General features: G+C 63.9%; 63 protein-coding genes (2 of these 63 running past the window's edge). 36 read left to right on the forward strand and 27 right to left on the reverse strand.

The genetic code is table 11. The features are described from left to right. Window positions 1–58, reverse strand: the start of a protein-coding gene (locus AAA969_RS13935; protein ID WP_338246756.1) for an ActS/PrrB/RegB family redox-sensitive histidine kinase. It extends 1,265 nt beyond the left edge of the window; the window shows 58 of its 1,323 coding nt (coding positions 1–58); its start codon is at window positions 56–58; its stop codon lies beyond the left edge, outside the window. A gap of 152 nt (window positions 59–210) precedes the next feature. On the opposite strand from AAA969_RS13935, the gene AAA969_RS13940 reads away from it, so the two are divergent. Then, window positions 211–843, forward strand: a complete 633-nt coding sequence (locus AAA969_RS13940) for an SCO family protein (protein WP_338246758.1) — start codon at window positions 211–213, stop codon at window positions 841–843. A gap of 46 nt (window positions 844–889) precedes the next feature. Beyond that, window positions 890–2,155 (forward strand): polyhydroxyalkanoate depolymerase, encoded by a 1,266-nt coding sequence (locus AAA969_RS13945; RefSeq protein WP_338246760.1) that lies wholly within the window; start codon window positions 890–892, stop codon window positions 2,153–2,155. A 76-nt stretch (window positions 2,156–2,231) separates the two neighbouring features. On the opposite strand, the gene AAA969_RS13950 is transcribed toward AAA969_RS13945, so the two are convergent. Beyond that, the gene (locus AAA969_RS13950; protein ID WP_338246762.1) at window positions 2,232–3,800 is read right to left on the reverse strand and encodes a hypothetical protein; all 1,569 of its coding nucleotides are present in this window, start codon (window positions 3,798–3,800) and stop codon (window positions 2,232–2,234) included. A gap of 106 nt (window positions 3,801–3,906) precedes the next feature. Then, window positions 3,907–5,931 carry a transglycosylase domain-containing protein gene (locus AAA969_RS13955; RefSeq protein ID WP_338246764.1) on the reverse strand — a complete coding sequence of 675 codons (2,025 nt, stop codon included), beginning with the start codon at window positions 5,929–5,931 and terminating at the stop codon, window positions 3,907–3,909. A gap of 131 nt (window positions 5,932–6,062) precedes the next feature. On the opposite strand from AAA969_RS13955, the gene AAA969_RS13960 reads away from it, so the two are divergent. Continuing rightward, window positions 6,063–6,242 carry a hypothetical protein gene (locus tag AAA969_RS13960; RefSeq protein ID WP_338246766.1) on the forward strand — a complete coding sequence of 60 codons (180 nt, stop codon included), beginning with the start codon at window positions 6,063–6,065 and terminating at the stop codon, window positions 6,240–6,242. On the opposite strand, the gene AAA969_RS13965 is transcribed toward AAA969_RS13960, so the two are convergent. Beyond that, window positions 6,230–8,101 carry a sodium:proton antiporter gene (locus AAA969_RS13965; protein WP_338246767.1) on the reverse strand — a complete coding sequence of 624 codons (1,872 nt, stop codon included), beginning with the start codon at window positions 8,099–8,101 and terminating at the stop codon, window positions 6,230–6,232. The genes AAA969_RS13960 and AAA969_RS13965 overlap by 13 nt on opposite strands. A 66-nt stretch (window positions 8,102–8,167) precedes the next feature. Here AAA969_RS13965 and AAA969_RS13970 point away from each other — a divergent pair, with 66 nt between their 5' ends. Further along, window positions 8,168–8,425: a hypothetical protein gene (locus AAA969_RS13970; RefSeq protein ID WP_338246769.1), complete on the forward strand. Its 258-nt coding sequence runs from the start codon at window positions 8,168–8,170 to the stop codon at window positions 8,423–8,425. Here the strand turns inward: AAA969_RS13970 and AAA969_RS13975 are convergent. Next, the gene (locus AAA969_RS13975) at window positions 8,422–8,964 is read right to left on the reverse strand and encodes a hypothetical protein (RefSeq protein ID WP_338246770.1); all 543 of its coding nucleotides are present in this window, start codon (window positions 8,962–8,964) and stop codon (window positions 8,422–8,424) included. The genes AAA969_RS13970 and AAA969_RS13975 overlap by 4 nt on opposite strands. A 62-nt stretch (window positions 8,965–9,026) precedes the next feature. Between AAA969_RS13975 and AAA969_RS13980 the strand changes: the two genes are divergently transcribed. Next, on the forward strand, window positions 9,027–10,022 hold the full coding sequence (locus AAA969_RS13980) for a glycerophosphodiester phosphodiesterase family protein (RefSeq protein WP_338246772.1): 996 nt from the start codon (window positions 9,027–9,029) through the stop codon (window positions 10,020–10,022). A 120-nt stretch (window positions 10,023–10,142) separates the two neighbouring features. Here AAA969_RS13980 and AAA969_RS13985 read toward each other — a convergent pair whose 3' ends face one another. Further along, window positions 10,143–10,355, reverse strand: coding sequence for a cold-shock protein (locus AAA969_RS13985; RefSeq protein WP_291843620.1), 213 nt, complete (start codon window positions 10,353–10,355; stop codon window positions 10,143–10,145). 299 nt (window positions 10,356–10,654) lie between these two features. Between AAA969_RS13985 and AAA969_RS13990 the strand changes: the two genes are divergently transcribed. The 6 genes from AAA969_RS13990 to AAA969_RS14015 all read left to right on the forward strand — a co-directional run bounded on the left by AAA969_RS13990 (window position 10,655) and on the right by AAA969_RS14015 (window position 15,302). Next, complete coding sequence (locus tag AAA969_RS13990; protein WP_338246776.1) at window positions 10,655–11,245, forward strand: hypothetical protein; 591 nt, start codon at window positions 10,655–10,657, stop codon at window positions 11,243–11,245. Further along, window positions 11,242–11,553 (forward strand): hypothetical protein, encoded by a 312-nt coding sequence (locus AAA969_RS13995; RefSeq protein WP_338246778.1) that lies wholly within the window; start codon window positions 11,242–11,244, stop codon window positions 11,551–11,553. The genes AAA969_RS13990 and AAA969_RS13995 overlap by 4 nt, the downstream gene beginning before the upstream one ends. A gap of 165 nt (window positions 11,554–11,718) precedes the next feature. Continuing rightward, window positions 11,719–12,738, forward strand: coding sequence for an aspartate-semialdehyde dehydrogenase (locus tag AAA969_RS14000; RefSeq protein ID WP_338246780.1), 1,020 nt, complete (start codon window positions 11,719–11,721; stop codon window positions 12,736–12,738). 104 nt (window positions 12,739–12,842) lie between these two features. Further along, complete coding sequence (gene rarD, locus AAA969_RS14005) at window positions 12,843–13,751, forward strand: EamA family transporter RarD (RefSeq protein WP_338246782.1); 909 nt, start codon at window positions 12,843–12,845, stop codon at window positions 13,749–13,751. A gap of 112 nt (window positions 13,752–13,863) precedes the next feature. Then, entirely contained in the window at window positions 13,864–14,823 is a 960-nt protein-coding gene (locus AAA969_RS14010; protein ID WP_338246784.1) for an alpha/beta fold hydrolase, read from the forward strand. A 77-nt stretch (window positions 14,824–14,900) separates the two neighbouring features. Continuing rightward, on the forward strand, window positions 14,901–15,302 hold the full coding sequence (locus tag AAA969_RS14015; RefSeq protein WP_338246786.1) for an STAS/SEC14 domain-containing protein: 402 nt from the start codon (window positions 14,901–14,903) through the stop codon (window positions 15,300–15,302). 6 nt (window positions 15,303–15,308) lie between these two features. Here AAA969_RS14015 and AAA969_RS14020 read toward each other — a convergent pair whose 3' ends face one another. Next, entirely contained in the window at window positions 15,309–16,448 is a 1,140-nt protein-coding gene (locus tag AAA969_RS14020; protein ID WP_338246788.1) for a serine hydrolase domain-containing protein, read from the reverse strand. A 32-nt stretch (window positions 16,449–16,480) separates the two neighbouring features. Next, window positions 16,481–17,356 (reverse strand): PfkB family carbohydrate kinase, encoded by an 876-nt coding sequence (locus tag AAA969_RS14025; protein ID WP_338246789.1) that lies wholly within the window; start codon window positions 17,354–17,356, stop codon window positions 16,481–16,483. Window positions 17,357–17,401: 45 nt separating this feature from the next. Here AAA969_RS14025 and AAA969_RS14030 point away from each other — a divergent pair, with 45 nt between their 5' ends. After that, window positions 17,402–18,250 (forward strand): HpcH/HpaI aldolase/citrate lyase family protein, encoded by an 849-nt coding sequence (locus tag AAA969_RS14030; RefSeq protein WP_338246791.1) that lies wholly within the window; start codon window positions 17,402–17,404, stop codon window positions 18,248–18,250. Window positions 18,251–18,335: 85 nt separating this feature from the next. Beyond that, the gene (arsC, locus tag AAA969_RS14035) at window positions 18,336–18,689 is read left to right on the forward strand and encodes an arsenate reductase (glutaredoxin) (protein ID WP_338246793.1); all 354 of its coding nucleotides are present in this window, start codon (window positions 18,336–18,338) and stop codon (window positions 18,687–18,689) included. Between the two features lie 13 nt (window positions 18,690–18,702). On the opposite strand, the gene AAA969_RS14040 is transcribed toward arsC, so the two are convergent. Beyond that, window positions 18,703–19,227, reverse strand: coding sequence for a GbsR/MarR family transcriptional regulator (locus AAA969_RS14040; protein WP_338246795.1), 525 nt, complete (start codon window positions 19,225–19,227; stop codon window positions 18,703–18,705). 175 nt (window positions 19,228–19,402) lie between these two features. Here AAA969_RS14040 and AAA969_RS14045 point away from each other — a divergent pair, with 175 nt between their 5' ends. After that, window positions 19,403–19,756 carry a hypothetical protein gene (locus tag AAA969_RS14045; protein WP_338246797.1) on the forward strand — a complete coding sequence of 118 codons (354 nt, stop codon included), beginning with the start codon at window positions 19,403–19,405 and terminating at the stop codon, window positions 19,754–19,756. Here the strand turns inward: AAA969_RS14045 and AAA969_RS14050 are convergent, their stop codons facing one another. After that, window positions 19,757–20,668, reverse strand: a complete 912-nt coding sequence (locus AAA969_RS14050; RefSeq protein WP_338246799.1) for a hydrogen peroxide-inducible genes activator — start codon at window positions 20,666–20,668, stop codon at window positions 19,757–19,759. It lies immediately after the preceding gene. A gap of 124 nt (window positions 20,669–20,792) precedes the next feature. Here AAA969_RS14050 and AAA969_RS14055 point away from each other — a divergent pair, with 124 nt between their 5' ends. The 13 genes from AAA969_RS14055 (at window position 20,793) to AAA969_RS14115 (ending at window position 32,865) form a co-directional block, all read left to right on the forward strand. After that, a complete protein-coding gene (locus AAA969_RS14055; RefSeq protein ID WP_425325059.1) occupies window positions 20,793–21,338 on the forward strand; it encodes a peroxiredoxin in 546 nt (181 codons plus the stop codon). Between the two features lie 152 nt (window positions 21,339–21,490). Further along, window positions 21,491–22,012, forward strand: coding sequence for a carboxymuconolactone decarboxylase family protein (locus AAA969_RS14060; RefSeq protein ID WP_338246803.1), 522 nt, complete (start codon window positions 21,491–21,493; stop codon window positions 22,010–22,012). Window positions 22,013–22,145: 133 nt separating this feature from the next. After that, window positions 22,146–22,442: a hypothetical protein gene (locus AAA969_RS14065; RefSeq protein WP_338246805.1), complete on the forward strand. Its 297-nt coding sequence runs from the start codon at window positions 22,146–22,148 to the stop codon at window positions 22,440–22,442. A 98-nt stretch (window positions 22,443–22,540) separates the two neighbouring features. Further along, on the forward strand, window positions 22,541–23,815 hold the full coding sequence (locus AAA969_RS14070; RefSeq protein WP_338246807.1) for a dicarboxylate/amino acid:cation symporter: 1,275 nt from the start codon (window positions 22,541–22,543) through the stop codon (window positions 23,813–23,815). Between the two features lie 189 nt (window positions 23,816–24,004). After that, window positions 24,005–24,367, forward strand: a complete 363-nt coding sequence (locus tag AAA969_RS14075; protein WP_338246810.1) for a hypothetical protein — start codon at window positions 24,005–24,007, stop codon at window positions 24,365–24,367. A gap of 369 nt (window positions 24,368–24,736) precedes the next feature. Then, a complete protein-coding gene (locus AAA969_RS14080; RefSeq protein ID WP_338246812.1) occupies window positions 24,737–24,922 on the forward strand; it encodes a hypothetical protein in 186 nt (61 codons plus the stop codon). Between the two features lie 214 nt (window positions 24,923–25,136). Beyond that, the gene (gene ffh / locus AAA969_RS14085; RefSeq protein ID WP_338246815.1) at window positions 25,137–26,702 is read left to right on the forward strand and encodes a signal recognition particle protein; all 1,566 of its coding nucleotides are present in this window, start codon (window positions 25,137–25,139) and stop codon (window positions 26,700–26,702) included. Between the two features lie 36 nt (window positions 26,703–26,738). After that, window positions 26,739–27,191 (forward strand): 30S ribosomal protein S16, encoded by a 453-nt coding sequence (gene rpsP, locus AAA969_RS14090; protein ID WP_338246818.1) that lies wholly within the window; start codon window positions 26,739–26,741, stop codon window positions 27,189–27,191. Between the two features lie 60 nt (window positions 27,192–27,251). Beyond that, entirely contained in the window at window positions 27,252–27,806 is a 555-nt protein-coding gene (gene rimM / locus AAA969_RS14095; RefSeq protein WP_338246821.1) for a ribosome maturation factor RimM, read from the forward strand. Further along, window positions 27,803–28,543, forward strand: coding sequence for a tRNA (guanosine(37)-N1)-methyltransferase TrmD (trmD, locus tag AAA969_RS14100; RefSeq protein WP_338246823.1), 741 nt, complete (start codon window positions 27,803–27,805; stop codon window positions 28,541–28,543). Before rimM ends, trmD begins: the two co-directional genes overlap by 4 nt. Then, the gene (gene rplS / locus AAA969_RS14105) at window positions 28,540–28,938 is read left to right on the forward strand and encodes a 50S ribosomal protein L19 (RefSeq protein WP_338246825.1); all 399 of its coding nucleotides are present in this window, start codon (window positions 28,540–28,542) and stop codon (window positions 28,936–28,938) included. Before trmD ends, rplS begins: the two co-directional genes overlap by 4 nt. A 201-nt stretch (window positions 28,939–29,139) precedes the next feature. Then, window positions 29,140–30,750 carry a tetratricopeptide repeat-containing sulfotransferase family protein gene (locus tag AAA969_RS14110; RefSeq protein WP_338246827.1) on the forward strand — a complete coding sequence of 537 codons (1,611 nt, stop codon included), beginning with the start codon at window positions 29,140–29,142 and terminating at the stop codon, window positions 30,748–30,750. 60 nt (window positions 30,751–30,810) lie between these two features. Beyond that, the gene (locus AAA969_RS14115; RefSeq protein WP_338246828.1) at window positions 30,811–32,865 is read left to right on the forward strand and encodes a DUF3857 domain-containing transglutaminase family protein; all 2,055 of its coding nucleotides are present in this window, start codon (window positions 30,811–30,813) and stop codon (window positions 32,863–32,865) included. 3 nt (window positions 32,866–32,868) lie between these two features. Here the strand turns inward: AAA969_RS14115 and AAA969_RS14120 are convergent, their stop codons facing one another. Beyond that, window positions 32,869–33,267 (reverse strand): metallopeptidase family protein, encoded by a 399-nt coding sequence (locus AAA969_RS14120; protein WP_338246830.1) that lies wholly within the window; start codon window positions 33,265–33,267, stop codon window positions 32,869–32,871. 109 nt (window positions 33,268–33,376) lie between these two features. Here AAA969_RS14120 and AAA969_RS14125 point away from each other — a divergent pair, with 109 nt between their 5' ends. After that, window positions 33,377–35,365, forward strand: a complete 1,989-nt coding sequence (locus AAA969_RS14125; RefSeq protein ID WP_338246832.1) for a DUF3857 domain-containing transglutaminase family protein — start codon at window positions 33,377–33,379, stop codon at window positions 35,363–35,365. 42 nt (window positions 35,366–35,407) lie between these two features. Continuing rightward, window positions 35,408–35,887, forward strand: a complete 480-nt coding sequence (locus AAA969_RS14130; RefSeq protein ID WP_338246834.1) for an MmcB family DNA repair protein — start codon at window positions 35,408–35,410, stop codon at window positions 35,885–35,887. On the opposite strand, the gene AAA969_RS14135 is transcribed toward AAA969_RS14130, so the two are convergent. The 6 genes from AAA969_RS14135 to AAA969_RS14160 all read right to left on the reverse strand — a co-directional run bounded on the left by AAA969_RS14135 (window position 35,884) and on the right by AAA969_RS14160 (window position 41,379). After that, window positions 35,884–36,573: a DJ-1/PfpI family protein gene (locus tag AAA969_RS14135; protein WP_338246836.1), complete on the reverse strand. Its 690-nt coding sequence runs from the start codon at window positions 36,571–36,573 to the stop codon at window positions 35,884–35,886. The genes AAA969_RS14130 and AAA969_RS14135 overlap by 4 nt on opposite strands. A 77-nt stretch (window positions 36,574–36,650) precedes the next feature. Then, window positions 36,651–37,028, reverse strand: coding sequence for a VOC family protein (locus tag AAA969_RS14140; protein WP_338246838.1), 378 nt, complete (start codon window positions 37,026–37,028; stop codon window positions 36,651–36,653). Next, the gene (locus AAA969_RS14145) at window positions 37,018–38,064 is read right to left on the reverse strand and encodes a DUF4340 domain-containing protein (RefSeq protein WP_338246840.1); all 1,047 of its coding nucleotides are present in this window, start codon (window positions 38,062–38,064) and stop codon (window positions 37,018–37,020) included. The genes AAA969_RS14140 and AAA969_RS14145 overlap by 11 nt, the downstream gene beginning before the upstream one ends. Continuing rightward, the gene (locus AAA969_RS14150) at window positions 38,061–39,905 is read right to left on the reverse strand and encodes a GldG family protein (protein WP_338246842.1); all 1,845 of its coding nucleotides are present in this window, start codon (window positions 39,903–39,905) and stop codon (window positions 38,061–38,063) included. Before AAA969_RS14150 ends, AAA969_RS14145 begins: the two co-directional genes overlap by 4 nt. After that, on the reverse strand, window positions 39,902–40,642 hold the full coding sequence (locus tag AAA969_RS14155) for an ABC transporter permease (protein ID WP_425325060.1): 741 nt from the start codon (window positions 40,640–40,642) through the stop codon (window positions 39,902–39,904). Before AAA969_RS14155 ends, AAA969_RS14150 begins: the two co-directional genes overlap by 4 nt. After that, entirely contained in the window at window positions 40,642–41,379 is a 738-nt protein-coding gene (locus tag AAA969_RS14160; RefSeq protein ID WP_338246846.1) for an ABC transporter ATP-binding protein, read from the reverse strand. Before AAA969_RS14160 ends, AAA969_RS14155 begins: the two co-directional genes overlap by 1 nt. 349 nt (window positions 41,380–41,728) lie before the next feature. On the opposite strand from AAA969_RS14160, the gene AAA969_RS14165 reads away from it, so the two are divergent. After that, window positions 41,729–42,019, forward strand: coding sequence for a DUF2794 domain-containing protein (locus tag AAA969_RS14165; protein ID WP_425325061.1), 291 nt, complete (start codon window positions 41,729–41,731; stop codon window positions 42,017–42,019). 91 nt (window positions 42,020–42,110) lie between these two features. Here the strand turns inward: AAA969_RS14165 and AAA969_RS14170 are convergent, their stop codons facing one another. Further along, entirely contained in the window at window positions 42,111–42,875 is a 765-nt protein-coding gene (locus AAA969_RS14170) for a Bax inhibitor-1/YccA family protein (RefSeq protein ID WP_338246850.1), read from the reverse strand. A gap of 194 nt (window positions 42,876–43,069) precedes the next feature. Between AAA969_RS14170 and thpR the strand changes: the two genes are divergently transcribed. Further along, window positions 43,070–43,609: an RNA 2',3'-cyclic phosphodiesterase gene (thpR, locus tag AAA969_RS14175; RefSeq protein ID WP_338246853.1), complete on the forward strand. Its 540-nt coding sequence runs from the start codon at window positions 43,070–43,072 to the stop codon at window positions 43,607–43,609. Here the strand turns inward: thpR and AAA969_RS14180 are convergent. From AAA969_RS14180 to AAA969_RS14195, 4 genes are all read right to left on the reverse strand, one after another. Next, a complete protein-coding gene (locus AAA969_RS14180) occupies window positions 43,594–44,061 on the reverse strand; it encodes a low molecular weight protein-tyrosine-phosphatase (protein WP_338246855.1) in 468 nt (155 codons plus the stop codon). The two genes, thpR and AAA969_RS14180, sit on opposite strands and share 16 nt — an antisense overlap. 4 nt (window positions 44,062–44,065) lie before the next feature. Further along, complete coding sequence (locus tag AAA969_RS14185) at window positions 44,066–44,704, reverse strand: histidine phosphatase family protein (protein WP_338246857.1); 639 nt, start codon at window positions 44,702–44,704, stop codon at window positions 44,066–44,068. Window positions 44,705–44,784: 80 nt separating this feature from the next. Continuing rightward, window positions 44,785–45,849 (reverse strand): sensor histidine kinase, encoded by a 1,065-nt coding sequence (locus AAA969_RS14190; RefSeq protein WP_338246860.1) that lies wholly within the window; start codon window positions 45,847–45,849, stop codon window positions 44,785–44,787. A gap of 242 nt (window positions 45,850–46,091) precedes the next feature. Beyond that, the gene (locus tag AAA969_RS14195) at window positions 46,092–47,324 is read right to left on the reverse strand and encodes an argininosuccinate synthase (RefSeq protein WP_338246862.1); all 1,233 of its coding nucleotides are present in this window, start codon (window positions 47,322–47,324) and stop codon (window positions 46,092–46,094) included. A gap of 134 nt (window positions 47,325–47,458) precedes the next feature. On the opposite strand from AAA969_RS14195, the gene glsA reads away from it, so the two are divergent. Then, on the forward strand, window positions 47,459–48,724 hold the full coding sequence (gene glsA, locus AAA969_RS14200) for a glutaminase A (RefSeq protein WP_338246864.1): 1,266 nt from the start codon (window positions 47,459–47,461) through the stop codon (window positions 48,722–48,724). On the opposite strand, the gene AAA969_RS14205 is transcribed toward glsA, so the two are convergent. Together AAA969_RS14205 and AAA969_RS14210 are read right to left on the reverse strand one after the other, a co-directional pair. Beyond that, the gene (locus AAA969_RS14205; RefSeq protein ID WP_338246866.1) at window positions 48,721–49,425 is read right to left on the reverse strand and encodes an SdpI family protein; all 705 of its coding nucleotides are present in this window, start codon (window positions 49,423–49,425) and stop codon (window positions 48,721–48,723) included. The two genes, glsA and AAA969_RS14205, sit on opposite strands and share 4 nt — an antisense overlap. Before the next feature lie 2 nt (window positions 49,426–49,427). Further along, window positions 49,428–49,712 carry a metalloregulator ArsR/SmtB family transcription factor gene (locus tag AAA969_RS14210; RefSeq protein ID WP_338246868.1) on the reverse strand — a complete coding sequence of 95 codons (285 nt, stop codon included), beginning with the start codon at window positions 49,710–49,712 and terminating at the stop codon, window positions 49,428–49,430. A gap of 148 nt (window positions 49,713–49,860) precedes the next feature. Between AAA969_RS14210 and AAA969_RS14215 the strand changes: the two genes are divergently transcribed. Together AAA969_RS14215 and pyrF are read left to right on the forward strand one after the other, a co-directional pair. Then, a complete protein-coding gene (locus AAA969_RS14215; protein ID WP_338246870.1) occupies window positions 49,861–50,487 on the forward strand; it encodes a LysE family translocator in 627 nt (208 codons plus the stop codon). Between the two features lie 9 nt (window positions 50,488–50,496). Continuing rightward, complete coding sequence (pyrF, locus tag AAA969_RS14220; RefSeq protein WP_338246872.1) at window positions 50,497–51,189, forward strand: orotidine-5'-phosphate decarboxylase; 693 nt, start codon at window positions 50,497–50,499, stop codon at window positions 51,187–51,189. 36 nt (window positions 51,190–51,225) lie between these two features. Here the strand turns inward: pyrF and AAA969_RS14225 are convergent, their stop codons facing one another. The 3 genes from AAA969_RS14225 to AAA969_RS14235 all read right to left on the reverse strand — a co-directional run bounded on the left by AAA969_RS14225 (window position 51,226) and on the right by AAA969_RS14235 (window position 52,512). Then, window positions 51,226–51,789 carry a hypothetical protein gene (locus tag AAA969_RS14225; protein ID WP_338246875.1) on the reverse strand — a complete coding sequence of 188 codons (564 nt, stop codon included), beginning with the start codon at window positions 51,787–51,789 and terminating at the stop codon, window positions 51,226–51,228. A 72-nt stretch (window positions 51,790–51,861) separates the two neighbouring features. Next, window positions 51,862–52,092 (reverse strand): hypothetical protein, encoded by a 231-nt coding sequence (locus AAA969_RS14230; protein ID WP_338246877.1) that lies wholly within the window; start codon window positions 52,090–52,092, stop codon window positions 51,862–51,864. A gap of 210 nt (window positions 52,093–52,302) precedes the next feature. Further along, window positions 52,303–52,512, reverse strand: a complete 210-nt coding sequence (locus AAA969_RS14235) for a DUF1674 domain-containing protein (protein WP_425325009.1) — start codon at window positions 52,510–52,512, stop codon at window positions 52,303–52,305. 86 nt (window positions 52,513–52,598) lie between these two features. Here AAA969_RS14235 and htpX point away from each other — a divergent pair, with 86 nt between their 5' ends. Continuing rightward, entirely contained in the window at window positions 52,599–53,495 is an 897-nt protein-coding gene (htpX, locus tag AAA969_RS14240) for a zinc metalloprotease HtpX (protein WP_338246880.1), read from the forward strand. Between the two features lie 52 nt (window positions 53,496–53,547). Continuing rightward, window positions 53,548–53,675, forward strand: the start of a protein-coding gene (locus tag AAA969_RS14245) for an RsmB/NOP family class I SAM-dependent RNA methyltransferase (RefSeq protein WP_338246882.1). 1,174 nt of this gene lie beyond the right edge of the window; the window shows 128 of its 1,302 coding nt (coding positions 1–128); the start codon lies at window positions 53,548–53,550; the stop codon falls past the right edge of the window.

Below are 53,675 nucleotides of genomic sequence, written 5' to 3' on the forward strand. Positions count from 1 at the left end.
CGAAAACCGGTGTCAGGTGCGCATCACCGCCATAAGGGTCCCATTCGCTTTCGCTCATTGAGATTTTGCCTTCTTCGAGCGTGACCGCGCCACGCGATGGACAGCACCGCTGCTTGGGCCTAACTTCGCACACGCAGCAATGAGAGGCGTTCTGGTTAGCACGCTTCGTCTGCGCCCGAACAGATCGGGCACCCCTGCCGAGGAGTCAAAATGCCGCGTCCCGTGCTCTGGCTGCTGATCGCAGCGCCCACCGTTCTTCTGATCGCGTTCTTCACGCTGATGTTGACGGACAGCTCGCCATCGGTCGAGCGGCGTGCCGGTGTGCGGACGAGCGGGGAAGCCCTCGTCGGCGGTCCGTTCGAACTGGTCGACCAGACCGGTGCAACGGTCACCCAGGACACCTATGCCGGCAAGCTGATGCTGATCTATTTCGGCTACACCTACTGCCCCGACGTCTGCCCCTTCTCGCTCCAGATCATGGCCGCAGCCATGGATCAGCTCAGCGAGGACGAGCGCGCCCGGATCCAGCCGATGCTGATCACCATCGATCCCGAGCGTGACACCGTCGAGCAGATGGCGAGCTATGTCAGCTCGCCCGCCTTTCCCGACGGGCTGGTCGGCCTGACCGGAACAGAGGAGCAGATCGCCTCTGTCGCGCGGGCCTATCGGGTCGTTTATCAACGCGCCGAGGATGCCGGCAGCGGCGACTATCTGATGGATCACACCTCCATCATCTATCTGATGGATGGCGAGGCGAATTTCGTTGACGTCTTTACCTCTGGCGTTGACCCGCGCGATCTCGCGAGCCGCCTGCAAGACTTCCTTGAGGAAAACCCCGGATAACTGTCCGGAACAGTGCCGGCGCCCGCCGCCGACGCGAGGAGAGCCCATGCTTTACAGCGTCTATGAATTGAACCGCATGGCCATGACGCCATGGCGAGCCGCCGCAAATGCGACGCGCAAGATGATGCGCTCGCCGATGAATCCGATGGGTGAAACGATGGCTGGCCGGACCATGGCCGCCGCCGCCGAGCTCTTCGAGTCGGTCACCCGCCGCTATGCCAAGCCGGAATGGATGATCGAGCATACCGAGATCAACGGACAGCCGGTCGGCATCAGCGAAGAGGTCATCTGGAGCAAGCCGTGGTGCTCGCTCCTGCACTTCCAGCGCGACCAGGACGCCCTCATCGCGGCACGCGGGACCGAAACCGCGGATCGCAAGGTGCTGTTCGTGGCCCCGATGTCGGGCCACTATGCGACCCTCCTGCGCGGTACGGTCGAGGCCTTTCTGCCCGACAGCGAGGTCTACATCACCGACTGGCAGGATGCCCGGATGGTGCCGGTCACCGATGGCCGCTTCGATCTGGATGACTTCACCAGCTATATCCGCGAGATGATGACGCTGCTCGGCCCCGACCTGCACGTCGTGGCCGTGTGCCAGCCCGGACCGCCAACCCTCGCCGCCATCGCGCTGATGGCCGAGGATGACGATGCAAATCGTCCCGCCTCGATGACCTTCATGGGCTCGCCGATCGACACCCGCCTGTCACCGACCGTGCCGAACAAGCTGGCCGAGGAGAAGCCCTTCGAGTGGTTCTCCGGCAATCTCATTCATACCGTGCCGGCGCCCAATCCGGGTGCGTTCCGGCGGGTCTATCCGGGCTTCCTGCAGCTCGCGGGCTTCATGAACATGAATCTCGAGCGTCATGTCGACGCGCACTGGAACTTCTACACCCAGCTGGTTGAGGGTGACGGCGACAGCGCTGACAAGCACCGGACCTTCTATGACGAGTATCTCGCCGTGATGGACCTGTCCGAAGAGTTCTACCTGCAGACCATCACCGACGTGTTCCAGGAGCACAAGCTGGCCCGGGGTGAGCAGATGCATGGCGACCGCAAGGTTGACCCGTCTGCGATCAAGGATGTCGCCTTGCTGACCGTTGAAGGCGAGAAGGACGATATCTCCGGCATCGGCCAAACCCAGGCCGCGCACACTTTGTGCAGCAACCTTCCGGAGACGCTGCGCCAGGACTATATCCAGCCGGGTGTCGGCCATTATGGCGTCTTCAATGGTCGCCGCTTCCGCGAACAGATCGCACCGCGCATGAAGACATTCATGGACGAGGCCGGAGGCGCGGCGCTCAAGGCGCGCTAACCAGCCCTTGCGCGTGGTCAAAGAAAAAGGCGCCACCCGGACCCGGGCGGCGCCTTCTCTTTGACCGCAGTCAGGATCAGGGGGCTTCAGACGAGAAGCTGAGGCCCAGATCGTTGTAATCGAAGGTGCCGGCCTCGATATCGAGGAGCATATCGCCAATGCTCAGCGGGGTCGGCGGCGTCATGTCGATGGTCAGGCTACCACCCTGGTTGACGAAATTGGTCAGGGCGGTGGACAGCTGGGCGAGAACCGGGCGCGGGATTTCCGGCGGCGCCGCCATCAGTCCCATGCCCATCATGGCACCGGCCTGGACCCGCAGTTCTTCCTTGGTGATGCCCTGCGCCGCAGCGCCGGCGTCAAGGGCCCGGTCGAGGATGGAGAGATCAACGAGTCGCATCGACATATTGTTGATGAGAAGGGGCCCCATCAACTGGGCCATGGCCGAGAGCTGGGCGCCATCACTGACATCGGCCGCTTCGGTCATGGCCATCATGGCGTCCGGCATGTTGGCGATATACTCGTTGTATCCGGAGACATCCTGGGCCATCTCAAGACGCAGACCGTCCGTCAACTCGATGAAATTGTCGCCCGTGGTGTAGGCACGGCCCGTGTCTTCGTCATAGACAGAATTGGCCGCCATGCGGAGCTCGAGCTGCTCGTATCCGAGCATGCCAAGGCCCATGGCGAGCTGGGCACCAGCCGGCTTGGACGGATCCGGGATCAGCATGGCCGAGCCAAGCTCTGCGGTCGTCGTGATGCGCGAGCCGTAACGCTCCATCGCCGAAGTGAGATGGTCCATCGAGAAATGAACGCCCGATGCCTCGACGAGGATGTCGCGGATGGCGAAGCTGTCATAGACATCCATCGGCGAAATGAAGGCGCTCTGATAGTAGGCCTGCATCATGCCGTCTTCATCGGCACCTGCAGCGACCGCATCCATCATCGCGGAATAGGCTTCGGTCTGGAAGCCGAGCAGCGAGATCTCGCCCATATTGACGGTGACCGCCTCACCGCTGTCGTCGACGCCGGAGAAGGCGAAGCCCAGAATGGCCATGCGGCCCAGTTCGACGCGGGTGTAATTCTCGACGACGAATTGTGCGAGGTTGAACTCGAAAGCCCCGGCCTCTTCCGAGCCGCTACCGGACAGACCCTCAAGGCTGAAGCCCTCGAACTCATAGGTGTTCCAGGCGGCTTGATAGTCCTCATCGGTCTCGCCGGCGACAGCGCGACCAAAATCGGTCGTCATCGCGGCATTCGGACCATCAATGCTGACCCGGTCGAGACGGATGACGGTGCCGTCCGTGCTCGAGGTCGCGCTGATCCCCTCCAGCGCGAGGCCGTCAAACAGGACTTCGCCGTTGGCATCCAGGCGCAGGGTATCGAAGATCATCCGATCGGCGCGGACCTCTTCCATGCTGCCGGTCTCGTCATCCTCGATATCGCTGAAGGTCACATCGTTCAGGATGTAGCGGCCGCCCCGGAAGTCGACACTGTCGTAGTTGACGGATTGGTTGGTGCCATCAAGGCCCATGCGCGCCATGGCCGCCTCGGCCGCAGCGCGGCTTTGCGCCTCGACGCTACCGGCGGGCAACATGTAGGCAATGACGCTGGCCGCGGCGGCGGCAGAAAGCAGGCTGTATCTCATAATGACCCCCTTTTGGATCGGTGTTTTAACGTCCCTCAACGACGAGTTTAACACCACGTTTGCGACACGTCCTTGAAACCTGTCACAAAATTGGGGGGATTCCGTGTCAGTCCCGTCCCCCCAGACCCGCGAGGAAAGCGCCGATCGGGTCTTCAGCCTGCCCGTCCCGGTCATCGGCGGCATCCGCGGCCCGTTGATCAGACAGGGGAAGGTTGGCGGTCTCGATCGCGAGCTGGCCCGCCATACCGGTCAGGGGTTGATCCGGGCGGCTGCCAAGCCCGGTGCGGGGCGCCGCTTCGAGATACGCCTGGAAAATCCGCGCCGGCGGGCCGCCGCCAGTAGCGCGATCGGTCGGGGAATTGTCATCATTGCCGGTCCACACGACCGTTACCAGCTCGCTGTTGAAGCCGGCAAACCAGGCGTCGCGGAACTCATTGGTCGTTCCGGTCTTGCCGCCAATGACCAGACCGGGCACAGCCGCCCGGCGCCCGGTTCCCTCGCGGACATTGGTCAGGAAGAGATCGCGCATCCGGGCGCTCGTGCGGGCGTCCAGAACCAGTTCACCCGGCCGGGTTGGTGCGACATAGAGGGGTTCACCCTGCGCCGTCTCGATCCGCTCGATCCCGTAGGCACCAGCCCGAAGCCCGCCATTGGCAAAAGGCGTGTAGGCGGTTGCAAGTTCGAGTGGCGTGACCTCGAACACCCCCAGCGCCAGCGAGCGATCAACCCGCATCGGGCTCTCAATCCCCAGCCGTCGCGCCAGCCGGGCGACATGGCCGCGGCCGGTCTCCTCGGCAATCTGCACGGCGATCGAGTTGGAAGAACGGATGAAACCTTCGCGCAGGGTCATCTCGCCGCGGTATTCGTCATTGTAATTCTGTGGCGCCCAATCGCCGATCCGCACCGGCTCGTCCGTGCGGCGATCCTCCGGCGACAGACCCGCCTCGAACGCGGAGGCATAGACAAACGGCTTGAACGCGGACCCGGGCTGGCGCTGGGCCAGCACCGCTCGGTTGAACTGGGACCGGGCATAGGATCGGCCACCGACCATGGCGCGAACGCCACCATCATGCGCCAGCGATACCAGCGCGCCCTCGCCGGCACCCGACGCCAGCGTCTCGTCGTCCAGGATCAGGCTGACAGCGCGCTCGGCCGCGCGCTGGGCGTCGACATCCAGTGTCGTGTAGACAACCAGGTCGCCATGATCGAGGCCGGCGATCTGGCGCACCTGTTCAGCCGTCCAGTCGATGAAGTATTGCGCACCCTGGCTGGACGAGCCGCGCGAGACGCGGATCGGCGTCTGGGCGGCGGTCATCCGCTCTGCCTGTGTGATCCGGCCGGTCTGGGCCATCAGGTCGAGCACCACCGTTGCCCGCGCCGCGGCCCGCTGCGCATCATTGACCGGGCTGTAGCGCGAGGGGGCCTTGAGCAGCCCGGCCAGCAACGCAGCCTCGCCGAGACCCAGCTCGCTGGCCGGGCGCGAGAAATAGCGCAGGGAAGCGGCTTCGACACCATAGGCACCACCGCCGAAATAGACGCGATTGAGGTAGAGCTCGAGAATTTCGTCCTTGCTGAACCGGCTTTCGAGCCAGAAGGCGAGCATCATTTCCTGCACTTTGCGGCGTAGCGTGCGCTCGGGCGACAGAAACAGGTTCTTGGCCAGCTGCTGGGTCAGCGTCGAGCCCCCCTGCACGACGCGGCCGGCCCGCAGATTCGCGAACATGGCACGACCCAGACCGATGAAATCCACACCCGGGTGGCTGTAGAAGCGGCGATCCTCGACCGCCAGCACCGCATCAATCAGATAGTCCGGCAGCTCATCAATGGTGACCTCGTGCCCGTGCGCCGAGCCGCGTCGGGCGATCAGTGCGCCATTGTGGTCGAGAAAGGCGATTGTGGCGGTCCGCTCGATCGCCTGAAGCCCGTCCGTGTCAGGGAGATCGCGAGCGATCGAAACCAGCCAGCCGCCGAGGATAAGTGTGGCGATGATGGCCAGGCTAGCCGCCGTGCGGAACCAGGGAAAACCGCTTCCGCGCGCGCGCTTGCGACGCGCAGGACGTCGCTGTCCGCGCGAGGGTGCTGCCGAGCGGGCGCGCTGCGCCGCCTGAGATTTTCCGGGCCGGCGGGCCATGCTCATTCCTCGTGACCAATCGTCAGGTTTCATCTGCGCGCAGCAGGGTTAATTCCCCATGAAGGCACGCGCTTGGGGGCTTGCGCTAAGCCCAAGCTGGCGGCACGATATGACCGAAGAGGGGCCTCATCATGTCAGTCAAGCGTTCACTTCTTGTCCTCGCCGTGCTCTTGGGCGCCGCCAGCCTGTCAGGCTGTATTGCGATCTATGACGGTACGGATGCCGTCTGCCCGCATGGCGACCCGAATGCGGATAACTGGCCCTATTGCGGTGGCGCCCCTCCGGGCGGGAACCAACCCTACGACAACTGATCGGCCTCGCTGTCAGCCACGGCGAGCTCGGGCGGCGCGAAACAGATGATGATCGTGCCCGGCTGAGCCGGTGCGTCGCGCCCTGATCCCAGTAGGTGGAAACTGCCATTGGGCATACGGGCGATCACCAGATCCGGCAGGTCGCCTACATCCTTGAGATAGGTCTCCAGCGGATAGGAGTCCGTCAGTTTCGTGTTGCGGAACCGCCAGCCCTGCCACCAGTCGCGGGCCAGGCTGTCATAGCCACGGCCGCGCCGGATCAGGGTCCGGCCGCGGGCGGTGAAGGCGATGGCTCGCGGGTCATCCTCCACCTTCTCGGCATCAATGGGCCCGTCAAAGCCGGACAACTGGAAGACCCGGCTGCGCCCCAATTCCGGGCCGTAATCGATACAGACGAGCGCGTTGTAGGCGTCGTTCGGGGAGGCTGCGAGCAAGGCCGAGAAGCGGGCCGGTTCTAGCTGCCAGTCGGCCGCTTCCGACAGCACCTCGCCGTAATGAACCTCGTGACCGGCGAGGCGGGCCGCCCGCAGGCGGCGCCAGCTGGTATCAGCGATGGTGACGGGGACCTCGGCCTTCTTCAGCGCATCGGCCAGACCGAGGCTCCAGGGATTGGCGCCGACAATCAGGAGCCGTTCGGGACCGGACTGCGACAGGCCCAGGAGTTTGGCGAGGGGTGAAACCGCGAATCCACAGCCGAAGACGCTGATGAAAATGGTGATGAAGACCAGCGGCGCGAGAATGGCCGCATCCTCGCGTCCGACCTCGATCAGGCTTGCTGCCAGATGCCCGGCGGCGGCGGCCGCGACAACCCCGCGCGGCCCGATCACCCCGACAAAGGCCGTCTCCTTGAGGTTCAGGCCCGAACCCAGGGTCGCCAGGGCAACGGTTACGGGCCGGACCACCAGGATGAACACCCCGACGAAAGCGAAATGCCAGGCATTGAGAGCCAGCAGATCGGCGGGGGCCAGATCCGCAGCCAGGACGACAAAGACACTGGCCACCAGGATGGAGGCGATCCCCTCCTTGAAGCGACGCATTTCCTCGATCGAGGCCAGGCGCGAATTCGCGACGACGAGGCCGAACAGGGTCACCGCGACAAGCCCGGTTTCATTGGCGAGCGCGTCGGCAACCGAGAAACAGACCAGAACCGACGCCAGCACCAGGGGGGCCTTCATCGGCTCGGGAACCCAGCCGCGCCGGAAGGCGCGCGACAGGCCTGCGCCGAAACCATAGCCCAGCGCGGCCCCGATCAGTGCCCCGAAGGCCAGCGCCATACCCGCTTGCACCCAATCCTGGCCAAGCGCGGTCTGGCGGATTGCCTCGAACACAAAGACCGCGGACAGGGCCCCGATCGGATCATTGACGATCCCCTCCCATTTGAGGACAGACGCGATCCGGCCCGGCAGCTTGGCCTGCCGCAGGAGCGGCAGGACCACGGTCGGCCCGGTCGTGGTCAGCAGCGCCCCGATCATGGCCGACAAGTCCCAGGCGAGGCCGGCAACATAGTGCAGGGCGAGCACCGCACCGGCCCACCCAAGCGGGTAACCGAGAAAAACCATCCGGCGCACCGGCCCCGAGGCATCACGCAGCTCGCGGAAATTCAGGGTGATCCCGCCCTCGAACAGGATGACCGCCACGGCGAGCGCGATCATCGGGCGCAGATAATCACCAAAGACCGCAGAGGGGTGAACGAGGGGCGTGCCGGCGACAAAGGCCCAGATCGGTCCAAGGATCAGGCCCGCGCCCATCATCAAGACGATGGACGGCCAGCGCAGGCGCCAGGCGAGCCATTGGGCGGCGACTCCTGAACCGGCGATGAGCGCGATGGTCAGGGTGAGGTCAGGTCCGGTCTCTATCATGGTGATCGTGTTAGCGCGTTTCGTTGCATTCGTCGCCCCGCGGGCGGCACACCCGGAGAGGCTGAAATGGAAACCCTGCCGCACGAGGCCCAACTGGCCCTGACATCATTCCTCGCGGCCCTGGCCATCGGCGGCCCCGTGGCTGTCCTGGGGACCGACAAGGCCGTCTCGCTCGCAGGCCTGGTGGCCCGCTTCGTGATCCGGCGCCGGCTCTTGACCAGCCTTTTGATCAGCCTGGTCGGCGGGGCCGGCATGATCGGCTCGGGCCTTTTAGGCCAGGGCGGCGCGCGAGTCGCGGGCCTTGTCAGCGGCTTCCTCGTCTAGCCCGCCCCTGGCCCGGCACCCGGCTCGGCATGCACCAGTTCGAAGCCGATCATACGCCCGCCATAATCGCCATTCTCATACAGATCCGCCTGATCGCTGAACCAGGCGATCAGGTGGGTATGCAGACGCTCGAACACGGTCGTGAGGTCGGCGTCCTCGACCGGCAGTTCGAGATCAAAGACCGGGCCGTTCATGATCGAAATCTCGACATGATGACCCTTCTTGGCGCAGCTCAGCACGAGGCGGGTCCAGTCGCCGGTTCGCGACACCTTTACCGCAAGCCCGAAGCCGATAGCCCCAAGCGGCAGAAAGCCGGCCCCGGAAACCGAGAAGGCTCCGGACTGGTAGGGCTGCGGCGTCCATTCCCCCTCGGGCGGCACCAGGTACACGCAGATACCGTCCTCGGCCCCGAGGAAGCGGCAAAACCCTGTGGAGATGTTCTCCGCCACGGAGCGGATCACCGCATAATTATCCAGGGAGCAAACGCCATAGCGCTCGGCCGCATCGGCCAACTCGTCAAACCGGGTCCTGTCGCGCATTTGTCACTCCCGTGCGATACCGGCACAGGCTAGTGTATCAAAGCCGAAACCGGGAGGGGGCCATGCGACAAATCTTTATGGGCATTGGGATTCTGGCGGGCCTAGCGGCCTGTACACCAGCCGAGGACGCGCAAATGCCACACGTCTGGACGACGTTGAACGGCCAAGCCCCGCTGGTGATCGCGCATCGTGGTGCCAGCGGTGAGCGCCCGGAACACACCCTTGAAGGCTACACGCTGGCGATCGAACAGGGCGCTGATGTGATCGAGCCCGATCTGGTCATGACGTCCGACGGCGTGCTCGTGGTCCGCCACGATCATTATCTCTCGACAACGACCGATGTCGCGGACCACCCCGAATTCGCCGACCGACGGCGCACCCAGGGCGATCAAACCGACTGGTGGGTGGAGGACTTCACCTTCGAGGAAATCCGCACCCTTCGCGCTCGCCAGCCCTGGCCGCAACGTGACCAGAGCTTCAATGATCAGTTCCTGATTCCGACCTTTGAAGAGGTGCTGGACCTGGCCGCTGCCCACGGCGTGCGAACCGAACCGGAAGTCAAAGTGCCGGGTCATTTCGCCGCGATCGGCCTCGACCCCCTGCCTGAACTCGTCCGCATCCTGCGCGAGCGTGATCTTGATGGCGCTGATGCCTCAACATCGATCCAGTGTTTCGAACCGGAATTTCTCGCCCGGCTGGATGGTGAGGTCGAGACCCCGCTGCTGATGCTGGTCTTCCCGATGATCGAGCTGGATCCGACCGCGGACCCGCTCACCCCCACCGTGGCGCTCGCCGATGCGGCCGGGTTTGCCGACGGGGTCGGTCCGAGCAAGTCGCTGATCATCACCCCCGATGGCGGGGACACCGGCTTTGTCGCCGCGGCTCACGCCCTCGGCCTCGCCGTCCACCCCTGGACCTTCCGTGACGATGTCCCGGTCGCAGAGGGCGTCGATGTCGAGACCGAGCTGCGGCAGGTTTACGCCCTCGGTGTGGATGGCGTGTTTGCCGACTTCCCGGCCACCGCCCTGCGGGTTCGCTCGGAGATGAGCGGGGACTAGTGTGTCAAGCCTGACCGGCGCGAACAGACAGGGGCAAAAGGAAAGACGGCTGCCCAAAGAAAAACGGCGCGGAGCTTTCGCTCCGCGCCGCCTTCTAGATCTTGCGATCCCTGAACTGCCTTAGTCGGCAAGCTGCAGGTCAACCGCCTTCGGACCCTTGCCGCGACGATCCGGCTCGGTTTCGAAGGAGACTTTCTGGCCATCGCTCAGACCCGGCAGACCAGAGGCCTGGACGGCAGAGATGTGCACGAAGACGTCATCGCCGCCCTCGTCCGGGGTGATGAAGCCAAAGCCTTTGCTTTGGTTGAAGAATTTAACGACACCTGTAGCCATTAGAGGGAACCTTCCCAGTATGCATGCCCCGCGTCCGGACATAAAATTGAAGCCGTGCCAGCGTCCTGACACCGATATTACGGACGTAGAAAGTCGGGGAAGGCTGAAGTCTATGGGTCCGATGGGACCCTGTCATGGAAGACCATGAACAGGCATCGGGTAGGCGATCAGTATTCCGTCCGGCCAGTTCGGCCGCCCGTCCGGGGTTTTATGCGCACGAAATCGGGCTCAAGGCAAATGAAACTCCAGTGGCGCTTTCCAGTCGGGGCTGCATAATCAAGCGTGGGAGACCTTTGCAAATGACCGTTCATGACCGGAACCAGTACATCCTCTCTCTCGGCGCTGTTGCGATGTCGGCCATCGCACTGTTGTTTGCATTCCTGGAACTTCGGTCCTCTGATCGGCAGCTCGACACATCGGTCTGGCCCTATGTCGACACGTCTTTTTCGCTGAATGCCAATTCGGCCAGCCTGACGCTCGCCAACAAGGGGCTTGGCCCGGCGCTGATCCATGAATTCCGCGTCCTCCATAACGGAGTCGAAATCCGTCATCCGCTTGAGCTGCCGCAATTCGCTGATGGGCGGGGCGGCAATTACTCGGTGACTACCGCGTCAGCGCCCGGCTCGGTGCTCGCGGTCGGTGAGGAGCTGACCTCCTTTGAGATTCGCGGCGAGAATGTCGGCCTCGGCATGGAGGCGGCTTTGCGGGATATTCAGATCGAGCTCTGCTATTGCTCCATCAACGGCGCCTGCTGGAGCAACCACTCGCAGGCCAATTTCCGCGAGCCGGTCGCCGCCTGTGCAGACCAGGACGTCGACATCGGTGATGCCCTCGACATTTTTCGCGAAACCAATAGCGATGTCTCGCCACAGGCCGAGGACACACCATGACCCGCCGCCGCTTTCTTGAGCGCACCCGCCGCAACCGGGACCGCCAGGCCGAAGCCGGTCGCGGCTTCAATCCGGCCGGCATGATCCGGCTGGCCTTCTTCGGGGTGGCGCTGGTGGTCGCGGCAGCGGTCTATGTGGGTTTCTGGCGTCAGGGCGAGACGATCTATGACGGGCCGTGGGGCGTGATGCAGCGGCTGATCACCCCACTCTTCCTCGGTATCAACGCGCTGGACCTCATCGTGATCCTGACCGTCGGCCTGATCGCCTGGCGCATCTGGGCCCGCATGAAGCGACCGCCCCGCGACTGATCCAGCCGCCGGGGAAATGGCGCGGCTCAGGGCTGTTTTGACCCCATCCGCGGGCGTTCCGGCCGCCATACCGCAAAATCATCCTAGCCAGCCCCTGCATGCGGGTTTATGTGCTGCGACACTGAATGGGGGGCTTCTCCCGGGTCTTTGAAAGGTGAAGTGGCAATGGGCGTCAAAGTTGCAGTGTTCGGAGCAACCGGAGCGGTGGGCAAGGAAATGCTCACCATTCTCGCGGAACGCCTCTTCCCGGCCGAGGAAGTCCATGCGCTTGCCAGCCGCAAGTCGATGGGCGTCGAACTGTCCTATGGCGACACCACCTTGCGCTGCAAGAATGCCGAGACGTTCGACTTCTCCAGCGTCGATCTTGTGCTGATGTCCGCCGGGGGTGACGTGTCCAGGGAGTGGACGCCGAAGATTACCAAGGCCGGCGCCATCGTCGTCGACAATTCCTCGGCCTGGCGTATGGATCCGGACGTCCCGCTGGTCGTGCCGGAGGTCAATCTCGACGCGCTCGACGGCGTGAAGAAGAAGGGCATTGTCGCCAATCCGAATTGCTCGACCATCCAGCTGGTCGTGGCGCTCAAGCCGATCCATGACCGGGTCGGCATCAAGCGTGTCAACTGCGCCACCTACCAGGCCGTGTCGGGTGCCGGTCAGGCCGCAATGGACGAACTCTGGGTCCAGACCAAGGGCATCTACGTCAATGACTCGGTGAACCCCGAGGCCTTCACCAAGCAGATTGCCTTCAACGTCATTCCCCACATCGACGTCTTCATGGAAGACGGCTCCACCAAGGAAGAGTGGAAGATGATGATGGAGACGAAGAAGATCCTCGACTCCAAGATCAAGCTGTTCGCGACCTGTGTCCGCGTCCCGGTCTTTGTTGGCCACTCGATCGCCACGCATCTCGAGCTGAACGCGCCGATGTCGGCCGATGAGGCCCGCAATCTCCTGCGCGAAAGCCCTGGCCTGATGGTCATCGACAAGCGCGAGGACGAGGGCTACGTGACCCCGGTCGAGTGCGTCGGCGAATTCGCCACCTTTGTCTCCCGCGTGCGCGAGGACCCGACCGTCGAGAATGGCCTGGCGATGTGGGTTGTCGCCGACAATCTGCGCAAGGGCGCCGCCCTGAACGCCGTGCAGATCGCCGAAGGCCTGCTGAACAAGGGCCTCCTGAGCCATTGATCCGGCTGCGCAGGGCGGCGCAAACCCGCCTTGCGCAAAATCCGGGTCGCCATTTTGTGACGGGCGACCTATGTGCGTCGGATCGCACTGCCCGAGGAGCCCGCATGTCCACCGATACAACGACCGATATGCGTCGGGCCCTCGCGGCGGGCATGACCGGCTATCTGATCTGGGGAATTTCGCCGCTCTATTTCCAGACCCTGGGCTTCGCCAGCGCGGTGGAGATCATTCTTCATCGGGTGATCTGGGCTGTGCCGCTGCTGATGGCGTCGCTCGCCCTGTCGGGCAAGTTGCGCGCGGCGCTCGGCGTGCTCGCCGACCGGCGCACCCTGCTGACCCTGCTCGCCACATCGGTTTTGATCTCGATCAACTGGTGGGGCTTCGTGTTCGCCGTGAATACCGGCCACGTGCTGCAAGCCTCGCTGGGCTATTACATCAACCCGCTGATGAGCGTTGCCGTCGGCGTGATCATCCTCCGCGAACCGCTAGGGCCGTGGCGGATCGCGGCGATCGCCCTGGCGGCGCTCGGCGTTGCCAACCAGATCATCACCGTCGGCCAGGTCCCGTGGATATCCCTGATGCTGGCGACAACCTTCACGGCCTATGGCTATCTGCGCAAAGTCGCCGCGGTTGATGGCCGCGTCGGCCTTTTGTGGGAGACGCTCTTCATCCTCCCCTTCGCAATCGTCGGGCTCGGCTGGTTGCAGGCCAGCGGCGGAGGTCACTTCTTCGAGACGCCTTTGCAGGCCGGCCTGCTGATGGCATCCGGACTGATCACCGTGGTGCCGTTGCTGCTCTACACCATCGGCGTGCGCGGCCTCCGCCTGTCGACCATGGGGCTGCTTCAGTTCACCGCGCCTTCAATCCAGTTCGCGATCGGCATCATGAGCGGCGAGACTTTCGAGACCGGCCATATGATCACCTTCGCGCTGATCTGGTCCGGCGTGGCCTGTTTCGCCTGGAGCCAGATGCGTCGCGACCGCAAGCTGGCCGCTGTCGAGGACGCAGGCTGAGCCGCGCGGCATTGCGCGCGCGCCCTTGACCCGGCGGAGTGGCTACTCTCTCCTGCTGAAGAAACCCAATCGATTGATCCACAACCACGTTTCGGATCGAAAGGCCTGACCCATGACCGATTTTCCGGCTCCCCAGCGGATCGCCACCAATGGTATCGAGCTCTCCGTCCATCTCGCCGGACCTGACGATGGCCAGCCCCTGCTTCTGGTCCATGGCTGGCCCGAGCTGGCCTATTCCTGGAAGAATCAGATCGCGCTGCTCGCCGAAGCCGGCTATCGGGTGATCGCGCCCGACCTGCGCGGTTTCGGCGGGTCCGATTGCCCGACCGGCATCGACGCCTATGACATCGACACGATGATCGCCGACCTGACTGGTCTGCTCGACACGCTGGGCCACGACAAGGCGGTCTGGATCGGGCATGACTGGGGCGGGATCATTACGTGGCATGCAGCCATGCTGGCCGCTGACCGGTTCGATGGCGTGATCGGGGTCAATACCCCCCATCTGCCGCGCGGATCCCAAGCGCCGACCGAGGCCTTTCGCGAACTGGGTGGCGAGGATCACTACATCCTGCGCTTCCAGCAACCGGGCTACGCGGAGCAGCGCTTCGAGGGCAAGGAGGACGCCTTCTTCGCTTTCATTTTCGGGGCGCCGCCGCGCGAAGGCAGGCTGGACGACTATTTTCCGGAGATCACCCATATCCCGGCCCAGTTCGAGAAATTCGCGGGCCGTCCGGAAGAGCGGATTGTCGTCAGGCCGGAAGACCGCGCCGTCTATGCCGAGGCCTACCGCAAGACCGGTTTTGGCCCGGGCATCAACCTGTACCGGAATTTTGATGCCAACTGGCAGCGCATGGGCGGCGTCGACCATCGCATTTCGTTGCCCTGCCTGATGGTTTCAGCCGAGCTGGACTTCATGCTGCCCCCGAAGCTCACGGGCTGGATGCCGGCCCTGTGCAAGGATGTCGAGTTCGCCGTCATCGATGGCTGCGGCCACTGGACGATGTGGGAAGCACCGGCCGAGCTGAACGGATATCTGCTCGACTGGCTGCAGAGGCGGTTTCCGGCCTGACAAGGGCGGCGACGAATTCAGTAGCGGATGACTACCTGAATATGATTATGCTTTGATCGTGTCTCCTGGAGGGCCGTATGGGCAAGGCGAACTGGATTCTGCACAGCGCACTGAAGATTGCCGAGCTCGATTTCGGCTCGAATACGACCATGCTGAATTTGCGGCATGCGATTGCGGAGCTGCCGGGCATGCCGGGTTGGGCCGGCGATTTCGACATGCTGTTGGTCATCAGCGAGCAATCGTCCCTGGACACTTTCACCCCGGAGGCGATGCGCGCGCACCAGACCTTCATGCGGACGTGGAATGAGCGCTATCGCAAGGGCCACGCCCCCAAGACCGCGCTGGTCTGCGCCAGTGATCTCAAGCGCATCATCCCGGAATTATGGGCCGCCATGACCCGGGAAGGCTGGAAAACGAAAATCCGCGTCTTCACCAATCGCGAGGAAGCGCTGGCGTGGCTGGCAGACGATCAGGCCTGACCCGACTCAAAGACAGCCATAGACCGCGTCGATAATCCGGACCGGGCGTGGATCTCCTGCCAGATAATGGTGCTGGCGGTTCATCACATAAGCACCGGTCAGGCCGCGGACCGGGTCGGCAAAGGCGCAGGAGCCGCCCCAGCCGGAATGACCAACGGTCTCCGGCGTCGGACCATAAAAGCCCGGCTTCACATTGCGCATCACCCCCGCCCCCCAGGACAGATCGAACGGCAGCACCTTGTCCGGACCGCTGACGCGTTCCTTGACCAGCTCTGCCAGCGTCGCCTCGGAGATGAAGCGTTTGCCGTCAAGGCGGCCGTGGTCGGCATAAACGGTCATCAGACGGGCCAGGGCGCCCGCTGTCGCATGCGCATTGGCGGCGGGAAACTCAGCCTTGCGCCATTCGGTCGCGCCGCGACGTCCGGGCGACGACCACGGCTTGAGAAAGGCCAGCTCACGCGGAAGGTTGGGTTCACCCAGATCGGGGACTTGTCTTGGCATGGCATGCTCGGCGGTGCGGGCATGCTCGCTTTCCGGCAAGCCGACATGAAAATCGATCCCGCGCGGACCACAAATCTCCTCACGCAGGATGGCGCCGATCGACCGGCCATCGGTTCGTCGGGCCAGCGCATCGGCAATAAAGCCGAAGGTGACCGGGTGGTAGCCGGAACCGGTGCCGAGCTCCCAGAGCGGAACCTGTCGCGCCAGCCTGTCTTCGATCAGAGCCGCGTCGAACCAGTCACCGGCATCCATCGCCTCGGCGATGCCTGACAGTCCGGCCTGGTGCGACAGCGCCTGGGCAACGGTCACAGCGGATTTGCCGCCAGCGGCAAATTCAGGCCAGTAGTCGGCGACCGGTGCGTCATAAGCCAGCAGCCCCCGGTCGACGAGGCGGGCGATCACCAGCGCCGCGATGGCCTTGCCGGTGGAATAGACCGGCACCAGCGTGTTGGCCGCCCAGTCAATCGACTTCTTTCGATCGGCCCAGCCGGCATGGATTTCCACAACCATCTCACCCTCGTGACAGAGGGCAAAGCCGGCGCCGATCTCGTCCTGATCGGTCCAATTCGCAAGAAAGGCCTCGGCAACCGGCTCGAAGCCGGGAGCGACATGACCGTGAAGGGCGGGCAGGGTAGCTGTGCTCATGACAGTCTGGCTAACGCGCGCCGCCTTGCCGATCAAGCGAGCTGGACGGCCTCGGCTTCCAGCGTGACCAGCGGGGCCGTCAGAACCGCCGCCGCCGCAACCAGCGGCAGTTCAGGCGCAGACCATTCCGCGGCCCGCATCACGAGACTGACCGTTGCGGCAACAGACTGTTCCAGCGACGTTTTTGCGTCCTCCCCGGCCAGCAGGTGCGTGACGAAAGCGGCCGTCAGGGCATCGCCCGTCCCGTTAGGTGCCTTGGGGAAGCGATCATGAACCACCAGCCACGCCTCGTGCTCATCGACATAGAGCACTCCGATCTGGCCATGCCGGGGAAGCGACGACACCAGAACCGGCCGCTCCATCGAGCGCGCCGCCCGGACGATTGAGGCCAGATCGGTCAGGGGCCGACCGGTGATATGGCCCAGCTCGAACAGATTGGGAGTCACCAGATGCGCGCGCGGGATCAACTGGTCCTTGATGGCAGCGGCGATCGCAGCGGACACGTAGAGGCCGCCCGGTGCATCCCCCATGATCGGATCAACCACAATAACGGGCTCCGGCGAGAAAGCCTTCACGCCCTTGTTGATGCGGCGCCCCTTGCGCACCACATCCATGACTGCGGCGCTATCAAAGACCTGGCCGACATCGGCGAAATACCCGGTCAGAACGACATCGGTTACGTCGAGCAGGCCCTGATCGGAAATACCCGACAGGACGCTTTCAAAGAGGTCCTGCTCGACCGGCCCGCCGCCTGGCAGACCCCAGCCCGGGTGACGCCCGTAGAGCACCGTCGGCACGAGCATGGTGTCGATCCCGGCAGCATTCATCACACGCTGCGAGACCCCGCCTCCGACCATGGAAGCGGCCACATGACTGGAAAGGATGAGGGCCATCGGCATGGAAAACATGCTATATCCAAAACGTCACCGAGCAGAAGCCCCGGAAGCGACTTGATGCGACGATTGATCCGTTCCGCCCTGTTTGTCCCGGCATCCAAACCGCGGGCGATCGAGAAGGCAGCCCATGTCGGCGCCGATCTGTTGATCCTCGATCTGGAGGATGCCGTCGGTCCGGACGAGAAGCCGGCCGCGCGTGACAGTGTCGATGAGGCGCTGCTTGCCTGGCAATCGTCGGGCGCCATCCGGGCTGTCCGGATCAATGCGCTCGACACCGAGTGGGGGGCGGCGGATATCCGCGCTGCCGCCCGGGCCGACGCGATCATCCTCCCGAAAGTTGAACAGGTCGGAGACCTGCATGCCGCGCGCTCGGCGCTCAGCTCCCATGGTTCGTCGATCCCGATCTGGGCGATGATCGAAACCCCGCTGGCCCTGATGGCCCTCAACGCCATCTCCGGGGCGGTCGGGACGGGCCTGGCCGGACTGATCGCGGGCACCAATGATCTGTGCAAGGCACTGCGCTGCTCCTCCGAACAGGGGCGGATCGCCCTGGTTCCCCATCTGGTCCACCTGGTCTGCGCGGCCCGCGCCCGCGGGCTTTATGTGCTGGACGGCGTCTACAACCAGTTCCGCGATCCGAAGGGTTTTCGCGCGGAAGCGGAACAGGGGCGGGCCCTCGGCTTTGACGGCAAGACACTGATCCATCCCGGTCAGGTGGACCTCGCTCACCTTTACTTTGGCCCGACATCGAGCGAGCTCGAGACCGCCGCTCGCATCGTTGCCGCCTTTGCCGACCCGGAAAACGCCGGAAAAGGCGTGATTTCGCTGGACGGCAACATGGTTGAGCGCCTTCACCTGGACGCCGCCCGCGCGCTGCTTTCGACAGCGAGCGGGAATGATTCCTGAGTCATGGAATGCAGTTTAAACGCAGGCCAAGACTTGATGTTGCCACACAAGACCGGCTTTCATGGCTGCGCTTGAGGAACCTTAAATGACCGATTCGACGATTATCTGGCACAACCCGCGCTGTTCAAAATCCCGCCAGACGCTGGCATTGCTCGAAGCCCGTGGCGGCGCGCTCGATGTGCGCGACTACATGGAAGACACGCCCAGCGTGGCGGAACTCAAGGCCGTCATGAAAATGCTGGGCTTCGCCTCCGCTCATGAATGGCTGCGCAAGGCCGAACCGGATTATCGTGAGCTGGGCCTGAAGGCTGTCGAGGATGAAGAGGCCCTCTTCAAGGCGATGACGAAGTTTCCCAAGCTGATCGAACGCCCGGTGGTGATCCACGGCGACAAGGCCATGATCGGTCGACCGCCGGAGCAGGTGCTCGAGCTGTTCTAGCCGCCTCGATTGTTCATCCGCCGACGAAGCGGGCGATCCGCGTTCCCATGTTCATCAGCTTGATCAAGGTGCCCTGGGGCAGCTTGCGGATCTGGGCGTACCAGCCGGTCAGGTTTGTGACGAAACCCTCCATGCGCCGCAGCCGTTCGATGGCCAGTTTCGGCGTGTCCGGATCGGCTTCAGCAGCGTCCGCGCATTCCCGCAGGATATCGATCATCGGATCGATCTCGCGCTGCTTTCTGGCCTCGGCGATTGCCATCAACATGTCCCACGGCTCATGGGTGGCGGTGAAATGATCGCGTCGATCACCGAGCACATGCTCCCGCTTCACCAGTCCCAGTGTTTGCAGCTCCTTGAGCGAATTGGAGACGTTGGATCGGGCGATCTGAAGCACGTCGGTGATCTCTTCGGCATGCAGGGGCCCTTCGGCGAGGTAGAGCAGGGCGTGGATCTGGGCAATGGACCGGTTCACCCCCCAGCGTGCCCCCATTTCTCCCCAATGGACGACGAAGCGTTGCATGGGCGCTGAGAGTTTCATGGGTGACAGCTTTCCTGAATTTCAGTCCTTACAGAAACTAACATTCTCTGCGCAGGGCCGTCACGTGTCCCGGTGCCGCACCGGGTCGAACGCCCATGGTTAATAACTTATCTATTTGAGATCCCGGCGAATACGGTGAAGCTCCAATTGGGCAAGACTGAAAAGAGAGACCGCCATGGAGCTCGCCATCATCGATGATGACCCCGTGGAGCACCTGATCCTGCGAGAGCTCGCGACGGCCATTCGCCCCGGGGTCGAAGTCTCCGGCTTTGTCTCCATCGAGCACTTCCTCGACGCGAACCCGGATCGCTTTGACCTGGTGTTTCTGGATCGTCGGTTGCCGCCCATCGAAACCTATTCGGAAAGCCTGCCGCTGATTTCGGAAGCCGGCTACACCGGCCATATTGTCCTGATGACAGCCGACAACTCGGAGGTCCAGGATGATCGCTACACGTTCAGACTGTCCGGTCCGATCGACAAGATCGAGCTGATCCGCGGGCAAAAACTGGCCGCTCTCCTCGCTGCCTGATCAGGCAGCAACCGCCGGGCTCTCCAGAATATCCCGGATCGCATTGCCCAGCTGGATCGCCTCCTCAGCCCGCGCAGACCCCTTGCGCCAGGCGACACCGATCTCCCGACCTGCGACCGGCGGGGTAAAGGCCCGCACTTCCAGCCCCATCCGGTCGACCAGGCCCGCATCGACCGCCATCCGCGGCAGCAAGGTCGCACCAAGCCCTGACTTCACCATGTGAACGAGCGTGTGCAGGCTGGTCGCCGCAAAGTCCGATCGCGCCGAGCCCGTCGAGCAGGCCGCCAGGGCGTGATCACGCAGGCAGTGTCCGTCTTCCAGCAGCAGCAGCGGTTCCTCGGCGAGGTCCGCCGGAGCGAGCTTTTCGCGCGCCGCCAACGGATGATCGGGCGGTCCGGCGAACAGGAATTCATCCGACCAGACCGCGTGGGTTTCGATCAGCGGCGCATCATAGGGAAGCGCGACCAGCGCCGCGTCGATGCGGCGCTCTCGCAAGGCGTCGAACAGTCGGTCGGTCAGATCCTCACGCAGAAAGAGTTCGATGTCGGGAAAGCGGGTCCGCAGCGCCGGCAGGACCCGGGGCAGGAGGAAGGGGGCTATCGTCGGGATTACACCGAGCTTGAACGGACCGGACAGGGGCTCACCCGCAGCCTGCGCGGCAATCACCAGGTCTTCCGCCTCTGTCATCACACGCTGGGCCCGCTCCAATACCACCTCCCCGGCCGGGGTCAGCACGGCGCCGCGTGCTCCGCGTTCAACCAGCACGGTGCCGAGTATTGTCTCGAGCTCCTTGATCGCGGCGCTGAGCGTGGGCTGGGTCACATAGACAGCCTCCGCCGCGCGCGAGAAGCTGCCATGCTCGGCGAGCGCGATGATGAATTGGAGTTGTCGGAGTGTGGGAAGCTGAGTCATGGGTATTGATATTACCTATGACTTACCCAAAAACAATCCATTGGATTTATCGATCTGGTGGCGGCATATCGGCGCCACCACAAACGCCGGCGTCAAGGCTGGCCCGACCAACTGGAGAGACATTATGCTGGGTATCGGCGAAAAACTTCCCGATTTTGAAATTGTTGGCGTCAAGCCGGGCTTCAACGCACACGAAGAAAACGGCGAGTCGGCCTTCGAGCCGATCAACCAGGAGAGCTTCGACGGCAAGTGGAAGGTCATCTTCTTCTACCCGAAGGATTTCACCTTTGTCTGCCCGACCGAGATCGTCGCCTTCGCCAACCTGGCTGAAGAATTTGCCGATCGCGATGCGGTCGTCATGGGCGGTTCGTCCGACAATGAGTTCTGCAAGCTGGCCTGGCGCCGCGAGCATCCGGACCTCGACAAGCTGGGCATGTGGCAGTTCGCTGACACGACCGGTTCGCTGATCGACAGCCTCGGCATCCGCTCCGAGGAAGGCGTGGCCTACCGCGCCACCTTCATCGTCGATCCGCACAATGTCATCCAGCACGTCTATGTGACCAATCTCAATGTCGGTCGCAATCCGGAAGACACGCTGCGCGTTCTCGACGCCCTTCAGACGGACGAGCTGTGCCCGTGCAACCGTCCGGTCGGCGGCGACACGCTCTAACGATCTGATACTGGCTGGCGGACCATCCCCTCCGAGGGTCCGCCAGCACCCTCCCCCCGAACATCCCTGGACACTGTCTCTATCCGGCCGGGAGATGAAACGCCCCACGCTGCAAATGCGTCTCACAATCAAAGCAACAACAGGAGCGCGACATGTCGCTTGATGCACTGAAGAACGAGCTTCCCGAGTACGCCAAGGACCTGAAGCTCAACCTGTCCTCGCTGGCCCGCGAGACTGATCTCGATGATCAGAAGAAGTGGGGCACCTTCCTCGCCTCCGCGCACGCCATCGGCGAGCCGAAGACCCTGGCCGCCATCACGGCCGAAGCCGAAGCCCGTCTCAGCCCCGAGGCGATCAACGCCGCCAAGGCCGCATCCGCCATCATGGGCATGAACAATGTCTATTACCGCTTCGTCCACCTGGCGAAGAACAAGGAATACGGCACGCTGCCGGCCAAGCTGCGCATGAACATTCTCGCCAATCCGGGCGTCGACAAGGCCGATTTCGAACTCTGGTCCCTGGCCGTCTCGGCGATCAATGGCTGCGGCCTTTGCATCGACAGCCACGAAGTCGAACTGCGCAAGCACAGCCTGACCACGACCCAGATCCAGGCCGCGGTCCGGATCGGCGCCACCGTCAATGCCATCGCCGCTGTCATGGCCGCCGAGAGGTGAGGTTATGCACTTGGTGCGCTGCGGGAGTGGGCCTGAAAACCCACTCCCAAAATGTTGAAAAACGGCTTCTAAAGGGGGTTACTCACAGGCCCGTTGCATCTTTTAAATAAGTCCGTATAATGAACGTATGTCGATGATAGATCATACGTTCGATCCGCTCCCGCGTCGCACCAGTCGCACGGACCATGATGTCCGCGGCGGACAAATCTGGTTTTCACGCGATACGATCAACAAGGCCCGCAGTTATGACGATGTGTCGTGGCTGCAGGTGTCCCGCACGGCCCAGATCGGCGCCGGCCTGGCGCTGACCGGTCTGCTTCTGGGTAGCGGCCAGCTTGGCTCGCTGCTGATCCTCGCCGGAATCGCCGGGATCGCTGTCAACATGCCGGCCATGATCCTGAAGGCCGCCTACAGCGCGAAAGCCAGCTGAGCCCCACCACCCCGAAAGATTGACCCCGTCCGCGCACCCTCTAGTGTGCGATGAAATCAGCGCGCCCGTGCGGCGCACCTGAATCGGGGAGAGACTTCATGGGCTGGTGGTTCAAGATCAAATTGTGGCAGCGCGTTCTGGCGGCCTTGGTGCTGGGTGTCGCCTTTGGCCTGATCGCCTCGAACACGATGGGCCAGGACGCTGCGACCGCCTTCATTGATACATGGATCCGCCCGGTCGGCCTGCTCTTCATCAATCTGATCCGGATGCTGATCGTTCCGCTGATCTTCACCACGCTGGTCGCTGGTGTGATCGCGATGGGCAAGCCATCAAAGCTCGGCTCCCTCGGGGTCAAGACCATCCTGCTGTATCTGGCCACGACCTTCTTCGCGAACGTGATAGGCCTGACCTTCGGTGCCATTTTCCGCCCGGGCGATGGCGTCGACCTGGCCGGCGTCGAGGCTGTCGCGGTCAATACGGACCCACCGTCGATTACCGACCGCCTGCTCGAGATTGTCCCGACCAATCCGATTGCCGCCCTCGCCGACGGCGATGTGCTGGCGATCATCTTCTTTTCGCTTTTCCTCGGCGTCGCCATCCTGTCTACCGGCGCCGCCGGCAAGCCGCTCGGCGACCTCTTCAATTCGGCCTCTGAAGTCGTGTTGAAGATCACCCACTATGTGATGGAAGTGGCCCCGTTCGGCGTTTTCGCGCTGGTCAGCTATACGGCTGCCAGCCAAGGCCTTGAGGCCCTTCAAGCCATCCTTGTCCTGATCGTCGCCGTTTACCTGGGACTGATCGCGCATGCGATCATCACGTATGGCATTCTGATCCGCGTCATTCTCAACCTGCCTCTGGTGCGCTTCTTCCGCGGCATGACGGACCCGATCGCGGTGGCGTATTCGACGGCCTCGTCCTCGGCGACCCTGCCGGTCACGATCGCGGCGGCCTCGGACAATCTGGGAATCAAGAAGTCGGTCGCCGGTTCGGTCCTGCCCCTGGGCGCGACCATCAACATGGACGGCACCGCGCTTTATCTTGGCATATTGGCGCTCTTCACAGCCCAGGCCTTTGGCTATGACCTGACCTTCCTGAACTATGTGATGATCGCCTTCACGGCGGCCATTGTCTCGATCGGCGCGGCAGGTATTCCGTCCGCTTCGCTCTTCCTGCTCGCCATTGTTCTGGAAACCTTCGGCGTGACGCCGGAGCATACGGCGATTGTGGTCGGCTTCATCCTGCCGGTCGACCGGATCATGGACATGGCCCGCACGGCCGTGAATGTGACCGGTGATGCTGCTGTCGCGACGGCGGTCGCCAAGTGGGAAGGCGAGCTGGACGAGGAACGCTTCCGCGACCCGGCCGTGATCTAGTCAGGCAGCCGATGCCAACCTGACCGGAGACAATATCAGAGACCCGGCCCGCCCGGGCTCTGATGCCGGGTGGCCCCGTCGTTAAAAGCTTGTCTCAGGGATGCGGCTGGAGCGATGTCCAGCGGACGGCGTTGATCCGCTGGCCTGCCGCAGCCGTAAAGCCTGCATCAGCAAGAGCGAGGCCGTCCCGTGAGCATTCTGATCCGACTTCTGTCCGCCATCGGCACCCTCGCCCTCGGCGCTCTCATCGTCTGGGCCGTACAGGCCGGCGATTTCGGCGCGGCAGGCGCCTGGCTGGTCGGGCACCCCTGGGGCATTGTCACCCTGACCGATCTCTATTTCGGCTTTCTGATCGCGGCCGTTTTCATCGCGCTCATCGAGGACGACTGGCGCTGGACTCTGTTCTGGATCCTGCCGATCCCGATACTCGGCAATGTCTGGACAGGTCTCTGGCTGTGCCTGCGCGCCGGCCGGCTCCTGTCGCGTCTGCGGCGCTCGAATGGCCGGACGGAGACTTTTTCGAATTCGGAGCCATCCAGTCCGGCGGACTGACCGTATATGCTCGTGTCCCAGAGCGGATGCGGGCTTGCCCTCCAAACACCGCCTCCTCTCGTTCCGGCTCCGGCTCTGTCCCTTCGTCTGTCCCCGACGGGGCAGGCCGGCGCCACTTCCCCCGATAGAGAGACCGTGAATGCCGGCGCCGCGCCTGGGATTAGTTGATACCTGACAAGCCGTTGTATCCGGCGCGGCAAGTCCCATATTGGCGACACAATTCCACGCTAATCGATGAAAATTGGTTGGAGCGTGTTCCATCCTTCTTAACGATAAGCGCACGTGAAACCCGCCGGGTAGGGGTCCATTAAGGGACTCAGGTCTGAAATAACCAGCGTAAACAGGCGGGCACTGCGCCCCGAGGACATCATGGCCAAGGCACAATTCGCAATCAGCATGCTCGCAAAGACAGCCCTTCTGTGGCTGACTGCGGCGCTGATCTTTGCGTCGCTTTTCGGCGCCATGCTGTCAGCCCGCCCGGATCGCCCGGGGCTGACCTTCTCGCAGGCCCAGCCGGCTCTGACGACGCATGATCGGAGCGCCGGCGCGCGCTAGCGTCAGTCAGGCCCGACTGTCGGGAAACCGACACCAGCTTGACTCTTTTCCACACGCCACGTACTAGCCCCGCTTCATCATGCAAGCATCACGCTTGTCTTACCGGCACATCCGCCCCACGTGGCGAGGGAGGTCGGCGAGAACCCTGCTCGGCGAAGGTTTCGCTCAGCGGGGCCGCTTTGCTTTGCATTGATGGCGATGGATTGAGGTTTTGATGTTCGACACACTCACAGAACGACTTGGCGGCGTTTTCGACAAGCTCACCGGCCGTGGTGTGCTGTCCGAAAAGGATGTCGATGCGGCGCTGCGCGAAATCCGCGTCGCCCTGCTCGAGGCCGATGTCGCCCTGGACGTTGTGAAGGCGGCGACCAAGCAGATCCGTGAGCGCGCGGTTGGCGAGGACGTCATCCGCGCCGTCTCGCCGGGCCAGCAAGTCGTCAAGATCGTCCATGACGCCCTGGTCGACCTGCTCGGCGGCGAGGGTGAGCCGGTCGGCCTGTCGCTCGACGGCGAGCCGCCGATTGCCATCCTGATGGCCGGCCTGCAGGGCTCCGGTAAAACCACGACCTCGGCCAAGCTGGCCAAGCGCATCCAGGAAACCCGCAAGAAGAAAGTCCTGCTGGCTTCCCTCGACACCCGCCGCCCGGCGGCGATGGAGCAGCTGCAGCAGCTGGCCGGCCAGATCGACGTTGCCTTCCTGCCGATCGTCCCGAACCAGCGCGCCGTCGACATCGCGAAACGCGCCATGAGCGCGGGCAAGCTGCAGGGCTTTGACGTCGTCATCCTCGATACCGCCGGCCGCACCTCGATCGACGAGGACATGATGTCCGAGGTGAACGAGATCGCCCGGATCACCCACCCGCACGAGACGCTGCTGGTCGCTGACGCCCTGACCGGTCAGGACGCCGTCGAGACCGCGCGCCGCTTCCATGAGCGCCTGCCGCTGACCGGCCTGGTGCTGACCCGTATGGATGGCGATGGCCGCGGCGGTGCGGCGCTGTCGATGCGCCATGTCACCGGCCTGCCGATCAAGTTTCTTGGTGTCTCGGAAAAGCCCGACGGGCTGGACGCCTTCGACGCCAAGCGCGTCGCCGGTCGCATACTCGGTCGCGGCGACATCATCTCGCTGGTCGAGAAAGCCGCCCAGAATGTCGACGAGGAAAAAGCCGCCCGCATGGCCAGGAAGATGGCCAAGGGCAAGTTCGACCTCGACGATCTGCGCGAGCAGTTTAGCCAGCTCAAGACCATGGGCGGGCTCGGAGGGATCATGGGCATGCTGCCGGGCATGAACAAGAAGATGCAGGCCCAGGCGGCCGCCGCCGGCATGGACGACAAGATGCTGACCCGCCAGGAAGCCATCATCCAGTCGATGACGCGCCAGGAGCGCGCCAAGCCGGAAATTCTCAAGGCGAGCCGCAAGAAGCGCATCGCCGCTGGCTCCGGCGTTACCGTCGCCGACGTCAACAAGCTGATCAAGATGCACCGCCAGATGGCGGACATGATGAAGAAGGCCTCCAAAGGCGGTCGTGGCGGCCTCGCCGGCATGATGGGTGGTATGGGCGGCGGCATGCCACCGGGCATGGGCGGCCAGATGGGCGGCATGAACCCGGCCGATATGGGCCGCGCCACCCGGGACCTCCTCGGCGGCAAGGCGCCTTCGGGCAGCCAGCTGCCCGGCCTTGGCACCTCGAACAATACGAAATCGGGCAGCCTGCCCGGGCTGGGCGGCGGTGGACCGCTCGGACCGGATGGTCTGCCGCTGGGCTTGCCCAAGAAATAATCCCGTTATCCAAAGACCAAACTGAAGGAATACCCCATGTCTCTGAAAATCCGTCTCGCCCGTGGTGGCGCCAAGAAGCGTCCCTACTACCGTATCGTCGTTGCTGACAGCCGTTCGCCGCGCGATGGCCGCTTCATCGAAAAGATCGGCTCCTACAACCCGATGCTCCCGAAGGACGGCGAACGCGTCCAGCTGGACATGGAAAAAGTGAAGGCCTGGCTCGCCAAGGGCGCCAAGCCGACCGATCGCGTGGGCCGCTTCATCCACCAGATCGAAGCCGATGCGTGGGCCTGGGAAGCCGGCAACAACCCGAAGAAGGCCGAGCCGGGCCAGAAAGCCAAGGAACTCGCCGCCGAGAAGGCCGAGAAGGAAGCTGACCGCAAGGCTGCCGAAGAAGAAGCCAAGGCTGCTGCCGAAGCACCCGCCGAGGAAGCCGCTGCTGAAGCTCCGGCTGAAGAGGCTGCTGCCGAAGAAGAAAAGTCCGAATAGGACTTTCCCGTGATTGGCCCCCTCCGCGCGGAGGGGGCCGCTCCGACCGGACATCGCCCCATGATCACGCCCGCCGACGATCTCGTCTTCATTGCCGCCCTCGCCGGGGCACACGGCGTGAAGGGCGAATGCAAGGCCAAGAGCTTTGCCGGCAATCCGGCCGACGCCTTTGCCTATGGCCCGTTTCTCGATGCCGACGGCAAGCCCTTCCTGACCCCGAAATCAGCGCGTCCGGTGAAGGACGGTTTCATCGTCCGCTTTGCCGAACCGCTCGATCGCGACCAGGCTCATGCGCTCAAAGGCACGCGCCTCTACATCCCGCGTTCGGCCCTGCCGGCGCTCGAGGATGACGAATTCTACCACGCCGACCTGCTCGGCCTGAAAGTCCAGAGCCTCGACGGTGCCCCCATGGGCACGCTGAAGGCCGTCCATGATTTCGGGTCCGGCGACCTGCTGGAAATCACCGGAACGCCCGACCGAAACGGCAGCTGGATGCTCCCCTTCACCCGCGAATTCGTCCCGCATGTCTCGCTGAGTGAGGGTGTGGTGACGATCGACCCGCCGGAGGATGTCGGCTCGAAGGCCGAGGAAGAGGCGGGCGACGGCGCGCCATGACTGACGCCACCCGCCCTTCCCTGCCTTGGACCGCGACCGCGGTCACCCTGTTCCCGGATGCCTTTCCGGGCCCCTTGGGTGTTTCGCTGATTGCCACAGCTGCGAATCATGGGTTGTGGGCGCTTGAAACTGTGGACATCCGGGATTTTTCCCGTCATAAGCACCGCTCCGTGGACGACACCCCGGCCGGCGGTGGCGCTGGTATGGTGCTCAGGCCGGATGTCGCAACGGAGGCGATTGATGCGGTGCAGTCTCGCTGGCAAGGCGGGAAACGACCGTTGATCTACTTGACGCCGCGCGGAAAACCGCTTGCTCAGGCCCGGGTTCGGGAATGGGCGAAGGGTCCGGGCGTTGTCGTGTTTTGCGGACGCTTCGAAGGCCTCGACCAGAGGGTGATCGAAAGCCGCGAAATGGAAGAGGTCAGTGTTGGCGATGCCGTACTGGCCGGGGGCGAGGCGCCCGCGCAGGTTCTCATAGAGGCTTGTGTGCGATTGCTCCCCGGCGTGTTGGGCGACCCGATGTCGACCGAAGACGAGAGTTTCGAGGGTGATCTCCTCGAATATCCTCACTACACGCGACCGCGCGTGTTCGAGGATCAGGAGATCCCGGAAATTCTGCTGTCGGGGCACCATGGCCGTATCGAGGCTTGGCGCCGGGAGCAGGCGGAAAAAATTACGAAGGCGCGTCGCCCCGACCTCTGGACGAGGTACAAGGCCCGCAAGGAGAATGCACGATGAACATGATCGAGCAGCTTGAAAAAGAAGAAGCCGCCCGCGTCCTGGGTGACAAGGAAATTCCGGATTTCAGCGCCGGCGATACGCTGCGCGTCCATGTTCGCATCAAGGAAGGCGAACGTGAGCGGATCCAGGTTTTCGAAGGCGTCTGCATCGCCCGCAATGGCGGTGGCCTGAACGAGAGCTATACCGTCCGCAAGATCTCCTTCGGTGAAGGCGTCGAGCGCGTTTTCCCGCTCTACTCGCCGAATGTCGAGCAGATCGAGATCAAGCGTAAGGGCAAGGTCCGCCGCGCGAAGCTCTACTATCTGCGTGATCGTCGCGGCAAGTCGGCCCGTATCGCCGAGCGTGTCTCCGGTCGCGGCATCGTCAAGCGCGAGCCGAAGAAGAAGGACTAGCTCCCTCCTCTTTCGCGACTGCGAACCCGAAAAACCCCGTCAGCTCGTCTGGCGGGGTTTTTTCTTGGCTCGATATCGCGACACGCTCGCTCCTGCTGCCCTCGGGGTGTCGTGCCGACTGGTCCGGTACCGGTTTCTGTGGCGGAATGGCCGCCTTGATCCGATCGACCGCATGAACACAGGACCGCCACCGAGATGTCGATGACGCCCCAAGAAGCCTTTACCCGCTCCCAGACCGGTTTTGCGGCCTATCGCGACCACCGCTTCGTGGATGCGGAGTCGGTCGCCGACGCCATTCTGGCCGCGCTCCCGCGGGATCCGAACGGGCTCTATTTGAAGGCTATCTGCCGCCGTGCCCGCCAGGACCCGACAGCGGCCCTGCTCTGGATCAAACAGGCCTGCGAGGCCGCTCCGGGGCAAATGGGCTTCGAGCTCGCAGCGGCCCAGATCCTCGGTGACCTGCGTGAATATGAGAGCGCCCGCACCCGCTTTGCGGCGATCTGCGAGACTTTCCCGGCAGCACCCGAGCCATACCTGCTGCGCGGACTCATGGAACGCCAGGCCGGTGATCTGGGCGCGGCACGAGCGGCCTATGAGGCCGCGCTTGAACGACGGGCCGGAGATCTGGACGCGCACCGCGGACTGGCTTGGGTCTGCGAGAACCAGCGCGACTGGCCCAGCGCCCGGCGCCATGGCGATGCCGTGCTCGCCCTTGATCCCGCCGATGCGGGGGCCCTCTCGGCCCGCGCTGGCGCAGACCTCGCGGATGGACAGCCTGCCGAAGCCCGGCAACTCATCGAAGCCCGGTTCGACGCCAGCCGCGCCAACCCGTCGGTCAACGCCTCGGTCTGGCGACGGCTTGGCGATGCCTGCGAGGCAATGGGAGACCACGCCGCGGCCCGTGCCGCCTGGGAAACCGGCTACCGGGCGCTGCGCGATCATCTCGCGCCGGCTGGCCAGTTCCTCGACGAGCTGAACGGGCTGGACAGCCTCAAACGCCTTGCCACCGCCTATGCGGCGGTCTCCCCGCCGCAATCCCCGAAAGACGAGGATCGGCGGGCCCCGGTCTTCCTGGTCGGCTTTCCCCGCTCCGGCACCACGCTGCTGGAGCAGATCCTGGCCAGCCATTCGGCCATTACCGCAAGTGATGAAGCGCCTCTGCTCCAGCCGATCCTGGAAGCGGCTGGCGACACGCCGGAGTCGATGCGCCGCTTCATGGCGGCCCTGCCGCATGAGCGCGCTCGCCTGCAGGCGGAGTACTGGCAGCGTGTCGGCGCGCTTGGCGCACCGGCGGACGGTGTCTTCATCGACAAATTGCCGCTCAATCTGGCCTGGCTCGGCGTGATCGGACAGGTTTTCCCCAATGCCCGCATCATCCTCGCCCTTCGTGATCCGCGTGACAGTGTGTTCTCCACCTTCAAGCGGCTTTTCCGGCTGAATACGGCGATGCTGCGAACCTACACGCTTGCTGACACGGTCGCGCTCTATGAGGCCGCCATGACTGCTGGCGAGGCCGGGCGCAGGATCGCACCGGACCTGCGCGTGATCGAAGTCCGCTACGAGGACGTCGTCACGGACATGAAGGAGGAGGTCGCCCGCGTCCTCGCCGCACTCGGCCTCGAATGGGAGAGCGAGATGTCCGATTACCGCGAGCGCTTGTCGCCGACCCTGTCCACACCCTCGGCGGCGCAGGTCGAGCACGCCATTCATGACCGGGCCGTTGGCCTGTGGCGTCATCATGCCGAGGCGCTCGAGCCTTACACCGCCCAGCTGGCGCCGTGGATCGAGCGCTGGGGCTACCCCGCACGCTAATGGTTTCCATTTCCGCATGGGTTGCTATTCTGGTTTGAACAACCAGAAAGGCATCAAATCGTGAGCTCAGCAAACCTGCGCACCTTGACCCTGATGGCTGCACTGGCTGCCTCCTGGATTTATTTTGGCCTGCACTGGCGCGTCGATCATCCGGCGCCGAACGGAAACAGTCCGGAAGATACTGCGGCGACCTCCCGACCGCCCCTGCTGACAAGCCTGACAGCGATCGGTGAGCTGCCGGAAGAAGCGGTCTTCACCGAGACCCCGGATTTCGCAACCACCCTGACGATTCCGGAACGGGGCGGTGAGCGGTTCGAAGCCGAGGGTGGGGTTCGCTACTGGCTCTACCAGGTCGAGCATGACGATACCGGCGCGGACGCTCGGCAATATGTTCGCATGGTTTCCGAACCCGTGAGCACGGCAGGCATCGACCAGGCTGCCAATATCACCATCGTCTTCAATCCCGCCTATGAGCGCCTGGAGTTTCACACCTTGCAGGTGGAACGCGACGGCCTGATCGAGGATCGCTCCGACACCACCACAATCGAATTCGCCCGTCGGGAAACCCGCCTTGAACGACGGATGTTTGATGGTCGCGGCACGGCGATCGTACGCTTCAGTGATATCCGTCTCGGCGACCGTGTCGAGTATTCCTACACCATCACGGGACAAAATCCGGCCCTGCCGGATCATGAAAGCCGCGAGTTTCGCCTTGGTTTTGGGACCCCGGTTGAACAAGTTCTCGTTCGCTCCCGCTGGTCTGCACAAGACGAGCCCCGATACCGGCTCATTGGCCCGGAACCCACCGAAGCGCTTGAGACCGGAGCAGACGGGCAGGCTTATGTCGTGACGTTTGGACCTGTCGCCACGCCGCCTTTTGAGGGCGAACGGGGCGCGCCGGCCTGGGTCCGGCAGGCGCCTGTCCTGCAAACTTCCAATTTCGAGAACTGGGAAGCGGTCTCGCGCTGGTCCGCCCCCTTCTATGCCCCCGAAATCTCTGACCCGGTTGTCGAGATCGCGGACGCCATCCGGGCGGACCATGACACGCCGGAAGCTCAGCTGGTCGCAGCGCTCCGGTTCGTGCAGGACGAGATTCGCTATCTCGCGATAAGCTTTGGCGCCGGCGGATATGTTCCGGCATCACCCTCTGAAACGCTCGACCGCCGCTATGGCGACTGCAAGGCCAAGACGGTGCTTTTGATGGCCGTGCTACAGGCCCTCGGGATCGAGGCAGAGGCCGCTCTAGTTCACACGACGCAGGGGTATGCACTCATGGATACACTGCCGCGATCGTCGGCTTTCAATCACGTCATCGTCCGTGCCGAGCTGGCAGGGACAACCTACTGGCTGGATGGCACACGGAGTGAGCAAGGCGGCCAGCTTGCGACATTGGCCCAACCGGATTTCGGCTGGGCCCTGCCAATCAGTCGGGACGGCCATGCGCCTGTCCTCATGCCGACCCGCGACACGACAGTCCCGAGCATGGAGACGCATGAAACGCTCACAGTGCTCGATAGCAGCGGAGCCGCCCAGGCTGACATCGAGATCCGGGCACGTGGCAGAGGCGCGGACCAGATGCGGGCCGGGATCGCCCGGGCCGGGCGCGCTGACATGGAGACACGGGTCCTGAACGGCTATCAGGCCCGGTTCGGTGTTGTCGCGACGCGATCGGACCTGACCGTCGAGGATGATCGCGAGACAAACGAAATCCGCCTGCACATGGCGATCGATATCGAGCGCGCGATCAGCGAGCACGAAGATGGGGAGCGTGAACAACTTGTCGGCCAGGTCCCGCTACGCAGCCCGGGGCGCGGGAATGTCGAACGGGACCGCGTGTTTCCGCTCAGCCTTGGAGAGCCCGGCCGCCAGATCGCGCGCGTCACCCTGAATCTTCCCGACGCCTTCTCTGACTGGGAAATCTCGCCAGCCTCGCGGCAGCTGAATGTCGACGGGATAGAGTTTTCTCTGACACAGGCGAGAACCGGTAACCAGGTCACTCTCGGCTACGATCTCCATGTGGACCGGCGGGCCGTACCGACAGAGCAGGCCGATGCGGCCAAAGACGCGTCGGACCAGATCGGACAACTCACACGCTGGTCCCTCGTCTCGCCCTGACGGTCAGCCCTCATCCTCGATCCGGTGCATGTCCTCGTCGGACAGCCCGAAATGGTGACCGATCTCGTGCACAAGCACATGAGTGACCAGTTCGCCAAGTGTTATCGCCCCGTGGTCCGCCCATTCATCAAGGATCGGTCGGCGGAAGAGAATGACACGATCCGGCTCGGGTGACGGGTCGTAGACGGATTTCTGCGACAGGTCGACGCCAATATAGACACCGGTCAGCTCAAAGGGGTCGGACAGTCCGACCGCGGCGAGCGTCTCGGCATCCGCAAAATCAGCCACGAAGATTTCCAGCCCCTCGCACAGGCGTCGCATCGGCGCCGGCAGGCTCTCATAAGCCGAGACGGCGAGGGTCTCGAAGTCTTCCAAGCTCGGCGGCAATCGGTCAGCGATCATCTCGGGGCCCTGCAATCTGCGAAAACATGAGTGTGAACGTCGGCTGGGCGCTTGCACAGGCTGGCTGTCACCCTAATCTGGCACAATCACAGGGGGCGTGGGGTTGACGATGTTGCGTAGTATCTTGTTCGGGTGCGTTCTGGTTCTGACCGGTCCGTTGGTGGCCTGGTCACAAGCCGCGCCGCCCACAATTGCAGCCCCGATTCCCGCCGCTGCGACCTTCGGCTCACCACCCGCCTTCGTCGAGGAGGTCGAGCCACAAGACCCCGAGCGCGCCGTTTTCGAGAGCTTCGGCGGTGTCCGTTATCTGCTGGTCGATGACCAGCATGATGCCCGGGGCGAGGACCCAGCCCTGTATATCCGTCGGGTCCGCGAGGCCGCGAACACATCAGGCATCGAAACCCTCGCCAGCTTCGAGGTCAGTTTCGATCCATCCTATGAGCGGGTTGTCTTTCACCATGTTCGCCTGACCCGGGACGGCGAGACCCTGGACCGCCGGGATCGTACGCAGATCGAATTCGCGCGCCACGAATCCAATCGGGACCGCCAGATGCTGAACGGCGAAGTGACGGCACTGGCCCGGATCGATGATGTCCGGGTCGGCGATATCGTCGACTTCGCCTACACTGTCTACGGATTGAACCCGACATACGGCGGCCGGGACTTTCGCCGCTTCAGCCTCAACTGGGGAATCCCGGTGGAGCGACGGTCGATTCGCTCGATCTGGCCGCGGGGTGAGGCGCGCTATCATGACGTCGCCCCCGGCGAGGCTGAGATCGAGCACATCCGCCGGCGGGACTATGAAGAATTCCGCCTTGAGCCAACCCCGCGCGACGCGATCAATGCGGAACGCGGGACGCCCAATCGCGTGAGCCAATACCCGGTTTTGCGGATATCAAGCTTTGCCGACTGGTCCGATGTGGCAGCCTGGGGCACACCTCTCTTCACCCTCGATCCGGCCGAGCCGGTGCAATCGCTGGCCGCCGAGATCGCCGCTGCCCACGACACGCCGGAAGCCCGGCTCATGGCGGCGCTTCGCTTCGTGCAGGACAATGTCCGATACCTGGCGCTGACCTATGGTGAGGGATCCTATGTTCCGGCCTCGCCTGCCAGTACGCTGGAAACCCGCTATGGCGACTGCAAGGCGAAGACCGCACTCTTGCTGGAACTGGCCCGGGCGCTCGAGTTTGAAGCCGTCCCGGCCCTCGTCAATCTCGGAGCCGGCCGCGGCATTGATCACCGAGAGCCCTCACCGGGTGCTTTCAACCACGTCATCGTTCGCCTGAACCATGATGGCGAGACCTATTGGCTCGACCCGACCCGCTCCTATCAGGGCGGAACGCTGGATGTTGTCTACCAGGCCGATTATGGCTTCGCGCTCCCGCTGAATGGCGGCGATGAGGGCCTTGTCAGCATGGCGCCGGTTGCCGCGCCGTCCGCCAGTACGGTCAATATTCACGAGACGCTCGACATTTCAGGGGGCCGCGACGCGCCGGCCATTCTGTTGGTCGAGACCGTGCTGACCGGCAATGACGCCGACCAGAGCCGGGCTCGGATCGCCCGTGACGGCCTGTCCGGTCTACAGCGGGACTATCTGGACTTCTACAACCAGACCTTTGGTGCCGCCGATTTCGCGGAACCGATCCGGGTAGAGGATGATCTGGACGCCAACCGCCTGGTCATCCGTGAGCGGGTCGAGCTTTTGGACCCGTATGAGGACAGCGACACCTCTGAACTCTACACGATCCGCTATCGCGCCCATGGCATCGGCAACCTGATCGAAAACAATGCCGAACGGCGGCGCGAGACCCCGCTCAATATCTTCCATCCCACGCACACCCGCCATGTCGTGGACCTGGTCCTGACCAATGGCGGAACCGGCTGGACGCTGGCCGACGAACAGACCGAAATCGAAAATGCCGCTTTCCGCTTCAACTATGCCAGCACCCATATGGGTCCGGCCTACCGGATGGAATTCGAGATCGAGAGCCTTGCCCACGATGTCCCGCCCGAAGACGCCCTTGAGGTCTTGCAGGACCACCGGAGCATGATCAGCAATACCTATTACGGCTTCGATCTGAGCGATCCGGTGGAGTAGGCGCCTCTTGTGGCGCGAACAAATATGGAACAGACTGGCCTCATGATTCTTGAGACGGTCGCCTCCAACGCCAATCCGGACATCGATGACGCCCGGGCGCTGATGCGCGGAGCGGCACGCCTGCTCTGGCATATGGGCTACAGCGCCATACCCGAATTCATCCTGCCGGATGGACGGCGCGCCGATATCGCGGCGCTCGGTCGCAAGGGTGAGATCACCATTATCGAGATCAAGTCCGGCATCGCCGATTTCCGGGCCGATACCAAATGGACCAATTATGCCGGCTATTGCGACCGGCTCTACTTCGCCGTCTCACAGCGCTTTCCGCATGATGTCATCCCGGAGGATGCCGGCTTGATCATCGCGGACGGGTTTGGCGGTGCCATCGTGCGCGAGAGCCCGGCTCTCACCCTTGCGCCGGCCCGGCGCAAGGCCCTGACCCTGCGATTTGCCCGCGCCGCGGCCGACCGTCTGATGAGAACCGGCGTGGCGGGACGCGAGAGCGGGACCGATCCGGGCTAGGTATCCGAAGCTGCGGTAACCCGGTCGACCACATCGAGAAACGCCTCCCAGCGCGGCGCAAACCGGCTCTCCACCGCGTCCAGAACCGTCGCCGACGCCTTGCCAGGAGATCCGCAATCAAAAGGCGGGGCGGGATCATATTCCAGCCCGAGCTGGATCGAGCGGGCCAGGTCATCGCCGTAGAGCTCGCGAACAATGGTCAGGGCGAAGTCGATCCCGGCAGTCACGCCGCCGCCGGTGAACAGCGAACCATCACGCACCACGCGGGCCTGAACCGCTTCAGCGCCAAAACGGGTCAGGGCGGCATGATAACGCCAATGCGTGGTCGCCTTGCGCCCTGCCAGGAGCCCGGCCGCGCCGAGGACAAAGGCGCCGGTACAGACCGAGGTGACGTACTGGGCTCCGGCCGCCTGTCGGCGCAGAAAATCCAGCGTCGGCGCATCTTCCATCGCCTGATCAACACCCCAGCCGCCCGGTACACAGATCAGATCCAGCTGCGGGCAGTCCTCAAAGGCGGTGTCCGCCAGGATAAAGGGACCGCAGTCGGTGCGGACCGGACCCGCGGCGCGGGCGACGAGATGGATCGAGATGCCCGGAAGCCGGTTAAGCACCTGGAGTGGACCGGTGAAATCGAGTTGGGTCACGTCATCAAACAACAGGAAGCCGATGCGGCGCAGTCGGGTCATGGTCACCTCCGATCCGGGTGTCGCGACACTAGACCGGGCACTACGCGGAAAACATGACAAAGTACGGGCATATGCGGTCAGGCGTCGGGCTTCACCCGCCAGGGTGGGTCGATCCGGTTCTCGCCGCCATGATAGACCTTGATCCGGTGACCATCCGGGTCGAGCAGACTGGCCTCACGCCACAGCCAGCGCTCGTCGCGCGGTTGCGTATCAAAGGCGTAGCCAGCCGCGGTGAGGCGCGCGACAACGGCGTCGACATCCTCGCACTCCAGATAGATGACGGCGCCGGGCCGGACCCTCTCCTCGACGTGAAGGGAGAACGTGGTGTCGCCCTCCGGCGCGAGAAAGCGGCAATAGTCCGGGCTGTCGACAAGCAGCCGGAATCCGAGGCCCTGGTAGAAGGCCTTTGATCGGGCGATCTCGCTGACCGGCAGGGTAACCTGGTTAAGGCGCATCGGCTTCGGTCTCTCTTGGGTCGGCGATACGGTCGAGCGGCCGGATCAGGCGGTCAAGGGTCAGATCCGAAAGCAGGAAGGCCCAACCCTCGGCCGCTGCATTGAGGGCCGCCGCATCGGCGTCTGCCCCATCCGTCACCGCCGTTGCCGTGATCAGGCCCCAGCGCGTTTCACCGAGAGCCTTCACATCGACGCGCACACGCAGACCGGAGAAGGTCTCGGCGGTATGGTGGGCAACGAACTCCCCGCCCAGCCGATCCGCCCGGCGGACGTCGCGAAAGCGGACGCGACCAAGAGCCGAGGCCGGCCCGTCGCCGGCCGCCGCCGTGATCGGCAACCAGCCCGCGGGCTGCCGGAGGGAGAAGTTTCGCGCCGAGACACCAGCCCGGACCAATCGATAAGCGGGGCCGGATTCCGGCTGGATATCGGCCCGGGCAATATCATTCGTACCCAGCGCCAGAAAATCGAGATCAAGCCACGCATCGGCCGGCACCAGGTCCGGTCTCGCGACAGCACCATCGCCCAGCCGCGCGGCGAAAGCGCGGTTTCGCCCCGGTTGGCGGACATAGACCTGTTCACCGCGGGTATCGCCAAGGAGGATATCGGCCACGATGTCAGCCTCTCCATTGCTGACCGTGATCCGCGTGCCACCGCCGGCCTCGCCGGGCGGCGCCAGGCCGAGACGCGCCAGCCGGTCGGGACTGGCCGTGCGGGCACCGACATAGGTCAGCGCGGCAAGATAGGCATCCAGTTCGGCCAGCCGCTCAGGACGAACCGGGTAGAAGTCACGGCTGGGCATGCGCCAGACCCCGTCGACCTGCTCGAGCCGGAAGGTCTCGGAGCCGGATATCTCGATGACGCGGGCAGAGGCGACCGCTTGCGACCAGTCCGGCAGAACCGGGCCACTGACATCGGGGCGCCAGGTCTCTCGCGCATCCAGAAAGGCCGTGGTCACAGCTCCGGCCGTGAGAATCAGGGCCACGGAAGCGGCCATGATCAATTGAGTGCGGCGGCGCTGGTCTGGCACGCGGCTCATGTGCGCCTCCGTCGGCGTCGGACAATCGAGCCGGCGATGCCAAACAGGATGACAAGGGCTGGCGGGACCCCGATCGTCCAGAATTGGAGGTCGGCATTCAGCGCATCGATATCGCGCCGGAAGTCACGTTCGATGCCGCGCAACTCACTCCGGCCCTGCAGGATCTGCTGGCGCAAGCGCATTGCTTCCTCGCGATCACTGGCCCGGGAATCCGACAGCAAGGCCGAGGCTTGGCCACTGCCCAGGAGGGTCGCCAGACGGGCCTGTGCATCGGCAATTTCGGCCTCCAGCGTATCTTGCGCCTCGATATAACGCGCCTCGGCGGCCGAGCGCAGGCCCTCAACCCGCGTCATCGGGCGCAGGGAGGGTGTTCGCGAGCGCAGCCCGACCAGGGCCGGGTCACCCGCCGCCATATCGATCAGATTCAGCGCGAGGGTCAGATTGTCGGCCACATAGGTGCTGCCGGTGCCCGGATCATTGCGGACATAGAAACTGTCATCGAGCCAGTCCGCATCGGCCACAATGGCGATATCGACCGGACCGCCGGCGAAGTCGCGGTGATTGTCCGGCACAAAGGCGATGTCGCCGGCCGGCGGGCCGTCGGGAAAGGCCGTCTCGATCATGCCCGTCACCCGGACTGCGATGACGGGTGGTTCAAGCGCCGGCTGATAATCCTGCAGCAGGGCATCAGGGCCTGGCGCCCCGGCGGCGATGTCGGCATCCAGCAGGGCGCCTTCCGGCGAGGTGGCCAGCAGCGGGGTGATCTCGACATCAGGCAGACTGCCGATCTCAAGCGCACCGGGTGATCCGAAATTGAGGCCGAGATCGAGGGTTGAGGTGGCCAGGTCCGACTGGCTGATCTGGCCTGCCCCGAGCGCAAACCAGAGCGGATAGGCGCGGCGGCGGGCGCGGCCATCAGCCTCCACGATCTCGACCGGAAGGCCGAGCTGGCGATCCATGCTGACCGTCTCCGGATCATAGCCGACACCCCAGCGCGCGAGCAGCGGGCCAAGGTCAGAGGCCCGGCGTGCATTGAGCGGCGGCAGCCCATCCGGCCCGGGGCGCAAGGCCATATGGGCAAGCGGATCAAGGAAAGCGACGATCCGCCCATAGCTGAGGGCGAACTGGTCGACCAGATAGGTCTGCCCCTCACTCAACACACCAGGGTGAAGGATGAGGAGGGCGCTGACATCGGGGATTTGATCGAAATCGCGCGACAGCCAGACCAGATCGTAAGCGGCGTTCAACTCGGCAATGAAGGTATTGGGCGCACCATCATCGGGACTTAGCGGCAATCCGGTCAGCACAGCCAGACGGGGTCGGGCCGGACGCTCGATATCGACGATCAGACGGGTGAGCTCGTACTCGAGGCGGGCCTCGGCCTCTTCGCGGAAGAGCGGGATGATGGCCTGGTCATCGACCGAATTGCGGGCCACCAGACCAAAGAAGAGACGCTCACCGCCATCGGTCGGCATCGGCGTCAGGCCCGCGCCCAGCGCCGCATCCTCATCCGCCGAGAATGGCTCGGGATCGATCTCGGTGACGCGGACCCGCCCCCCGGACCGGTCGGCATAGGCCGCGAGAAACTCACGAACCCGGGTCGCATAGGCCCGGATCGCCGGATATTGCGCGGCCTCGGCACGGGAATAGTAGAAGCGCCATTCCACCGGTTCCTCGAGGCGGTCCATGACCGCCACAGATCCGTCAGACAACCGGTACAGACCGTCCTGGGTCAGATCGAGCCGGGCGCCGCCAAGCCAACGGCCCGCGAGATCGTTTCCGGCGAGGAATATCAGGAGCAGGCTGACCAGCATCAGCGGCAGGAAGAGGGTGCGCTTCATCGCCCGCCTCCACGCCGCTCGGCCACCAGGATGCCGGCGATTGTCAGGGCGACGAGGATCAGGCCGACAAAATAGAGCAGGTCCGCCAGACCGATCACGCCATGGCGGAAAGCATCATAATGCTCGAGCGCGCTCAGTCCGGCGACGAATTCAGACACCACAGCCGGTGCACTCTCACCCAGGGCTGACAGCACGAAGGGCAGGCCGGCCATGGTCAGCAGGAAAGCCACGCCGGTACCCAGCACGAAAGCGACCACCTGGTTGGATGTGGTCGCCGACAGGGCTTGTCCGACCGCCAGATAGCCGCCCGCCATCAACCAGGCACCGAGATAGCCGGTTGCGATCGCGGCATTGTCCGGAGCGCCGAGATAATTGACCGCAATCCACATCGGGAAGGTCAGCACGAGCGCAAAGGCGGCCATCGACCATGCCGCAAGGAATTTACCGCCGGTCGACGCCCAGAGCGGGATCGGCAGCGCCATCAGGAATTCGAGCGTCCCGCGGTCGCGTTCCTCGGCCCAGGCCCGCATCGCCAAAGCGGGCATCAGGACGACGAACAGCCACGGCAGATAATCGAACATCGGCGCGAGATCGGCGCGATTGGTGTCAAAGATGCGACCGATATGAAAGGCAAAGGCCGGCGCACAAAAGGCAAAGACCGCGAGGAAAACATAGGCCAGCGGGGTCTGGAAGTAGGCGGTGAGCTCGCGACGATAGACGGCATGGAGGGCGTGGATCACGCGGCTGCCTCCCCGTCGGTGAGGCCCTGGGTCAGGCTGCGGAAAGCGGACTCAACCGTTTTTTCAGGGCCCGTCGCCGCAAAGGCATTCGGGGTGCCGTCAAACAGCAGCCGACCCTTGTCGATAACGATGGTGCGCGAACAGACAGCGGGAACTTCCTCGAGGATGTGGGTGGAGATGATGATGGCCTTCTCCGGCGCCATGTCCCGGATCAGCTGGCGCACGCCATCTTTCTGGTTAGGGTCGAGCCCGTCGGTCGGCTCGTCGAGGATCAGGACAGCCGGATCGTGGGCGATCGCGGCCGCCAGGGCCGCGCGACGCTTATAGCCCTTGGACAGGGTCCCGATCGGTTGATCGGCCATTTCGCCCAAAGTCGCGCGTTCCAGCGCCAGCCCGGTCGCCCGGGTCAGCGCGCTGCCGGAGAAGCCGCGCGCGCGAAGTCCGAACCGGACAAAGCCACGGGGTGTCATGGCCGGGTAGGCCGGCGCGCCCTCCGGCAGATAACCAAGGCGCGACTGGGCCTCGAGGCGCTGCGCGGTGCAATCATATCCGGCGATGGACGCCGTGCCGCCATCCGGCTCCAGCCCGCCTGCGAGCATGCGCATCGTGGTGGTCTTGCCAGCACCATTGGGACCGAGAAACCCGAGCACTTCACCGCGCTCGAGGGTGAAGCTGACACCATCGACTGCACGGAAGGATCCGAAATCCTTGATGAGATGATCGGCAACCAGCATGTTTCGCAGGGCTCATGATCTGACAGGACTAGCGTTAGCCCGACGCGGAGCGCTTGGCCAGAGGCAAGGCGCACTGTCAGTTTCAGGAGCGAAAACGGGGGGTGTCGACCGGATCGCAACCTCTTGACCCGGGGGGCTGGGGGGCTGTCTAAATCCAGGCTCGGAGGCGTTTTGCGCCCGGCCGACAGGTGAGACGGTGGTGGGGCGGTATGGCGGCATCGCGCCGAGAATGTGGCGACTTTGCGGCACCGCGTGAAATGTTTGTAAGCTGGGCAGGCCAATTCAACTGGCAGGAGAATTTCGAGTGCATCCCATATCCACCGCCGCGAAACGCAAGCCGGAACCGATCATGTGGACCCGGCGAGAGCTCGACGCGATCCTTCGGGTCTATGGCCGCTTTGTCGCCCAGGGCGAATGGAAGGACTACGCGATTGACGGGCTGAAGTCCGAAGCCGTGTTCTCGATTTTCCGCCGCCACAGTGAGATGCCGATGTATTCGGTGATCAAGACGCCCGCCGATGCCAACCGCCAGGGCCAGTTCAAAGTGGTCGCGATGGGCGGACAGATCCTCAAGCGCGGGCACGACCTCGCCCAGGTAATGACCGTATTCGATAAGAAGAAATTCCAGGTCGTCGACTAGGGTCGAGACCCGGCAGTCCGCGATACGCCCATAAAAAAACCCCGGAGCGCAGGCCCCGGGGTTTTGTGTTTCGGTCGCTGTGACAGTGGCGCTATTCGCGGCTGCCGAGCAGGGACAGGATGATCTGGAACATGTTCACGAAGGCGATGTAGAGGTTCAGCGCGCCCATATTGGTCATCACCGCCATCGAGCGCTGGTCACCGGCGATCTGGTAGTAGGTCACCTTCAGCGCTTGGGTCTGCCAAGCCACGACGCCCGCCATCAGCAGGAGCACCGCAAACTGCAGCAGCAGCTCGAGCATGCCGGACTGAAAAAAGAACATGTTCAGCAGGCCCAGCGCGATCGCACCGAAGACCGCCATGAACAGGAAGTTCTGCATCGGCATCAGATTGCGCTTCGTGGTGTAACCGAAGACCGACAGCGCCATGAAGGAGCCGGCCGTGATCACAAAGGCTTGCGCGATGGTTCCGAAATCAACCGAGAGGCTGCCGCCGCCAATGCGCTGAACAGCCTGGCCCGATGTCGCCATGACGACCCAGAAGCTCAGGCTCGCGCCGATCAGTGTCACGATTGCCCAGTACAGGATCGCACTGCCGGTCGGAGACGGATTGCGCATGAAGAACATGGAACCCATCAGCAGGGCCAGCGGGCCCCACTGAACGACGAAGAGCAGCGGCGTTCCGAAAACGAGCTGGGTCAGCGGCGGGTAGGTCCCGACCGCATAGGCGATCGCTGCGGAGAGCAGCAGACCCAGGCCCATCTTGTTGTAAACGCCAAGCATGAAATTGCGCAGGCCGGCATCGACCGACATGTCCATCGAGGCGCCGCCGGAATAGGTGCGGGAAAAATCATTCATTGTGGACGTCTCTCTTGTCTACGCGCGCCGCGAATGGCGCTTTGTACGTTGTATATCATGTTCTCCCGGCCATATGGCAAGTTTCCGGCATCACCGGATGGGGGGACTGGGAGGTTTCGAATCCCCCATAATGGGACCTGATTGCCTTGTCCGGGGAAATCGCCCTAGTTGAAAGCCTGTCCAGACGGTGCCCCATGACCCCACGCCTTTTCGCCGCCCTGCCGGTTCCTGAAATATTTCACAAGGAAATCCGCCGTTTGCAAAAAGGCGTGCCCGGCGCGCGCTGGCGTCCGAGCGCGAATTTTCACATCACCCTGCGCTTTTTCGGAACGATGGACGGCAAGCAGGCCGAGGACCTCGATGCCGAGCTGGCCAGTATTGCCATGCCGCCCTTTGATCTCACGCTGCAAGGCTCGGGCTGGTTCGGCAAACTCGACCCGCACAGCCTCTGGCTGGGCCTGCGCCCGAGCGAGCCGTTGGCCGAGCTGAACGCCAAATGCGAACGGGCAGCGCGCCGCGCCGGACTGGAAGCCGACTCGCGCAAATTCCACCCGCACATGACGCTGGCCTATCTACAGGGCACCCCGATTGAAAAGCTGACGCGATTTGCCGAACGGACGGGCGGTTTCGTCACCGAGCCTTGGCGGGCCACCCATTTCACGCTCTATTCCAGTCAGTTGTCACGTGGTGAGCGCAATATCTACGAACCCGAGGCGGACTATCCGCTGCTCTGATCATCCTGCAGGCCTGCGATGAGCCCATCGACCGCGCGCTCGATCATGTCGAGCACCCGCTCAAACCCGTCATCGCCGCCATAATAGGGATCCGGCACATCAACCCCGGCCTCACCGGCCCAGTCCATCATCAGGCTGAGGCGGGCACCGCGCTCCGCTCCGGGCATCCTTCGGAGAAAACGCATGTGGCTACGGTCCATCGCGATGATCTGGTCAAAGCGGATGAAGTCCGCCGGATCGACCTCGCGCGCACTCAGCACAGAGAGATCATGGCCCCGCGCAGCAGCAGCCGCCGTCGCCCGCTCGTCCGGCGCTTCACCGGCATGCCATCCGCCAGTCCCGGCACTATCCACGATCCAGTCCAGGCCGGCCGCCGCCAGGCGCGATCGGGCCACGGCATCGGCGGTCGGTGAGCGACAGATATTCCCGGTGCAGACAAACAGCAGGCGCATGGGCTCAATCGGTGACGGAGAACGCGCCCGGCAGAACCGTCAACGACCAGTCCTCTCCGGAGGCATGGAGCCAGAAAATATCGCCATAGGCGTCTTCAGGAAGCCGACCTTCCTCGTCACAGCCGGCGCTATGGGCGGCCTCGGGTCCGGCAAAGGCCGACATCCACAGACAGGAGGTATTGGAATGCTCGCCGACCAGGGTCCAGCCGGTCGCGGCGGCATCCACCTCGCGATAGGCATCTCCGCGCTGGCGCTCCACCGTTTCGCCCTCTGTGCAGCCCACGGCATAGCCATCAGCCGCCTGGTGAGCCACAACGGCCACGCCCCCGGCAGCGGCGGTGAGCCGGGTTCGGCAGGCTGCACTGGCAAACGCCCGGTCAACCGGTACATCGCCGATCAGGCTGGCCAACCGCGCCACCATCGCCTCGCCTTCCGGGCTGAGCTGGCAGGACATGGCATTGCAGTCCGGGGCGACCTTGATCGCATGACGAACGACGAGCACATGGCGATCAGCAGCGGCGATCGTCGCCCGCTCGGCCTCGGGCACCAGCTCCAGCAGGGCCGGATGGTCAAAACCGGCAACGGGCGGCGAGCAGGCCGCCATGGTCAGAGCCGTGGCGGTCGCAGTCAGCAAATGATTCATGTCAGTGTCCTCCCGCCCTCACACTAGTCCGTGTCCGGCCTTGTGTCTGCGGCCGCGCGAAGAGGGCATCCGTGAAGACGCTAGGACTGCTCGACGGGCTCGTCCTGGACCTGGATACGCACGGTCACCGTCGTCCCGGCTCCAGGCGTGCTCTCGATTGTCATATCGCCATCCATCAGTCGGGCGAGGCGGCGGCAAATCGACAATCCAAGTCCGGAATCGCCGCCGGCCGCGGTACCGGACTGGTTGGAAAGACGGGACAACAAAGCCTCATCCATCCCGACCCCGGTATCAGCGACCTGGAACTCCACCCAGGATTTCGGGCCGCTCTCCTCACTGTGGCTGACCGTCAGCGTGACCGTACCCTGCGGTGTGAACTTCACCGCGTTGGAGACCAGATTGTTGAGGATTTGACGCACCCGAACCGGATCGCCCAACACCGGAACAGCCGCGCCCTCGGCAACTTCAAGCGCCAGCTTCACACCTTTCTCACCCGCCGGGGGCTGGAAAAGGCCAACAACTGTCCGCGCCAGCTCATCGGGCCGGAAAGCAACGCTGCGAAGCTCGACCCGGTTGTTCTCGAGCCTGGCCAGATCAAACACGTCAGAGACGCGTGACAGCATGGCATGGGCGGAGCGGTCAATGGTCGCCAATAATTTGCGCTGGGAGGCATCGAGGTCGGTATTCGAGAGCAAGCTCGAAAGGCCCAATATGCCGTTCAGCGGCGTGCGCAATTCGTGACTCAGACCGAGCACGAATTCCGATCGGGACTGGCTTTGCGCGCGTTCGGTATTCGCCCGCTCCTTGAGCTCGGCCTCACGCTCGCTACTATTGTCGAGCTCGGTCTCAAGCGCTTCGTGGGACAATTGCAAGCCACTCATGATCTCGATCATACGGCGGAACAGCCAGACAAAGCCGATGATCAGAAACACGGTGGTCAGGAATTCGACAGGCCAGCGCATGTCGATCCGAACGACTTGCGTGACCGAGGCCAGCTCGGCTTCATTGAGAAAAAACGGGCCGGCGAGCAGGGCGATGGCATCCAGCAGCTTGTAGACGGCCCAGATGATCAAACCGATCGAGAGGAACCGGACCGGAGGCATGGCCCCGGCCGCCCGCAGGATCGCAGCCTGGCGCCACATCATCGCAACCGCCGCGGTCGGAGCCGCAGCGAATGCCAAATCGATTAATACTGTCAACAGGATGGAGTGCACGCGCCCTCACCCTCCGCTCAGGCCTCCGGCACAGTGAGGCACAAGCTCTTAAGACAAAATTAACCCGGAGCCGTCCCGGACGTGGAATCGTCTGCCCAACACAACCCCGAGTAAAGACGCGCCCGGACAAATGAATATTTCATTCATCCGGTCGGGCTTGTCAGTCCGCACGATCAGTCATTGTGGCCCAGGCGACGCTTGCGGCGCGCAAGCAGCTGCAGGCGCAAGGCATTGAGCCGGATGAACCCCTCGGCGTCCTTCTGGTCGTAGACCACATCCTCTTCAAAGGTGACATGCTCGAGCGAGTAAAGGGAGTGCTCGGAAGACCGTCCGACGATACTGGCCGACCCCTTGTAGAGCTTGAGACGGACATCACCGCTGACATATTGCTGCGAGTGGTCGATTGCTGCCTGCAGCATTTCGCGCTCGGGCGAGAACCAGAAGCCCTCATAAAGCAGCTTGGCATAGCGCGGCATCAACTCGTCCTTGAGGTGGGCGGCTCCGCGATCGAGGGTGATTTGCTCGATCCCGCGATGCGCGGCCATCAGGATGGTGCCGCCCGGCGTCTCGTAGATGCCGCGGGACTTCATGCCGACAAAGCGGTTCTCGACCAGGTCAAGCCGGCCGATTCCGTGAACGCGCCCCAGCTCGTTCAGGGCGGTCAGGAGGGTGGCCGGACTCATGGCTTCGCCATTCAGCGCGACCGCGTCGCCCGCCTTGAAGGAGACCGTCACATATTCCGGCGTGTCCGGTGCCGCTTCCGGGGCATTGGTGCGCTGATAGACCAGCTCGGCGGCTTCCTCGGCCGGGTCTTCCAGCAACTTGCCCTCGGACGAGGTGTGCCAGAGATTGGCATCGACCGAGAAGGGCGCCTCGCCGCGCTTGTCCTTGGCGACCTGAATGCCGTGCTCCTCGGCATAGGCGATCAGCTTGGTCCGGGAATTGAGATCCCACTCGCGCCACGGCGCAATAATCCGCAGGTCCGGGTCGAGGGCATAGACGCCCAGCTCGAAACGGACCTGGTCATTGCCCTTGCCGGTCGCGCCATGCGCCACGGCGTCAGCGCCGGTGGCGTGGGCAATCTCGACCAGCCGCTTGGCGATCAGCGGGCGGGCAATCGAGGTCCCGAGCAGATACTGCCCTTCATAGACAGCGTTGGCGCGCACCATGGGGAAAACGAAATCACGCACGAATTCCTCGCGCAGATCCTCGATGAAAATCTCCGAAACCCCGGCCGCTTCCGCCTTCTTGCGCGCCGGCTCAAGCTCCTCACCCTGGCCAAGGTCGGCGGTGAAGGTGACGACTTCGGCGTCATAGGCGTCCTGCAGCCATTTCAGGATGACCGAAGTGTCGAGGCCACCGGAATAGGCAAGAACGACCTTTTTGACGGGCTTTTTCGCAGGCATGGGCAAATTCCTTCTCGAGATGCCCATGCGCGTAGCGCTGCTCTTGCTGACAGGCAAGTGTTTCACATCATATTCGGCATGACCGGAGCGCCAAGGCGACTGGACAGGGCAGCGATGCTGGCCATTCTGGCGGCATGACGTCACATGCAAACGATCTCTTTGCCCGCTTCCTTGCCCGCCCTGCCCGCTATGAGCAGGATGAGGCCACGCCGGATGTGCGGACGGCGCTCGCTGAAGCGATCTGTGAGCGCGCCGGGAACCAAGGGTGCCGTACCGCCGCCGACCTGCTTGCCGTGCTGGAACGCGCCGGGCTGACCGCTGCCGGCATGTCGCGCCTGACCGCCCTGTCAGACCTGCCTGCTGGTGACCTCGACTCCGCCACCATGGCGGCTCAGCTCGGCTCCGATGCGCTCGAGCTTGTCCGACAAGCGCTGGACGGTCACTTGGCGGTTTCGAATTTCGAAAATTTTTCCAGTCGCCTGGCCAATATTTTCGCCTATGCTCGTGATGTCACCGACGGCGTCCTGGCGGACTACATCCCGGAGCTGGCAAAACAAGATCCCGCGGCCTATGGGCTGGCAGTCTGTTCGATCGACGGTCAGCAGACAGCGTTTGGCGAGGCCGATACCGCGTTCTGCCAGCAATCGGCGATCAAGCCGCTCATCTACGCGCTGTCCATGGGCCTGAATGGCGAGAACCAGGTCCATCGGCATGTCGGCCGCGAGCCATCGGGCCGACGCTTCAACGAGCTGGCGCTCGACCCCGACAACCGGCCGCACAATCCGATGATCAATTCCGGTGCCATCATGTGCAGTGCCATGATCCGCCCCGGACTGCCCGTCGCCGACCGGGCCAGCCTGTTGCAGCGATTTGTCGGATCAGCCGCCGGCGGCAGCAAGGTCGGCATCGACCAGGCGGTTTATGAAAGCGAGCGCGGGACAGCGAAGCGAAACCTGGCGCTGGTCAAGCTGATGGACGAACACGACGCCTTTCCCGAGGACGTCGACCCGGCCGCCGCGCTCGACCTCTACTTCCGGGCCTGCTCGATGACGATGGACTGTCGCCAAATGGCGGTTGTCGCGGCAACCCTCGCCAATGGCGGCGTGTGTCCGACGACAGGGCACCGGGTGATCGACAGCCGGATCGTCCGCAACACCCTGTCCCTCATGCTGAGCTGCGGCATGTATGACTATTCCGGCGAATATGCCTTCACTGTCGGGCTACCCGCCAAGTCCGGGGTGTCTGGCGGTCTGATGATCGTTGTACCGGGCATTGGCGGGTTCGGACTCTGGAGCCCGCCGCTGGACCGGCAGGGCAATCCTGTACGCGGGATCGAGGTCTCGCGTCTGCTCGTCGAAAGCTTCCCCTTTCACCTGTTCGCCGGCGTCACGGGATCCTAGTCGGCGTCAGGGTCGGCATCCTCCGGGGTCGCGGTTTCGCGCGCCGGGTCCGAACGCCAGACGAGGTAGGAATAGACCATTCCGACGACCGCCGGCGCAAGGCTGGCGACCAGAACGAGAGCAAGCTGCTGTTCCGGCAGCAGAAACCAGACGCCCGACAGGATCGCCAATCCGACCAGAACCATCAGGCGGCCGGTCAGCCGGTGCGTTTTGTCCCAGGCGAGATCGGACGATAGCGTCCACGGTGTGCGGATGCCGACAAACCAGTTCGGACGCGCCTTGGCGAGGACGTTGCCGAGCAGTACCGACAAGGCGCCGACACCAGCAAGGACCAACGTCGGAACCAGGCTGGTGTCGGCCGGATCGACCCAGCCCAGACCAATCGCAACGAGCCCGGCCTGGATGACCAGCAGCAGGCCGAGCGAGCCCATCCAAGCCGTCTGCAGCACAATCCGCGACCGTTCGAGATTGCGCCCGCGTGGATCGATGGACGGCAAAATGGCGAAGAGCACGCTCAATCCGGCCATCATCGCCGGCAGCAGGAAGAAGGCCTCCAACCGTCCGCCATAACGGTCCGGTTGTCCGTCCATTCCCCAGTGAACCGGAATTTGCGTCGTGCTGTCGGTCCCCAGCCACCCCAGCGCCGCCAGGACGAGCGCGGGGACAATAAAGACGACCGAACGGATCAGTCCGCGTTTCATGCTCATTCCTCCTCGTCGCTGATTGGGGCCGTCCGGCCAACCAGTGCCATCAACCAGCCGATCGCCTCATCGGCCACGCTGGCGTTGAGGCGGTAGACAATCGTTGTCCCGTGGCGCTCGGCCACAATCAGGCCCGCTTCGCGAAGGATGTTGAAGTGGCCGGACATGGTCGGCTTCGAGACCGGAAACCGGCCGGCCAGAACACCCGCCGAGCTCGGCCCGTCGCGCAGCGCGCGCAGGACGTCGCGGCGAACCGGGTGGGCCAGGGCCTTGAACACATCACTCATTGAAGCCGCATCCTCCACCGCTTGTAATAGTTTGGCATGTTCCTAATCACAACATTGTTGCCGCGTGGCCGGCGCAGCGCCGTGGACAATTTGTCCGCCAATGGCATGGTTGGGCTCGACCGGAACCCTCCGGCGCGCGGAGGCGGCCATGCTCGACCCGGACCTGTTCCCGATTTTCCTTGTCGGCGCCATTGCACTGGCTTTGACGCCCGGGCCTGACATGGCCTTTACGATCGCGACCGCTGCATCACGCGGCCGGCGCGCCGGGCTGGCCGCCATGGCCGGCATCATCACCGGTGGCGCCATCTGGACGGTGCTGGCAGCTGCCGGCCTCGCGGCACTGCTGACAACAGCCGAACAGGCGCTGACGGTCGTGCGATATCTGGGCGCTGGCTATCTGCTCTACCTCGCCTGGGTCACCTTGCGAAAACTCGACGCCCCGCTGGAAGCCCGCAGCGCGCAGACCGTCTCACGCGCCTTTCGGCGCGGGCTTGTGACCAATCTTCTCAATCCCAAGGTCGGCCTCTTCTTCCTCGCCTTCCTGCCCCAGTTCACCAATCCCGAGCTGTCGCCAGTCTGGCTGCAAATGCTGGTACTCGGTGGGATCTTCTTTGCGATCGGAACAGCGGTTCTGACCGCTGTCGCGCTCGCCGCCGGTCAGGCCCAGGCCTGGCTGGCCGATTCCCGCAACGCGCGACGTGTCCTCAATGGCCTGTCTGCGACCGCATTCGGCGGCCTCGGTCTGCGCTTGCTTCTGATCGACGACGCGGCTTAAAACCGCGGCATGTCACACGCCGATTCCCGCCTCATCGTCGCGCTCGACCTGCCGACGACAGACGCCGCCTGGTCTCTCGTCGAGTCCGTCGGCGATACCGTCAGCTTCTACAAGATCGGGCTTCAGCTCTTTCCCGTTGGCGGAATGGATCTCTGCCACCGGATCAAGGCCGCCGGAAAACAGGTTTTCCTCGACTTCAAACTGCACGACATCCCGGCGACCGTGGAGAAAGCGACCCGTTCGATCACCACGGGCGGAGCAGACCTGCTCACCATCCACGCCGAACCTGCCGTGATGCGCGCCGCCGTGGCGGGCCGCGAGGGCTCGGATCTGAAATTGCTCGGGGTCACGGTCATGACCTGCTATGACGACGAGATGCTGGCCGAAATGGGCTATGCGTTCGGCGCTCGCGACCTCGTTCTTCGGCGTGTCGAGCAATCGCTGGAAGCCGGAGTCGACGGCGTTGTCGCCAGCGCCCATGAGGCGCGAGAGATCCGTCAGCGCTTCGGTGATGATCTGCTGATCGTCACGCCCGGCATTCGGCCCGCAGGCGCCGACATTGGCGATCAGAAGCGGGTTTCGACACCGGCCAGCGCCTTGGCCGACGGTGCCAGTCACCTGGTCGTTGGACGACCGGTCAACGCGGCCGCGGATCCCGAGGCAGCCGCCAGAGCCATCGTCGCGGAAATGGCGAACGTCTGATCCGGTCCCGGATTGCGGTCCCGCTATCGGGCGGTTTTATTGGCCAACCAGCTGCGTGCGGAGCGCACCGCGCGCCTGCATGCGCAGAATCGGCGAGACCGGGACCTGTCCGGGTGCCAGGACGCTGGCTCGTCCGGCCGCGTCAATAGCGATAATCCCGCGATATCCATACTGGATGGCCGGTTCCCGTCCGACACCACCGACAAGGTTTCCGGCGAAGAAGTCATCGCTGAGGCGGACAGGCTCGCCTCCGGAAACCGGCAAGGGGGCAGTGGTCACAGGCCGAACGGAGCGGGGTGATTGCCGGGTCGGCGCAGGCGCGGGCTGGCGGACCTGCGGCTGCAGCGGCGCCGTCCCTGCCGCATGCGGGCGGTTCGGCGGAGCTCCGGCAAGCGCGAGGCTTGTGGTCGGCGCGGGCGCGGCGAGACCCGCAGGCATCTCGGTAAAGCGGCAGGGCGGCCCGGCATAGTCGCCAGCGAGGGCCTGGCGGATATCGTCCGCCGTGCAGGTGCGCTTAGGCCCGCCCTGGGCCTCGGCAGGGCTCGCCCACAGTGCGCATGCTGCCAATGCGGCCAATCGGATCAGGCTCGAATGTCTCATTCCGGCACACTAGCAGCTTGCCGGTCGTCCACTAAGCACCTGCACCGGTCAGGCGAAGCGGCCGGCGCCAGATCACGTTTCAGGCGCGTTCCGGTCAGACACCGAGGGGCTGACGGAGTCGAGCCAGTCCAGCGCCGCATCCCGGCCCCGGAATATCTGTACTGTCACGCCCGGACTGTCGCGCGAGAGTGTCTCCCACACCGCCGCGAGGGCATCATTGAAGGGCGAGGCCACAACATTGGCCGCATGGATATGTTGCCCCGGGGCGTTTCGCGCCTGCCAGTCATCAATCCCGTCGCGCACGGCTTCACGATGTCGAAATCCGCCCCGTCGCCGGGCAGGTCGTCGGCATAGACCGAAAGCCGGTTGAAATGAGGTCGCCAGTCCGGATGCGCGGCGGCCTCGTCATAGGCCGCGAGGATCGTCTCAAGACTGATTTCTCCACGCCAGACGAATTCGGCCACGGCTCTCTCTCGGTGGATCACGACCTCGCAAGGCTTCGTGGAGGAGGCTTCAGAAGTCACAGATGATCCCCTTCTTCTCCCAATCGCCGAACCGCGTCGGCTCAGGCCCTTTGCGCCCCCCCAGCTCAGTTGGGCTCTCGCTGTCGCGGGCTGCCTGGCGGGCCGCAGCCTCCCGCCTTTCCGCCGCTTCCGCAAGGGCGCGTTGAGCGGCCGGGGTGAGTGTTTTTGGGGCCGCAGTTTCGGAGGGGATTGCGGTCATGCCGGTCCCGTCTTGCTGATCATCATCGGTCATACCATCTAGATAGATCGCGAGCCCCGGCTCGCCAAGACACACAGGCTTCGACAATGACAGCAAACACGTTGCGCACCTTCCTCCTCCTCGCCGGGATGACGGCACTTTTCATGGGAATCGGCTATCTGCTGGGCGGTCCGGCGGGTGCGCTGCTGGCCCTTGTGGTGGCGGGCGGCATGAACCTGTTCGCCTGGTGGAATTCCGCCGACATGGTGCTGCGCATGCACGGGGCCCGCGAGATCGGCGTCGATGAGCGGCACCCGGCCTTGCGCCAGTATGCGAGCGATGTCGAAAACCTGGCGCGCCGGGCCGGCCTGCCGGTCCCGCGGGTTTTCGTCATCCAGAGCGACCAGCCCAACGCCTTTGCGACCGGCCGCGACCCGGCCCATGCCGCCGTCGCCGCGACGACTGGCCTGCTGGAACGTCTCAACCGGACCGAGATCCAGGGCGTGATGGCGCACGAGCTGGCCCATGTGAAAAACCGCGACACGCTGACCATGACGGTCACCGCGACCCTCGCCGGTGCGATCGGCATGCTGGCCAATTTCGCGTTCTTCTTCGGCGGCAATAACCGCGCCGGGCTGCTGGGCTCCCTCGCCATGATGATCTTCGCCCCGATGGCCGCGATGCTGGTGCAAAGCGCCATTAGCCGGGCCCGCGAGTACGAGGCGGATCGCGTCGGCGCAGAGATTGCCGGTGACCCGATGGCGCTTGCCAGTGCACTGGAAAAGATCGAGCGGTCCGCCCGCCGCACAATGAATGTCGCCGCCGAGCGCAATCCGGCGACCGCCCACATGTTCATCATCAACCCGCTGAACGGTCAGCGCATGGACAACCTTTTCTCCACACACCCCGATACAGCCAACCGGATCGACAAACTGCGCCGGATGGCCGGTGCCCGTGCCGATATTGCGCCCGGACCCTGGTCACAAAGAGGTCCCTGGGGCTGATCCGCGGCACCTCGCCATCGACGGGGCGGGACCTGCGTGCTAGCTCCGCGGCATGAGTGACGGACTTTCCCCGCGCCGCGCTGCGGCCCTTGCCTACCTTGCCGTGATGAAGGAACGCCGCACGCTCGAGGCGGCGCTCGACCACACGCCCGATTTCAACGCCATGAGCGATCGCGACCG

The sequence above is a fragment of the Maricaulis maris genome, assembly GCF_036322705.1.
Taxonomy (GTDB): Bacteria; Pseudomonadota; Alphaproteobacteria; order Caulobacterales; family Maricaulaceae; genus Maricaulis; species Maricaulis maris_B.

Bases quoted from the DNA above. Each gene is read 5' to 3' on its own strand.
- AAA969_RS13940 (WP_338246758.1), top strand. From the start codon at position 211: ATGCCGCGTCCCGTGCTCTGGCTGCTGATCGCAGCGCCCACCGTTCTT.
- AAA969_RS13945 (WP_338246760.1), top strand. From the start codon at position 890: ATGCTTTACAGCGTCTATGAATTGAACCGCATGGCCATGACGCCATGG.
- AAA969_RS13950 (WP_338246762.1), bottom strand. From the start codon at position 3,800: ATGAGATACAGCCTGCTTTCTGCCGCCGCCGCGGCCAGCGTCATTGCC.
- AAA969_RS13955 (WP_338246764.1), bottom strand. From the start codon at position 5,931: ATGGCCCGCCGGCCCGGAAAATCTCAGGCGGCGCAGCGCGCCCGCTCG.
- AAA969_RS13960 (WP_338246766.1), top strand. From the start codon at position 6,063: ATGTCAGTCAAGCGTTCACTTCTTGTCCTCGCCGTGCTCTTGGGCGCC.
- AAA969_RS13965 (WP_338246767.1), bottom strand. From the start codon at position 8,101: ATGATAGAGACCGGACCTGACCTCACCCTGACCATCGCGCTCATCGCC.
- AAA969_RS13970 (WP_338246769.1), top strand. From the start codon at position 8,168: ATGGAAACCCTGCCGCACGAGGCCCAACTGGCCCTGACATCATTCCTC.
- AAA969_RS13975 (WP_338246770.1), bottom strand. From the start codon at position 8,964: ATGCGCGACAGGACCCGGTTTGACGAGTTGGCCGATGCGGCCGAGCGC.
- AAA969_RS13980 (WP_338246772.1), top strand. From the start codon at position 9,027: ATGCGACAAATCTTTATGGGCATTGGGATTCTGGCGGGCCTAGCGGCC.
- AAA969_RS13985 (WP_291843620.1), bottom strand. From the start codon at position 10,355: ATGGCTACAGGTGTCGTTAAATTCTTCAACCAAAGCAAAGGCTTTGGC.
- AAA969_RS13990 (WP_338246776.1), top strand. From the start codon at position 10,655: ATGACCGTTCATGACCGGAACCAGTACATCCTCTCTCTCGGCGCTGTT.
- AAA969_RS13995 (WP_338246778.1), top strand. From the start codon at position 11,242: ATGACCCGCCGCCGCTTTCTTGAGCGCACCCGCCGCAACCGGGACCGC.
- AAA969_RS14000 (WP_338246780.1), top strand. From the start codon at position 11,719: ATGGGCGTCAAAGTTGCAGTGTTCGGAGCAACCGGAGCGGTGGGCAAG.
- rarD (WP_338246782.1), top strand. From the start codon at position 12,843: ATGTCCACCGATACAACGACCGATATGCGTCGGGCCCTCGCGGCGGGC.
- AAA969_RS14010 (WP_338246784.1), top strand. From the start codon at position 13,864: ATGACCGATTTTCCGGCTCCCCAGCGGATCGCCACCAATGGTATCGAG.
- AAA969_RS14015 (WP_338246786.1), top strand. From the start codon at position 14,901: ATGGGCAAGGCGAACTGGATTCTGCACAGCGCACTGAAGATTGCCGAG.
- AAA969_RS14020 (WP_338246788.1), bottom strand. From the start codon at position 16,448: ATGAGCACAGCTACCCTGCCCGCCCTTCACGGTCATGTCGCTCCCGGC.
- AAA969_RS14025 (WP_338246789.1), bottom strand. From the start codon at position 17,356: ATGTTTTCCATGCCGATGGCCCTCATCCTTTCCAGTCATGTGGCCGCT.
- AAA969_RS14030 (WP_338246791.1), top strand. From the start codon at position 17,402: ATGCGACGATTGATCCGTTCCGCCCTGTTTGTCCCGGCATCCAAACCG.
- arsC (WP_338246793.1), top strand. From the start codon at position 18,336: ATGACCGATTCGACGATTATCTGGCACAACCCGCGCTGTTCAAAATCC.
- AAA969_RS14040 (WP_338246795.1), bottom strand. From the start codon at position 19,227: ATGAAACTCTCAGCGCCCATGCAACGCTTCGTCGTCCATTGGGGAGAA.
- AAA969_RS14045 (WP_338246797.1), top strand. From the start codon at position 19,403: ATGGAGCTCGCCATCATCGATGATGACCCCGTGGAGCACCTGATCCTG.
- AAA969_RS14050 (WP_338246799.1), bottom strand. From the start codon at position 20,668: ATGACTCAGCTTCCCACACTCCGACAACTCCAATTCATCATCGCGCTC.
- AAA969_RS14055 (WP_425325059.1), top strand. From the start codon at position 20,793: ATGCTGGGTATCGGCGAAAAACTTCCCGATTTTGAAATTGTTGGCGTC.
- AAA969_RS14060 (WP_338246803.1), top strand. From the start codon at position 21,491: ATGTCGCTTGATGCACTGAAGAACGAGCTTCCCGAGTACGCCAAGGAC.
- AAA969_RS14065 (WP_338246805.1), top strand. From the start codon at position 22,146: ATGATAGATCATACGTTCGATCCGCTCCCGCGTCGCACCAGTCGCACG.
- AAA969_RS14070 (WP_338246807.1), top strand. From the start codon at position 22,541: ATGGGCTGGTGGTTCAAGATCAAATTGTGGCAGCGCGTTCTGGCGGCC.
- AAA969_RS14080 (WP_338246812.1), top strand. From the start codon at position 24,737: ATGGCCAAGGCACAATTCGCAATCAGCATGCTCGCAAAGACAGCCCTT.
- ffh (WP_338246815.1), top strand. From the start codon at position 25,137: ATGTTCGACACACTCACAGAACGACTTGGCGGCGTTTTCGACAAGCTC.
- rpsP (WP_338246818.1), top strand. From the start codon at position 26,739: ATGTCTCTGAAAATCCGTCTCGCCCGTGGTGGCGCCAAGAAGCGTCCC.
- rimM (WP_338246821.1), top strand. From the start codon at position 27,252: ATGATCACGCCCGCCGACGATCTCGTCTTCATTGCCGCCCTCGCCGGG.
- trmD (WP_338246823.1), top strand. From the start codon at position 27,803: ATGACTGACGCCACCCGCCCTTCCCTGCCTTGGACCGCGACCGCGGTC.
- rplS (WP_338246825.1), top strand. From the start codon at position 28,540: ATGAACATGATCGAGCAGCTTGAAAAAGAAGAAGCCGCCCGCGTCCTG.
- AAA969_RS14110 (WP_338246827.1), top strand. From the start codon at position 29,140: ATGACGCCCCAAGAAGCCTTTACCCGCTCCCAGACCGGTTTTGCGGCC.
- AAA969_RS14120 (WP_338246830.1), bottom strand. From the start codon at position 33,267: ATGATCGCTGACCGATTGCCGCCGAGCTTGGAAGACTTCGAGACCCTC.
- AAA969_RS14125 (WP_338246832.1), top strand. From the start codon at position 33,377: ATGTTGCGTAGTATCTTGTTCGGGTGCGTTCTGGTTCTGACCGGTCCG.
- AAA969_RS14130 (WP_338246834.1), top strand. From the start codon at position 35,408: ATGATTCTTGAGACGGTCGCCTCCAACGCCAATCCGGACATCGATGAC.
- AAA969_RS14135 (WP_338246836.1), bottom strand. From the start codon at position 36,573: ATGACCCGACTGCGCCGCATCGGCTTCCTGTTGTTTGATGACGTGACC.
- AAA969_RS14140 (WP_338246838.1), bottom strand. From the start codon at position 37,028: ATGCGCCTTAACCAGGTTACCCTGCCGGTCAGCGAGATCGCCCGATCA.
- AAA969_RS14145 (WP_338246840.1), bottom strand. From the start codon at position 38,064: ATGAGCCGCGTGCCAGACCAGCGCCGCCGCACTCAATTGATCATGGCC.
- AAA969_RS14150 (WP_338246842.1), bottom strand. From the start codon at position 39,905: ATGAAGCGCACCCTCTTCCTGCCGCTGATGCTGGTCAGCCTGCTCCTG.
- AAA969_RS14160 (WP_338246846.1), bottom strand. From the start codon at position 41,379: ATGCTGGTTGCCGATCATCTCATCAAGGATTTCGGATCCTTCCGTGCA.
- AAA969_RS14165 (WP_425325061.1), top strand. From the start codon at position 41,729: ATGTGGACCCGGCGAGAGCTCGACGCGATCCTTCGGGTCTATGGCCGC.
- AAA969_RS14170 (WP_338246850.1), bottom strand. From the start codon at position 42,875: ATGAATGATTTTTCCCGCACCTATTCCGGCGGCGCCTCGATGGACATG.
- thpR (WP_338246853.1), top strand. From the start codon at position 43,070: ATGACCCCACGCCTTTTCGCCGCCCTGCCGGTTCCTGAAATATTTCAC.
- AAA969_RS14180 (WP_338246855.1), bottom strand. From the start codon at position 44,061: ATGCGCCTGCTGTTTGTCTGCACCGGGAATATCTGTCGCTCACCGACC.
- AAA969_RS14185 (WP_338246857.1), bottom strand. From the start codon at position 44,704: ATGAATCATTTGCTGACTGCGACCGCCACGGCTCTGACCATGGCGGCC.
- AAA969_RS14190 (WP_338246860.1), bottom strand. From the start codon at position 45,849: ATGATGTGGCGCCAGGCTGCGATCCTGCGGGCGGCCGGGGCCATGCCT.
- AAA969_RS14195 (WP_338246862.1), bottom strand. From the start codon at position 47,324: ATGCCTGCGAAAAAGCCCGTCAAAAAGGTCGTTCTTGCCTATTCCGGT.
- glsA (WP_338246864.1), top strand. From the start codon at position 47,459: ATGACGTCACATGCAAACGATCTCTTTGCCCGCTTCCTTGCCCGCCCT.
- AAA969_RS14205 (WP_338246866.1), bottom strand. From the start codon at position 49,425: ATGAAACGCGGACTGATCCGTTCGGTCGTCTTTATTGTCCCCGCGCTC.
- AAA969_RS14210 (WP_338246868.1), bottom strand. From the start codon at position 49,712: ATGAGTGATGTGTTCAAGGCCCTGGCCCACCCGGTTCGCCGCGACGTC.
- AAA969_RS14215 (WP_338246870.1), top strand. From the start codon at position 49,861: ATGCTCGACCCGGACCTGTTCCCGATTTTCCTTGTCGGCGCCATTGCA.
- pyrF (WP_338246872.1), top strand. From the start codon at position 50,497: ATGTCACACGCCGATTCCCGCCTCATCGTCGCGCTCGACCTGCCGACG.
- AAA969_RS14225 (WP_338246875.1), bottom strand. From the start codon at position 51,789: ATGAGACATTCGAGCCTGATCCGATTGGCCGCATTGGCAGCATGCGCA.
- AAA969_RS14235 (WP_425325009.1), bottom strand. From the start codon at position 52,512: ATGACCGCAATCCCCTCCGAAACTGCGGCCCCAAAAACACTCACCCCG.
- htpX (WP_338246880.1), top strand. From the start codon at position 52,599: ATGACAGCAAACACGTTGCGCACCTTCCTCCTCCTCGCCGGGATGACG.